General features: G+C 41.2%; 37 protein-coding genes and 1 pseudogene. 9 read left to right on the top strand and 29 right to left on the bottom strand.

Going from position 1 to position 50,549, the window contains the following annotated elements; translation table 11 throughout:
• A partial coding sequence (locus WKT20_RS08630) for a LytR/AlgR family response regulator transcription factor (RefSeq protein ID WP_340417220.1) occupies window positions 1-669 on the bottom strand: 669 nt, incomplete at its 3' end.
• A 351-nt stretch (window positions 670-1,020) separates the two neighbouring features.
• Here WKT20_RS08630 and WKT20_RS08625 point away from each other — a divergent pair.
• Both WKT20_RS08625 and WKT20_RS08620 read left to right on the top strand, forming a co-directional pair.
• Complete coding sequence (locus tag WKT20_RS08625) at window positions 1,021-2,889, top strand: tetratricopeptide repeat-containing sensor histidine kinase (protein WP_181976348.1); 1,869 nt, start codon at window positions 1,021-1,023, stop codon at window positions 2,887-2,889.
• A gap of 135 nt (window positions 2,890-3,024) precedes the next feature.
• Window positions 3,025-4,308, top strand: coding sequence for a lipocalin family protein (locus WKT20_RS08620; protein ID WP_117702674.1), 1,284 nt, complete (start codon window positions 3,025-3,027; stop codon window positions 4,306-4,308).
• 59 nt (window positions 4,309-4,367) lie between these two features.
• Here WKT20_RS08620 and WKT20_RS08615 read toward each other — a convergent pair whose 3' ends face one another.
• The 4 genes from WKT20_RS08615 to WKT20_RS08600 form a co-directional block, all read right to left on the bottom strand.
• Window positions 4,368-4,703, bottom strand: coding sequence for a hypothetical protein (locus WKT20_RS08615; protein WP_118243112.1), 336 nt, complete (start codon window positions 4,701-4,703; stop codon window positions 4,368-4,370).
• Between the two features lie 19 nt (window positions 4,704-4,722).
• Window positions 4,723-5,040 (bottom strand): thioredoxin, encoded by a 318-nt coding sequence (gene trxA, locus WKT20_RS08610; protein ID WP_007560003.1) that lies wholly within the window; start codon window positions 5,038-5,040, stop codon window positions 4,723-4,725.
• Between the two features lie 38 nt (window positions 5,041-5,078).
• Window positions 5,079-8,876 (bottom strand): DNA polymerase III subunit alpha, encoded by a 3,798-nt coding sequence (gene dnaE, locus WKT20_RS08605; RefSeq protein WP_303240019.1) that lies wholly within the window; start codon window positions 8,874-8,876, stop codon window positions 5,079-5,081.
• Window positions 8,877-9,006: 130 nt separating this feature from the next.
• Window positions 9,007-9,576, bottom strand: coding sequence for a hypothetical protein (locus WKT20_RS08600; protein WP_117702689.1), 570 nt, complete (start codon window positions 9,574-9,576; stop codon window positions 9,007-9,009).
• Window positions 9,577-10,022: 446 nt separating this feature from the next.
• Here WKT20_RS08600 and WKT20_RS08595 point away from each other — a divergent pair, with 446 nt between their 5' ends.
• Both WKT20_RS08595 and tatC read left to right on the top strand, forming a co-directional pair.
• A complete protein-coding gene (locus WKT20_RS08595) occupies window positions 10,023-10,247 on the top strand; it encodes a Sec-independent protein translocase subunit TatA/TatB (protein ID WP_118165310.1) in 225 nt (74 codons plus the stop codon).
• Window positions 10,248-10,252: 5 nt separating this feature from the next.
• A complete protein-coding gene (tatC, locus tag WKT20_RS08590) occupies window positions 10,253-11,068 on the top strand; it encodes a twin-arginine translocase subunit TatC (RefSeq protein ID WP_118165312.1) in 816 nt (271 codons plus the stop codon).
• Between the two features lie 10 nt (window positions 11,069-11,078).
• Here the strand turns inward: tatC and WKT20_RS08585 are convergent, their stop codons facing one another.
• The 4 genes from WKT20_RS08585 to WKT20_RS08570 form a co-directional block, all read right to left on the bottom strand.
• The gene (locus WKT20_RS08585) at window positions 11,079-13,307 is read right to left on the bottom strand and encodes a GH92 family glycosyl hydrolase (protein WP_340417219.1); all 2,229 of its coding nucleotides are present in this window, start codon (window positions 13,305-13,307) and stop codon (window positions 11,079-11,081) included.
• Window positions 13,308-13,376: 69 nt separating this feature from the next.
• Window positions 13,377-14,348, bottom strand: coding sequence for a glycoside hydrolase family 130 protein (locus WKT20_RS08580; RefSeq protein WP_007559989.1), 972 nt, complete (start codon window positions 14,346-14,348; stop codon window positions 13,377-13,379).
• 22 nt (window positions 14,349-14,370) lie between these two features.
• Window positions 14,371-15,717 (bottom strand): MFS transporter, encoded by a 1,347-nt coding sequence (locus WKT20_RS08575; RefSeq protein WP_117702669.1) that lies wholly within the window; start codon window positions 15,715-15,717, stop codon window positions 14,371-14,373.
• 241 nt (window positions 15,718-15,958) lie between these two features.
• The gene (locus WKT20_RS08570; RefSeq protein WP_118243102.1) at window positions 15,959-17,536 is read right to left on the bottom strand and encodes an MFS transporter; all 1,578 of its coding nucleotides are present in this window, start codon (window positions 17,534-17,536) and stop codon (window positions 15,959-15,961) included.
• Between the two features lie 162 nt (window positions 17,537-17,698).
• Here WKT20_RS08570 and WKT20_RS08565 point away from each other — a divergent pair, with 162 nt between their 5' ends.
• Window positions 17,699-18,250: a DUF3332 domain-containing protein gene (locus WKT20_RS08565; protein ID WP_117674102.1), complete on the top strand. Its 552-nt coding sequence runs from the start codon at window positions 17,699-17,701 to the stop codon at window positions 18,248-18,250.
• A 73-nt stretch (window positions 18,251-18,323) separates the two neighbouring features.
• Here the strand turns inward: WKT20_RS08565 and WKT20_RS08560 are convergent, their stop codons facing one another.
• The 3 genes from WKT20_RS08560 to WKT20_RS08550 form a co-directional block, all read right to left on the bottom strand.
• Entirely contained in the window at window positions 18,324-19,658 is a 1,335-nt protein-coding gene (locus tag WKT20_RS08560) for a nucleobase:cation symporter-2 family protein (RefSeq protein WP_022053318.1), read from the bottom strand.
• Between the two features lie 8 nt (window positions 19,659-19,666).
• Window positions 19,667-20,236 (bottom strand): xanthine phosphoribosyltransferase, encoded by a 570-nt coding sequence (gene xpt, locus WKT20_RS08555; protein WP_007559976.1) that lies wholly within the window; start codon window positions 20,234-20,236, stop codon window positions 19,667-19,669.
• A gap of 164 nt (window positions 20,237-20,400) precedes the next feature.
• Window positions 20,401-21,363, bottom strand: a complete 963-nt coding sequence (locus WKT20_RS08550; protein WP_007559974.1) for a fimbrillin family protein — start codon at window positions 21,361-21,363, stop codon at window positions 20,401-20,403.
• Between the two features lie 154 nt (window positions 21,364-21,517).
• Here WKT20_RS08550 and WKT20_RS08545 point away from each other — a divergent pair, with 154 nt between their 5' ends.
• On the top strand, window positions 21,518-22,936 hold the full coding sequence (locus tag WKT20_RS08545) for an alkaline phosphatase (RefSeq protein ID WP_117702666.1): 1,419 nt from the start codon (window positions 21,518-21,520) through the stop codon (window positions 22,934-22,936).
• A gap of 1 nt (window position 22,937) precedes the next feature.
• Here WKT20_RS08545 and WKT20_RS08540 read toward each other — a convergent pair whose 3' ends face one another.
• Entirely contained in the window at window positions 22,938-23,834 is an 897-nt protein-coding gene (locus WKT20_RS08540; RefSeq protein WP_340417218.1) for a helix-hairpin-helix domain-containing protein, read from the bottom strand.
• On the bottom strand, window positions 23,834-25,207 hold the full coding sequence (locus tag WKT20_RS08535; RefSeq protein WP_340417217.1) for a sodium-dependent transporter: 1,374 nt from the start codon (window positions 25,205-25,207) through the stop codon (window positions 23,834-23,836). Before WKT20_RS08535 ends, WKT20_RS08540 begins: the two co-directional genes overlap by 1 nt.
• A gap of 90 nt (window positions 25,208-25,297) precedes the next feature.
• Between WKT20_RS08535 and WKT20_RS08530 the strand changes: the two genes are divergently transcribed.
• Window positions 25,298-25,693, top strand: a complete 396-nt coding sequence (locus WKT20_RS08530) for a VanZ family protein (protein WP_118165322.1) — start codon at window positions 25,298-25,300, stop codon at window positions 25,691-25,693.
• Window positions 25,694-25,799: 106 nt separating this feature from the next.
• Here the strand turns inward: WKT20_RS08530 and WKT20_RS08525 are convergent, their stop codons facing one another.
• The 5 genes from WKT20_RS08525 to WKT20_RS08505 form a co-directional block, all read right to left on the bottom strand.
• Complete coding sequence (locus WKT20_RS08525) at window positions 25,800-26,303, bottom strand: RNA polymerase sigma factor (protein ID WP_007559964.1); 504 nt, start codon at window positions 26,301-26,303, stop codon at window positions 25,800-25,802.
• A gap of 137 nt (window positions 26,304-26,440) precedes the next feature.
• Window positions 26,441-26,947, bottom strand: a complete 507-nt coding sequence (locus WKT20_RS08520) for a CYTH domain-containing protein (protein WP_340417216.1) — start codon at window positions 26,945-26,947, stop codon at window positions 26,441-26,443.
• 15 nt (window positions 26,948-26,962) lie between these two features.
• Window positions 26,963-27,103: a hypothetical protein gene (locus WKT20_RS08515; protein ID WP_007559960.1), complete on the bottom strand. Its 141-nt coding sequence runs from the start codon at window positions 27,101-27,103 to the stop codon at window positions 26,963-26,965.
• Window positions 27,104-27,189: 86 nt separating this feature from the next.
• The gene (gene prfB, locus WKT20_RS08510; RefSeq protein ID WP_340417215.1) at window positions 27,190-28,305 is read right to left on the bottom strand and encodes a peptide chain release factor 2; all 1,116 of its coding nucleotides are present in this window, start codon (window positions 28,303-28,305) and stop codon (window positions 27,190-27,192) included.
• Window positions 28,306-28,400: 95 nt separating this feature from the next.
• The gene (locus WKT20_RS08505; protein ID WP_118243097.1) at window positions 28,401-30,215 is read right to left on the bottom strand and encodes an AMP-dependent synthetase/ligase; all 1,815 of its coding nucleotides are present in this window, start codon (window positions 30,213-30,215) and stop codon (window positions 28,401-28,403) included.
• A gap of 124 nt (window positions 30,216-30,339) precedes the next feature.
• On the opposite strand from WKT20_RS08505, the gene WKT20_RS08500 reads away from it, so the two are divergent.
• Window positions 30,340-31,404, top strand: coding sequence for a M20 family metallo-hydrolase (locus tag WKT20_RS08500; RefSeq protein ID WP_007559954.1), 1,065 nt, complete (start codon window positions 30,340-30,342; stop codon window positions 31,402-31,404).
• Between the two features lie 106 nt (window positions 31,405-31,510).
• On the opposite strand, the gene WKT20_RS08495 is transcribed toward WKT20_RS08500, so the two are convergent.
• The 10 genes and pseudogenes from WKT20_RS08495 to dut form a co-directional block, all read right to left on the bottom strand.
• A complete protein-coding gene (locus WKT20_RS08495; RefSeq protein ID WP_340417214.1) occupies window positions 31,511-35,326 on the bottom strand; it encodes a TIM-barrel domain-containing protein in 3,816 nt (1,271 codons plus the stop codon).
• Between the two features lie 395 nt (window positions 35,327-35,721).
• Window positions 35,722-36,616 (bottom strand): annotated as a pseudogene (locus WKT20_RS08490) (sulfatase-like hydrolase/transferase).
• Window positions 36,617-36,713: 97 nt separating this feature from the next.
• The gene (locus WKT20_RS08485; RefSeq protein ID WP_340417213.1) at window positions 36,714-38,786 is read right to left on the bottom strand and encodes a RagB/SusD family nutrient uptake outer membrane protein; all 2,073 of its coding nucleotides are present in this window, start codon (window positions 38,784-38,786) and stop codon (window positions 36,714-36,716) included.
• A 24-nt stretch (window positions 38,787-38,810) separates the two neighbouring features.
• Window positions 38,811-42,329, bottom strand: a complete 3,519-nt coding sequence (locus WKT20_RS08480; RefSeq protein ID WP_340417212.1) for a TonB-dependent receptor — start codon at window positions 42,327-42,329, stop codon at window positions 38,811-38,813.
• Window positions 42,330-42,490: 161 nt separating this feature from the next.
• Window positions 42,491-43,573, bottom strand: coding sequence for a FecR family protein (locus WKT20_RS08475; protein ID WP_340417211.1), 1,083 nt, complete (start codon window positions 43,571-43,573; stop codon window positions 42,491-42,493).
• A gap of 172 nt (window positions 43,574-43,745) precedes the next feature.
• Entirely contained in the window at window positions 43,746-44,357 is a 612-nt protein-coding gene (locus tag WKT20_RS08470; protein ID WP_223804934.1) for an RNA polymerase sigma factor, read from the bottom strand.
• 349 nt (window positions 44,358-44,706) lie between these two features.
• Window positions 44,707-46,017 (bottom strand): murein hydrolase activator EnvC family protein, encoded by a 1,311-nt coding sequence (locus WKT20_RS08465; protein ID WP_117702864.1) that lies wholly within the window; start codon window positions 46,015-46,017, stop codon window positions 44,707-44,709.
• Window positions 46,014-46,847, bottom strand: a complete 834-nt coding sequence (locus tag WKT20_RS08460; protein ID WP_223804935.1) for a DUF4292 domain-containing protein — start codon at window positions 46,845-46,847, stop codon at window positions 46,014-46,016. The genes WKT20_RS08465 and WKT20_RS08460 overlap by 4 nt, the downstream gene beginning before the upstream one ends.
• The gene (locus WKT20_RS08455) at window positions 46,844-48,628 is read right to left on the bottom strand and encodes a tetratricopeptide repeat protein (RefSeq protein ID WP_118243093.1); all 1,785 of its coding nucleotides are present in this window, start codon (window positions 48,626-48,628) and stop codon (window positions 46,844-46,846) included. Before WKT20_RS08455 ends, WKT20_RS08460 begins: the two co-directional genes overlap by 4 nt.
• 10 nt (window positions 48,629-48,638) lie before the next feature.
• A complete protein-coding gene (dut, locus tag WKT20_RS08450; protein WP_007559946.1) occupies window positions 48,639-49,073 on the bottom strand; it encodes a dUTP diphosphatase in 435 nt (144 codons plus the stop codon).
• 138 nt (window positions 49,074-49,211) lie between these two features.
• On the opposite strand from dut, the gene WKT20_RS08445 reads away from it, so the two are divergent.
• Complete coding sequence (locus WKT20_RS08445; protein ID WP_270653006.1) at window positions 49,212-50,543, top strand: deoxyguanosinetriphosphate triphosphohydrolase; 1,332 nt, start codon at window positions 49,212-49,214, stop codon at window positions 50,541-50,543.
• Window positions 50,544-50,549 lie beyond the last annotated feature (6 nt).

Below are 50,549 nucleotides of genomic sequence, written 5' to 3'. Positions count from 1 at the left end.
AATGTAAGATTTATGTATTTGCACAAACTGAGAAGAAAATCCTAAGATATTCATGGCATTGATAGAAGAACGCATAGCCAGCAATTTCTGGATAAATAAAAAGACCTCCCAGCATCTGCGCGAAGCATTAAATTTAAAATATCCTATTTCTGAAAGACGCAATACACGGATTTCCCCTGTAGGCAGCTGAATAGAAAACGTACCTTTACCGCTCTCCCCTTCTATACCACGCATAGCATTCACGATATTTACCTCTCCTTTTTTTTCTATTTTTGCCTGTACAAAACGATTTATAATTAAATCAAGTTCCTTCATTTCGAAAGGCTTCAGCAAAAAATCAAAAGCGGCACTCCGTATCGCTTCCAACATATATTGAGGATAAGCAGTATAAAAAACTACTTTCATATCCCACATAATCACGTCATGGAGCTTATTGACAATCTCATATCCGGGAAGCCCCGGCAATTCCACGTCAATAAAAAGCAAATCAGGATGTAAACTCTGAATGAGAGCCAATGCTCCGGAACCTCCAGGCAGACACCCTACAACTTGAAACAGATTATATGACGCAAGGCTTTTTTCCAATAACTCCCTATCTTTATCTGAATCCTCTATAATAAATATTTTATATGCCTTTTGCTCCATTAAAACTGATTTTTTAAAACTCACACAAATGTAGAAAACAATACCAAACAATCCAACTTCCCTACTTCTGAAGCAAAGCCTCCGATGTATTTATTTCGTCACATTATTCAGGATTATTCGTATTTTATGCACTAAATTAAACACCTAAATCAATATTTGTTATATCGCCCATAAAAATTTGTATTTTTGTCCATAAAACATTAATGTATCTTCTAAATTATGAAAAGCATCATTTACTTACTGTGTGCCTGCTGGATAGCTTGCTTACTCAGCACCGGATGCAAGCATTTCACAGACTATGAAAAATCACCATCCGTCCAGCTCACTACACTGATACAAGATTCAATCATCAGATACAAGCCTCAAGAAGCTGAAATGTTACTGGCAAAAGCCAAGCAACAGGCACAAGACAGTACAGAATATTATTATGCAGAAGCCGTGCATTCTTCTTTGCTTATGACCAGACAACAAGAAGATTCTGCATTCTATTATATAAACAGATGCGAAAAGTTCTGTCTTAGCCTTCCTAAATTATTACCGATTCATTACCTCACTCTTGGAATAGCAGAAAACAACAAAGCCTCTTTACTGGAAAACTCCAATCATCCTTTATCTGCCAAAACAGCTTATGAAAAAGCTATCCAATATTACCAAAGAGGGAATATGCATAAAAGACTCCCCAATGTCTATAACAATCTAGGCTATGTATACTATACACTAAATGATCTTCCCATGCAAGCTTATTGCTACAAAAAAGCTCTCTTCATATGCGATTCGCTATCCTTGCCTCAGATTTACAGGGACAACAGTTACTTTATGCTGGCATTCTGTTATGTACAACTGAAAAATTATCCACAAGCCCATTATTATCTTAATAAGGTCTATCCGCAAATTAATGACATGCCGTTATATAACCGGTATTTTCTGCTAAACACTTTCGTCAATTTCTATTACTACCAAAAAAAGTATGAAGAATCATGGAGCTATCTGATGAAGATTTTTGATGAAGTAGCACAGCACCAGAATGATATGCCCTCAGAATATGCCACATTAGAAGCAAATTATGCAGACCTATCTATCAAGCTAAACAAAGATTTGAATAAAGCCAAAGATTATCTGCAAAAAGCTAAGGCCTATTTCCAAAGTACAAAAGTGGCAATTAGCATTTACTATATCATGACCATGGAACTGGAACTTGCATTAAAGCAAAATGACTTACAAACAGCAGCTAGCTTAGTTCAACAAATTTCACATGACAGCACCGTAAATGTACCTATCAACTACCAACAAAGACGAAACGATGTACTAACTGAATATTATAAACGTACCGGAAATTACTCCAAAGCCCTGGCCATATTAGCAGCCCAGCTACCGATAGAGGATTCCATCCGAAGCGAAGAACACAACAACTATGTGGCAGAACTCGATTTACGGTATAAAAATGATACGACCCATCTCAAAAACCGCATAACAATAACCAATCAGAAAAATGAAATAAAAACACTCCAGCTGGAAATAGCTTTGGGCGTTATTCTCATTTTAGGGCTTGTCGTGTATTTTATCGAGTACAAAAGACGAGTCAAAAAGAACCAACAACAAGAATTTAAACAGCATATATACGAAATCAGTAAACTGAAAATGCAAAATATCAGAGAAAAAATTTCACCTCACTTCCTCTTCAATGTGCTGAACAATGAAATAAATCAACACCCGGAATCTACCTCCGAACATCAACGGCTGATACGGCTCACCCGTCTGTTACGTAAGGGACTGGATTTATCCAACCGTTTTGCGATTCCCCTTTCGGAGGAACTTGATTTCGTATCCAACTATGTAGCGTTATTACAGGACACAGGCAAGCAATTCACATTCAGTTTGCATAAAAACGGAAATGTAGACGATCTGCAAATCCCCTCCATGATGATACAAATCCCTGTTGAAAATGCAATCAAACATGGATTTGCCAACCTAAATCAAACAGGGCATATTGACTTGATTATAGAAGAAGCCTGTCGGGGAGTCACCATCCACATTAACAACAACGGACACAAATATTCTCCATTTGCTCCATCCAACAACAAACTGGAAAGCACTGGCACCGGTCTCAGAATCATTTATCAAAGTATACAATTACTGAACACCCACAACAAAGAAAAAATTACTTTCCAGATACTGCCCGGACAAGAAGAAGGAACTGCCATCAGTATCTTCATACCTTATCAGTACTCCTATGAATGGCAATAAAATACGTTTCATACGAAGAATATAGCAGGATATGCTCTATTTGCCCGCTCTCATACAGAAAAGAGATTTCACCGGTTTGTCCTCCCACGAATATTTCGGGATATTTGTGGCATAATATCATTAAATTTCAAAGTTATGAGAGTTTTAAAATTAACGAGCACACTCATGTTGCTCATGCTAATCCTGATTGGTGTTTCCTCATGCAGTAACGAGGATGAAAACATCGGAAACATTCCTTCCCAGCTTATCAAGACCTGGTATATGGGAGAAGGTACTTACATTACATTCAATGCGGATGGAACCGGAGTCTACACAGAAACAGACGAGATTTCCACCGCAAAACTGATGCGTAGGACAGGCACACGCACCACAGACACGTATTCGTTCACTTATTCGTATGAAGAATCGACTCAGACGCTCACGATTCATATCGACGGAGATGTCATGCGATGGACCATTGTCACACTGACCGACGATACACTGAAAATAAAAGATGAAGAAGGAGAATTGATAACCTTGAAAAAAGATGCCACTTCAGAACCGGATATTGACATTACCCTGCTATACAATACCTGGATTTCGGAAACACAAGATATCTATACCTTCAATAATGATGGTAACGGAACTTACAAGGCTAAAGAAGAAACATCAGCAAACGATATCACCTATGAATATGATGAAGCCAACAAACAGCTTACACTCCATCGCGTAAATGGTAAAGTAGTAAGATGGACTATTCTTTCATTAACCAATGACACGCTGAAAGTAAAAGATAACGATGGGCAGGAACTTACGCTAACGGTATACACAAACACGGCTTGGATAGAACTTCTTTACGGGAAATGGGGATTTTTAGGAAAACCATCAATAGAGTTCACAAACAAAGAAGGCAACAGATTGTGCACTGTTTATGAAGGAGAAGAAGCGCCCTATACAGTAGCATTCAAGTATGATGCCTATAACCGTATCTATTTCTTTGAAAATGAAAGCTGGAGCGGTGGATTCTGGCAGGTAAAACAAGTAACCCAAGATATACTGTCCATAGATGTTTTTAGCTCAGACGGAGAAAATCTTACTAAAGAAAGTTCTATGACACTGTTCCGTATACCAGAACCTGATGAACTCGTAGTAGGCGATGAATCTCTTTTATATGGTGACGAATGGACCAGTTTTAGCTATGATGACGGCAGCCCCATTACCCTACAATTCCGACAAAATTTCAGCGACGTAATTTGGACTGAAGGCGGAGATAAGATGACCTTTAATTACACTTATAATTCTGACTCTCATGAACTAGTATTCACTGTTGACGGAGAGACTGAAGCCTTTAAAATAATAAAACTAACCGATCACGTGATGTATCTCGCTATTTATGAAAATGGAGTACTTGCTGATGGAATGGAATTCCGTAAACTATAAACAAAAAAATCCGGAGCTACTTTTTTAGCTCCGGATTTTTTTAATAATATGGTACTTTGTTACTCTACTTGTCCCAACTGATTGCCATATTCCATTTCACCCTGCACGACGAAGAAAATCGCATCTGGGTCAAACGGGCCCATTCCATCCTTGGCAGACTCTTTAACGATGTAGTTCACAATTTCATCCTGATCGATGTTGATATACCCTTCATCGTCCGGCTGTGCATCCAGACAACCACTCGTGGTATAATAATCCACAATCAAATCTAAGATGTAATACAAATCATCGTCCGAGAAAGCCTCTTTCATGTCCTGAGGCAAATAGTTCTTTATGAACTCGATGGTTTTTTCATCGTCCTCATCTTCCAACAAGAAATCCTCTTCCATTCCCATAACTTATCTGTTTTTTTAGTTATTTCAACAAAGCTTCTACCTTTGCCTGCAAAGCAGATTTAGTGGTAGCTCCTACTTGTTTGTCCACAACTTCTCCGTTCTTGATAAACAATACGGTAGGAATGTTGCGCACACCAAACTGTGCAGGAAGGTCTGCATTTTCATCTACATCGCATTTACCGATATTTACCTTATCCTTATACTCTTCTGCCAGTTCTTCGATATATGGAGCAATTTGCTTGCAAGGACCACACCATGTAGCCCAAAAATCCAACACCACTGGTTTACCTTCAGCTACAATAGCTTCAAAGTTGTCATCTTTAATATTCAATGCCATAATTATCTATGTTTTTAAGTTCTCTACGCAAATATATACTAATTTATTTTATAGTCCAACAATGGCTGGTTTTTTAAATAGTTGACCAGCTCCTTCTGTACAGAAATCTTCATCGTACGTGACATCAGGTTTACATACATCTGCCCGTCTTCATCCCGAACCAGGAAATGAAGTTCGGCATTTCCCGGACTGTCTTTCACCAAGGAAGAGAACTCCATGATCAACTGGTCATCAATGGCTGAAAGCGGAGCCGTTACCGTCAGTTTTTCCACCACTCTCTCCTTCACTTCAGGAAGCAGTTCAATACTGTTGATTTTCACTTCCCACTCCTCCTGTTTCCACTGCTTAGGCTGGCACTTTCCTTTCATGAAAAGGAACATACCTTCCATGAAGAAGTTTTTCTTTTCCACCCATTCGTTACCGAAGAAAGCAAATTCGGCCGTACCCGAGTAATCTTCCACTTTTGCAATACCATAGGGCTTTCCCGTCTTGGTATATCCTTCACGTACCCCAGTCACAATTCCTCCCAGCACCAGATCATGGTTCTGCAGCGGAGTCAAGTCGGTCAGTTCGGCCATGTGTACGTTGCACACATTTTCCAGAATCACGGCAAACTCATCCAGCGGGTGGGCCGACAAATAAATTCCTACCAAATCACGTTCTTTATTCAAACGCTCCAAATCGCTCCACGACGGAGCCGGCACAATCTCCGGAGTAGCCACCTCTACCTCATGTTCCCCTCCAAATAGAGAATTAGCAGCCGCTGCCTTATCCAGCTGGTATTTGTTACCGTAACGCACCAGTATATCCGAGAAGGACTCATCTTTTGCGTTCTTTACAAAGAAATCTTCGCGCTTGATACCCGGAAAACTATCGAAACCTCCAGCAAGAGCCAGGTTTTCAATATTCTTACGATTGCAAGCCGACAAGTTCACACGTTGTACGAAGTCAAAGATATTTTTGAACTCCCCATTCTTCCGTCTTTCTTCCAGAATACTCTGTACAGCCGACTCTCCGACTCCCTTAATAGCTCCCAATCCGAAACGGATATCACCGTGATAATTGACTGAGAATTTCAGGTTACTTTCGTTCACATCCGGTCCAAGTACCTTTACGCCCATCGACTTACACTCATCCATGAGCTTCGTAATTTCAGTGATGTTCGAAATATTCCGGCTCATCGTAGCCGCCATGTACTCTGACGGATAGTTGGCCTTCAGGTATGCCGTCTGATAAGCCACCCACGAATAGCAAGTAGCATGCGATTTGTTGAACGCGTACGATGCAAATTTTTCCCAGTCGGCCCAGATTTTCTCCAATACCTTAGGGTCATGTCCGTTCTTCTTTCCACCTTCAATAAACTTCGGCTTCATGTGATCCAGCTTGTCACGCAACTTCTTACCCATGGCCTTACGCAAGGCATCCGATTCACCACGCGTAAAGTCGGCTAGCAAGCGCGACAGCAACATCACCTGCTCCTGATATACCGTAATACCATACGTATCCTTCAGGTATTTCTCCATAATCGGAATATCGTACTCAATCGGCTTCCGGCCATGTTTACGGTCGATGAAGTCCGGAATGTAATCCATCGGTCCCGGACGGTAAAGGGCGTTCATGGCAATCAAATCCTCAAACGTACTGGGCTGAAGCTCGCGCAGATACTTCTGCATACCCGCCGATTCAAACTGGAAGGTTCCGATGGTTCGCCCTTCACTATACAAGCGGTAAGTCGCAGGGTCATCAATCGGTACTTCATCGATATTCAGTACGATTCCCTTACTCTGACGAATATTTTCAATGGCCTCCTTAATGATGGACAAGGTCTTCAACCCTAGGAAGTCCATCTTAATCAGCCCCGTATCTTCAATTACCGAACCTTCGTACTGGGTAACCAGCATTTTTTCTCCGGTTTCCTTATCGTCTGCCGTACTCACCGGTACCCAGTCGGTAATATCATCACGACAGATAATCGTACCGCAGGCATGTACACCCGTGTTTCGCACGTTACCTTCCAGCATCTTGGCGTATTTAATAGTATCACGCAATACCGGATTCGGAGATACTTCCGCTTCCTGCAGTTCCGGCACATAAGCAATGGCATTCGGTAAATTCAGTTTCTTATCAGGCAGTTTATCCGGAATCAACTTACACAGACGGTCTGATTCCGACAACGGAAGTTTCTGTACACGAGCCACATCCTTGATAGCCAGTTTAGTAGCCATCGTACCATACGTAATGATGTGTGCCACTTTTTCCTGTCCATACTTCTCCGTAACCCAGTTCAACACGCGACCACGTCCGTCATCATCGAAGTCCACATCAATATCAGGCAAAGAGATACGGTCCGGATTCAAGAAACGCTCGAACAGCAAGTCGTACTGAATCGGGTCAATCTGCGTAATCCCCAGGCAGTAAGCTACCGCTGAACCCGCCGCCGAACCACGTCCCGGGCCGACTGATACATCCAACTGATGACGTGCCGCATTGATAAAGTCCTGCACAATCAAAAAGTATCCCGGGAAACCCATGGTCTTCATGATATGCAGCTCAAACTTGATACGCTCCTGCACCTCTTCCGACAGGTTCTCGCCATAACGTCGTTTGGCCCCGTCGTAGGCCAGTTTTGCCAGATAATCGGCCTCCAGTTTGATACGATACAATTTCTCATATCCGCCCAGACGCTCAATCTTCGCCTTCGCCGCAGCCTCATCCATTACCACGTTGCCGTTCTCATCGCGGGTAAATTCATCAAAGAGGTCTTTTTCCGTAAATTTCTTACGATATTCCTCCTCCGTACCGAAATCTTCCGGAATGGCAAACGTCGGCATGATAGGCGCATGGTCAATAGAATAAAATTCTACCTTGTCACAGATTTCAACCGTATTACTCAAGGCTTCCGGCACATCGGCAAAGACTTCGTTCATTTCTTCCCGCGTCTTCATCCATTCCTGCTTGGTATAAAGCATACGGTTGGGATCGTCCAGGTCTTTTCCTGTACTCAGACAGATAAGCCGGTCGTGGGCTTCGGCATTTTCCTCGTCCACAAAGTGCACGTCGTTCGTACACACCAGCTTGATATTGTATTTTTTGGCATATTCAATCAGTTTTTCATTCACCACCTGCTGCATGGGATACACCTCATGATTGGCACGTGCCACCGTCGCCTTGTGGCGCTGCAGTTCCAGGTAGTAGTCATCTCCGAAAAGATTCTTGTACCAGCGGATGGCTTCTTCAGCCTCTTCAAACTGTCCGGCCGTAATACGTCGGGGCACTTCCCCTCCCAAACAAGCCGAGCATACAATCAGTCCTTCGTGATACTTCTCCAATTCCGCACGGTCTGTACGCGGACGCATATAGAATCCCTTGGTCCATGCCTTCGACACCAGTTTAATCAGGTTATGATAACCCTTCAGATTCTTGGCCAGCACCACCAGGTGATACCCGCTCTGGTCAGGCTTACCTTCCTTATCTTCCAGACGGCGGCGGGCTACATACATTTCACAACCGAAAATTGGTTTGAACAGCTTCTTTTTCGCAGCCTCCAACTGTTCCTTGCAAGCTGCAATCTCCGCTTCGGGGTTTTCCGACTCTTCCTTACCGCTCTCGAGGGCGGCAATTTTCTTCTTCAAATCCTTAATTTCCCCATTCGTGCCCCCGTTCTTTTTGTTGACATAGTTGAAGAACTCCTTGATACCGAACATATCTCCGTGGTCGGTCACTGCGATTCCTCGCATGCCGTTGGCCATGGCCTTGTCTACCAATCGCGGAATAGAAGCCTGTCCGTCAAGAATAGAATACTGCGTATGAACGTGCAAATGAACAAAATCCTGCATGAGTATCAATGTTAAATGAAAAACGAGTCAAAGATACCCATCTTTTAGGGAAGAGACAAGACAGCCCGAGAATTTTAAAGAAAAATTTCGTTGGCTTTCTGAACCCAATAGAATACCTGAGCCCTTTCACCTACTCCCACACTTGCCAGTTATCTATCTGCTCAATAAGTCGTGAAACAGCACGTGTGCAACTCGCTGGGTAAGACAATGACTGCACAAACCAGAGTTTTTGCCGCTGCACGTATTTGGCATAAAAACGATAGCCCTCTACTGGCCGATGGTTGATATAAAGAGGTCCGGAAAGAATGAAATAATCATTTCCACACCGCCGTTCAGTAGCATGCTGCTCTATGGCAAAATGTTCCATCCCCTGCCGCACAGTAAATCCTTCAAGATTAGTTACGATAAAAGCTATCTGAGCAATCTTCAGCATATTCCCAAAATAGAACTGGCAACATCCCGTTTCATGAATGAGTGAATCCGGAACCTGTTCGAAGAATGCAGGATAATGTATCTGGTAACCATAAAAAGGGTCACAGTGCACATTCATCTTCGTACGACACATCATTTGCTCCAACTTATCGGGCAAAGATGCATCCTCTTTCTTATTATAAGAAATAAAGAAAGACACGATTCCAATCAAAAAAGAGGACAGAATCATAAACCAACGCATACCCACGTAATGTCTCTTTTCTCTCATAGCCAATTATCTTCATTACACATTCTGTTTCACCACCACAAAGCTATGAACTCTCCTCTGCAATAACCTCAAAGTTTTACTGACATCTCACTGACATTTCAATTTTCTACCCTCCAATTTTATTCACCCCCTTCTTTTTTCTCCATCTTACCTGCAAATTTTCCCTAACTTAAAAGCAAATTCTCTGTTTTACACTGTGAAATACAAAAACCACAGTGTGGGATACATATTTCACACTGTGGGATACAAATCCCGCACTGTGGAACAGAGAATATGTCAAAGAACTAGGAAGAATATGAAAAGACACCTGAAAGAATATATCAGACCCTGTCATTTTTCACTTTAATGTAAAATGCCCTCGACACACATTTGCGCAGGTAAAAAACAATCCATATTTTTGCGGAAGAATAAATGACAAATTCACTCACTATTTACACAAAAAGTACATGAATACTACATTGCTGTTTATGGGTATTGGTACCCAGGAATTTTTATTTCTTGCTTTAATCATCCTGCTGCTGTTCGGCGGAAAGAAGATTCCCGAACTGATGAAAGGTATTGGCAAAGGTGTAAGAAGTTTCAAGGAAGGCATGAACGAAGTGGAAGATAACCTGAAAGAAACAGACCCAAAGAAGGAAGAAACCACTTCGAACGAGAAAAAAGAAAAATAACTGCCGTGAAGCCAACGCAACCAACGGAACTGACTTTCTGGGATCACCTGGACGAATTGCGCAAAACGATTATCCACATCGCTTGTGCGGTAATTGTGCTTATGCTGCTGGCCTTTTGTTTCAAAGAAGAGCTTTTCGGCCTCATCCTTGCTCCCAAAGAGGGCGACTTCTGTACCTACCGTTTCTTTGCATGTTTAGGAAGAATACTGCATATAGCCGGACTGGAAGCGGAAACTTTGCCGGTAAAACTTATCAACACACAACTTTCAGGACAGTTTCTCACTCACATGAGTGTTTCGTTCTATGCGGGTATTCTGCTGGCTTCTCCTTACATACTCTATCAGCTTTTTCATTTTATTTCGCCGGCACTCTACCAGAATGAAAAGAAATATTCCCGCTGGCTGATATTCTGGGGCTATCTGCTCTTCCTGACGGGAGTATTATTCAGTTATTTCCTGATATTTCCTTTTACATTCCGCTTTCTTTCGACCTATCAAGTGAGTCAGGAGGTGGAAAATACCATTCTGCTCAGTTCTTATATTGATACGCTGAACATGCTAAGCCTGATGATGGGTATCACGTTTGAGATTCCGATTCTTACCTGGCTGCTGGCCAAACTGGGTATCTTGTCTGCCGATTTCATGGCACAATACAGAAAACACGCCTGGGTTGTCGCAATGATTATCGCTGCCATCATCACTCCTACCTCAGACGTGTTTACTATGCTGATTGTAACCTTCCCCATCGTACTTTTATACGAAGCCAGCATCTTTCTGGTACGCCACACCGTAAAGAAAAGACGAACAAAAGGGGAAAACTAATCTGCTTGTGTTATTTATAGAACGTCAATGTGCCGCCTTTTACCAAGTCATTGTGATTAATCCGGTAACCTGTTTTCTTGCCACCAAGTTCTATTTTCTGGATATACCCTTCCGATGAACCATTCTCCTTCTTCTCAATGACCAGTTTATCTTTTCCATAAAAATCCGGATTCAAACGAATGGTAATACGGTCGAAAGTCGGGTCGGTCAACGTATACTCCGGAACACCCGGACAGTCAGGGTAGAAGCCCATCATGCTGAATACAGCCCAGGCTGACATGGTACCAGCATCGTCATTTCCCGGAATACCGTCAGGTTTGGGAGTGAAGTACTTAGCCAGCAGTTCGCGAACGGTTTTCTGTGTACGCCATTCTTCCCCCTTGAAGTAGCTGAACAGATAAGGATAAGCAATATCCGGTTCATTGGCCGGGTCATAATAGCCCTTGTCGAATACCATCTGCAGTTTGTCGATAAACTTCTTCTGTCCACCCATCAGGCGAGCCAGTCCTTTTACATCATGCGGTACGTAGAAGGTATAGTTCCAAGAGTTACCTTCGTGGAATCCCGGACTAGGTTCAAAGTTCTGTCCCTGAAGCGGATCGAACGGAGAATAGAATTTTCCGTCCGGCAAAATAGGACGCAACGTTCCGAATTCCTTGCAATAATAATGCTTGTATCCCATAGACCGCTTGTAGAACAAATCGGCATCCTCTTTCTTTCCCATGCTCTTTGCCAGCGTATACAAAGCATAATCGGCAATGTAATATTCCAAAGCATGCGATACGGAGTTATCGAACTGTTCCATCAAAGGTACATAGCCTTTGCTCATGTAATCATCGTTGTCCGGACGCATCAGGTTTTCCTTTCCAGGAAGAGTGGCCGACTTGCGCATAGCCTCATAGGCTGTTTCCATATCAAAGTCGCACAGACCCTTCATCCAGGTATCCACAATCACCGGCAAACTGGGGTCACCTTCCATCGTGAGGGTTTCACGTCCGTACAACTCCCATTTAGGTAACCACCCATGCTCTTTGTACATATCGACCATGGTACGTACCATGTCAATCTGACGTTCGGGATACACCAGAGTCATCAACTGATGCAGGTTACGATAGGTATCCCACAAAGAATATACGGTATAACGATTGTTTTTAGTTGTCTTCGTTTCTCCGGTTTCCATGGCTGGGTATTCCCCGTTTACATCCTGGAGGATATTCGGGTGAATCAGCGTGTGATACAAGGCAGTATAGAACACCGTTTTCTGTTCCTTTGTACCTCCTTCTACGGTGATACGACTCAAATCGTCGTTCCACTGTTTCCGTGCGCTGGCATAGATTTCATCGAATCCAGCTCCATGCTGCTCAGCTTCCAAATTCTGACGGGCATTTTCCATACTAACAAACGATACACCTACGGCCACTTCTATCTGTTCATTTTCTTCTGTATCGAAAGTGAACCATGCACCGATGTCGTCGCCAGCCAAATCCCGGTCATACTGCGTGTACAATTTGTATTTGCCATTGTCTTTGTCCCATTCTGCTTCCACCCCCGTCATCTTGCGCTGGAATTTCCAATACCCCGTCTGCTTAGGAGCCTTGTTGATACGCATGACAAAATAAATAGGGAACACAGCCTGAGGATTATAGCAGAACGTTCCCAAGAACTTCATACCCTCAATTTCACGGTCGTTTATCCGGCGCAGATAAGCTCCCGATTCATTGGTCAGTCCTTCTCCCAGGTTCATCAGGATATGGCTCTTCCCCTTTGGAAAAGTAAAGCGGGTAAGCCCTGTTCTCAATGTAGAAGTAGCCTCTACTTTAATATTATATTTGGTCAGCTGCAGACTGTAATATCCCGGTGAAGCCGTTTCCTTTTCATACTTGCTTCCGTAGTGATGATAGTCGACATTCAATTCGCCGGTTGTGGGCATCAGCAACAGAGAACCCATTTCAGGACAACCCACCCCACTCAGATTGACATGAGAGAGTCCAGTAAAATAGCTGTTCGTGTATTCATAAGGAGTAGACCACCAGCGAGCGTCTTTGTCATAGGTATTTTCATCCGACCCCATCACATTAAAAGGAACGACCGACATCAAACCATTCGGACAGACAGCTCCCGGATTACAAGTACCATAATTGGTTGTTCCAATAAACGGGTCTACATAGTCCACCGGGTCCTGCGCATTGGCACAATTCCAGATGAACAAAAAGTTCAGAGATGCGATTAGTTTTTTCATAGGCCTAAAATAAAAAAGGCTACTCCCATAGCGTCTGGCTACAGGAACAGCCTTATTAAATATTTACATTTACAAAATAGAAGTACGCTTTACAAAATCAATGATTTCGGAAATATAACCGAAAGCCATTCCTACCACGGTATCAGCAGCTCCGTAGTACACAGCTACTCTTTCTCCATCCTGAAGAGCAGCACACGGGAACACTACATTGGGCACATCTCCCTGCAGTTCATAAGGTGCAGCAGGTGCCAACAGGTAGTCACGGGTACGATAAAGCACCTTTTCCGGATGGTCCTTATCCAGAATAGCTGCTCCCATAGAGTAACGGAAACCGTTACAAGTGGTAATAACCCCGTGATAGAACATCAGCCAGCCTTCTTCTGTCAGGAAAGGTACAGAGCCGGCTCCAATCTTTGTACACTGCCAGGCACTTTCCGGGAAAGGAGTCACTTTCATTACACAACGGTGCTCACCCCAATACTTCATATCGGGACTGTAGCTGATATAAATATCTCCGAAAGGTGTATGACCGTTGTCGCTCGGACGGCTCAGCATGGCATACTTACCGTTAATTTTCTGCGGGAACAATACGCCGTTACGGTTAAATGGAAGGAAGGCATTCTCGCACTGATAGAATTCCTTGAAATCGAATGTATAACCGATGCCGATGGTAGGTCCGTGATAACCGTTGCACCATGTAATCCAGTAACGGTCTTCAATCCAAGTCACACGAGGGTCATATTTATACTCTGAATCTATCATCTCCGTATTGCCGGGCTTAAAGACAATCGGCTCATGATTGATTTCCCAGTTGATACCGTCCTTACTGAAACCAGCAAAGATATTCATCTGTACAGCTCGGTTATCGCAACGGAACACCCCTGCAAATCCATCCTTGAAGGGAACTACCGCACTATTGAAAATACTATTCGATGAAGGAATCTGATAACGTCCGATAACAGGATTCTTCGAATAGCGCCACATCACTTCTTTACAGTCTGCCGGGCGTTCTTCCCAGGGCATTACAAATTTTTCATTCATATCCAGTTAGTTTAATTGATTATTATACATATTCTTTTTCGCCTTCCAGCAAATTTCCTCCATTATCATACTTAAACGGAAGGAAATAAGTAATCAGGAAGGCTGGAATTGTAGCAATCAGTACGAAGATAAAGAAAGGCTCATAGCCTCCCGGCTTGTCAAACCATGTGCCAAGACTTTCGCACACCCAGCCGCTTAACATTCCCGGAATCATCACTCCAAAATTCATGATTCCTGAAGCAAATGCATAATGAGCCATCTGATGCTTGCCGGGAGCCACCTGCTGCATCATAAACAAAGAAAGTCCGACAAAGCCGAAACCATATCCGAAATACTCAAAGACGATGCCACTGCATATTATCCAACCACTCTCCGGCTGGAAGTAAGCAAACAAGGCATACACCATAAAAGGAAGGTTGAAAATACAGCACAACGAGAAGATTGTTTTTTTCAATCCCCGTCGGGCAATATAATATCCTGCCAGCAAAGAACCCAACACAAAGGCCGCAGCTCCGTACGTACCATAATAAAGTCCGATTTCCTTTTCATTGAGTCCCAAACCTCCCATCTCCCGGTCTGCTTTCAAAAACAGCGGTACAATCTTCATCACAAATCCTTCTGCAAAACGATAAAGGATGATGAAGAAGATATAATAAGTGATGTGTGTCTTGCGGAAAAAGTCCATCAATACCTGTCCCAGTTCCTTCATCACTTCCTTGTTACTCCGTAATGTTTTTTTAGAAGAAGCCGACTGGGTAGAAGGCAAAGCAAACAGATGATAGATTCCCAGAAGAATCATGGTTACGGAAAGAATCAGCAAGATAATCATCCAAGCCCTTTTGTTGGCAATCAGCAATCCGGCATCTGCATTCAGCTCGATGAAATATCCAGCCAGGTATACCAAACCACCCGTTGCCAGAATCTTTGCTATGTTATAAAAGGCTCCCTGCCAGCCAATAAACTTTGCCTGGTCTTCATTGGACAGTTCACTCATATATACTCCGTCGCAAGCAATGTCGTGAGTAGCTCCGCTAAAAGCAACAATGGCCAGCAGCGCAATGGAAATACTGAAAAAATGGGACAGGTTCAACGCAAAAGCTACCAGCCCGAAAGTGACTCCCGTAATTAACTGAGTGACAATCACAAAAAATTTCTTTGTCCGGAAAAGTTCAAGAAAAGGACTCCACAATGGCTTCAATGTCCAGGGCAGAAGAATCAACGACGTCCAGAAGGTGATTAGCTTATCATCCACCTCAAGCCCTTTAAACATTAACACGGTAACCATATTGAGTACGACAAAAGGAAGTCCCATAGCAAAATATGCAGTAGGAACCCATGATATAGGTGATTTTTTCTTCGTATTATTCATAGCTAAATTTTTGTTACACATTTCTCATGTAGAAATCTATCCGGTAGTTTATTGCCCTTTATAGGCCATTTGTTATCTCACTGACAGATTCTCACATAAAAACAGTCCAAAGATACGGGAAAAAATCCACAAGACAAAGTATATACCGCCATTCCCCCTTCTTATGAGGTATTAATAAAAATAAAAGGAGCTGAAGATGTGCCTGACACCCCCCGCTCCTTCCATGAAAGAGACTTAAAAATTATTTTTTCATATTAGCTTCTTCCAGTCCATAATGTTTTTTGCTGTCTTCTACACGAAGCAATGTAGAAATAAGGATGGCACACAGACCAAACACTGCAAAAATAACCATCGGAGCCGTATAGTCATAGCCTACAATTACACCAGCTTCGTTACGCAAAGTTGCAAAATGTTCGATAACCCATCCAATCAACCAAGGCACCATTGTCAACCCGATATTCTGGATATAGAAAATGGTGGCATAAGCAGAACCCAACTGCTTCATCGGGATAATCTTAGGAACTGAAGGCCACATGGCACTGGGTACCAAAGAAAATGCTATTCCCAATACAATCATGACAATAACAGCAAACCACCAGTAGTTCATTACCGGAAGAGCAAACAACACGTGAACCACTGTCAACATGACTGAACCAATAATCATCAAGGTAGCTCCGCGACCGATACGGTCATATAAAGAGCCGAATACGGGTGTCAGCAGAATGGTTCCAAAAGGCAATAAGGCAGGAATCAATCCGGCAAAAGATTCCGGCACATCGTATTTATAAATCATCAGTTTTGTCGCAAACTTCAGGAAGGGGAACACACCGGCATAGAACATCAGGCACAGCAGGTTAATCAACCAGAAGCCCTTGCTACAGAAAATCAGTTTCAAATCGGACAATTTGAAACCTTCTTCTTCAACCTCTCCGTTTTCCATGCGAACAGCTGCGGCAGAAGCATCTTCCTTGCGGTCCATGACACAATAAATCATATATGAAGCAAATCCCACGCATAACAAAATGGCTCCGAACAACACCGGATAAGAAACATCTCCCATCCAACGGGCTACTGGTAAGCTTACCGCCAAAGCCACGGCAGTACCAATACGAGCCATTGCCACCTGAAGTCCCATGGCAAGCGCCAGTTCCTTTCCGGCAAACCATTTTACAATGACTTTAGATGCAGTAATACCTGTGATTTCAGCGCCCATTCCGAATATCGCAAATCCTAAAGAAGCCAATGCCACCTGCATGTCCATTCCAAAAAGCTGTGCATCTCCAAAATCGGAAGAAAGGGCATACCATTTAATCAGAGCTCCCATAAACATCAATCCAGAAGACATCATTCCAGTAAAACGGATTCCCATTTTATCCAAAATCACCCCACCGAGAAACAGCATCAGCAAGAACACATTAATCAAGCCATAAGCCCCTGAGAAGAAGCCATATTCCGTACTTGACCAGCCTTCCCCTCTGGCGACAGAACTAATTGTCTTTTCTGTCTGTATCTGTGCACCATTCTGCATCTCATAATACTGCACCTTACTTCCTTCCTCAAGTTGCTCTACAGTCAGCAACGGATTTGAAAGCATTTCTTCCGAAGAAAAGTAATTCACTTTGGCCACCAGACTGTCTGCCGGCATAGAGGTATCATCTGTAAAATATACCACCTGACCCTTTGTTGTCAACAAGTTTTCCAACGGAGACATCACATCCGTCAGAAAATAACCACACATCATGGTAAACGAAACGATAAACAAAGCGGTCCAGCGTGCCGTCTTCGAATCGCTCAATCTCTTCTGAATTGTTTCTTTCATTCTATTTTTTATTTAATCATTAATTTCTCACAAAAAACAGCGCAAAGATACTATTTTTTTACCTTTTTCTTTCATAATCCAAAATAACTTCTAACTTTGTAACAAATTGTAATAGCAAAACGACAATACATATAAAATATTAACCCCAAAATGCAATTGAGTATGAAAAAACTAAAACTTTCAGCTGCCTGCCTGATTCTGAGCGGCAGCATTATATGCTCCTCATGTATCGGTTCATTTGGTTTATGGAGTAGTCTGAAGGACTGGAACAACAACATTGGCAATAAATTCGTAAATGAAATTGTCTTTTTAGCATTTCATATCGTACCTGTATATGAAGTAGCTTATTTGGCAGACGTCATTGTACTGAACTCTATCGAGTTCTGGTCTGGTTCAAATCCTTTGGCCGATGTAGGTAGCGTAAAAACAGTAAAAGGTGAAAGCGGAGAATACCTTGTACAGACCAATGAAGATGGCTACACTATCACAAAGAAAGGTGAAGAAGACAAGCCACTTACCTTAATTTATGACAAAGAAAAGAATACATGGAATGCTTCTGCCGAAGGTCAGACATTCGAACTGATTACCATGAATGAAGACGGAACTATCACTTTCAAACAGCAGGACGGCACTCCGGTGACTGTATCTCCCGATTTGCAAGGTATGATTTCTGCACGTCAGGCTAATAGCCAATCAATGTTTGCTTCTCGATAAGTAACACCTTAAAACCATAAAGAAAGGCTGTCCAAAATAAGACAGCCTTTCTTCTTTTTATCCAATATATTTTTTATTCTTTTATCTGAATCAGCAGATTAGACAAGATGGCAGTCAGTCCACCAGTTGTAATACCTGAAGAAAATATATTACGAACGGTTTCCGGCAACTGACAAAGAATATCCGGCACAAGTTCCACACTCAAGCCGAAAGAAAAGCTCAAAGCCATCACCAGCGTAGCCTTACGGTTGATTTTCTGTGCAGAAATGATTCGGATTCCTGCGGCAGCCACTGTTCCAAACATCAACAGAGTAGCTCCACCCAACACCGGTTCAGGCATCAACGAGAAAATCAATCCTACTGCAGGGAACAAGCCCAGCAAAATAAGGAAACCTGCAATAAAGTATCCTACGTAGCGACTGGCTACTCCTGTCAACTGAATCATACCATTATTCTGAGCAAAAATCGAGTTAGGGAAAGAGTTGAAGAATCCGGCCAGCATGGAATTAAAACCATCAGCCAAGATACCTCCAGAAGCACGTTTAACAAACGTTTCCCCTTCTACCGGCTCCCCAGAAATCAATGAATTGGCTGTAATATCTCCATACGCTTCAATTGCCGTAATCAAATAAACCAACGCCAAAGCGATGATTGCAGAAATATCAAATGAAATACCGTAACGGAAAGGTATAGGAATATTGAAACCACCATAACTCTGTACAGCAGAAAAGTCAACCATTCCCAATGCCCACGCTAATACGTAGCCAACCACCAGGCCGATAACAATGGAGCTCATTCGCAAATAACGGTTGGAACTACGATTGAAAAAGATAATCAAGACAAGTACCAAAGCAGCTAAACCAATATGGCGGAAAGCCCCGAAAGTACCATCTGCCTGTGCAGCAGCTCCACCCCCGCAAGCAGAGATTCCCACTTTAATCAAACTCATACCTATCAGTGTCACCACAATCCCCGATACCAAAGGAGTAATAACTCTGCGTGTATACTTCAACACTCGGCTAATTAACATCTCCACCGAAGAAGCTACAATACAAGCCCCGAAAATAGCACTTAGTCCACCTGTTAAGCCCGCAGAAATAATCGGACCAATGAATGAGAAGCTGGTTCCCTGAATACACAGCAGTCCACAACCTATCGGTCCTACGCGACGGCACTGGATAAATGTAGAAATACCCGATGCAAAAAGAGCCATGGAAACTAAAAATCCGGTGGTTTCCAAATCCAATTTTAATGCCCCTGCAATAATCAGCGGAGGGGTAATAATAGCTACAAAGATTGCCAACAAATGCTGCAAAGCCGCAAAAATAGAATCTTTTAAAGGCGGACGGTCATTCAACCCGTAAATAAGCCCAGCACTCTGGGCAGTTTGCTGTTGTTCTTTTTCCATTTAAAGATTTAGTCTTTTATTTTAATTTGACAATTTTCCAAACTTTCAATTATCGCCAAAGATTCCACATGAATGCCTTGTGCTCTCAAATAATCTCCTCCGTGCTGGAAAGATTTTTCTATCAGGAAGCCCATTCCCACTAATTCAGCTCCTGCTTTCTGTACCAGATCGATAATCCCCTTTGCGGCATTGCCATTGGCTAAGAAGTCATCAATGAACAACACCTTATCTCCCGGACATAAATAATCCTTACTTACACACACATCATACGTGCGATCTTTCGTAAACGAATAGACAGTGGTTGTCAGCATGTTCTCCATTGTGCTCGGTTTTTTCTTCTTGGCAAAAACAACCGGAAGTTCCAACAGATAACCAACCATAATTGCAGGAGCAATGCCGCTGGCCTCAATGGTCAGAACCTTGTTAATCTTCGTACTGGCGAATCTCCGTACAAACTCTACTGCCATTGACTTCATCAGAATAGGGTCCATCTGATGATTAATAAAATTATCTACTTTAAGGATGCCTCCCTCAAAGCATTTTCCATCACGAATGATGCGGTCTTTAAGTGCTTTCATTGTTATATAAATGAACAAAATTGACTGTTAGTTTATTTGAAGGTGTAAAGTTATATGTTTTTTCTGAGATTTATTACAATTCTATTTCAAGAGATAAAAGCAGGCATAAAAAATCCGGAGAAACTCATTTATAGCTTCTCCGGAAACAATCATCAGTAGTAAACTTACGCAGGAGTTTCTTCAATAGCTATTTCTGGAAGTTTTTCAGAAATCCAATCACTTACCTCACAACCTTCCAAACTTAATTCAGCCTTCGTTAATTTCAGAATAAACTGATAATATTTACCTGCTGCAAACTGATTTCCTAGTTTTTGGGTAGATGCAGTATAAGATATTCCATCTCGCTGATAAGAAATAGAGAATTCAGAATCCTCTACCAAATCCTGTGGATTACACAATAAGAACAAAGTATAACCGGTATCCTCAACCACAGTAACCGGCTCCTCAAAATTCAATGTCAAAGCATCTACCTCAGGTAATTCCAAATAAGAAATACCATCCTCTGCTTCCGATTCTGCAAAATGATAGGTACTATTACCAAATAAGTTATCTCCTTTAAAGGATGCCTGACTAATCAATACATTTTCTTCTGGTAAATCTTTCTTTATCGTAATAGAAATAAGGCTATACGCATGTCTGAAAGACGATTCCCCTGTGAAAGAAACTTTTCCATTATCCGTTTCCTGATAGCTAACCTCACAACGGGCAGTCAGAAAATCAAATTCTCCAATGCCTGCAAGCGTTCCTTTCTGTAAACTCAAATCAGGCATCGGAATATCTCCACGAACCGTAGCCTCAGACGAATAAGGGTAATAAGCGCAGTATGAAAATTTACTTACTTTATCTTTCCACGATAAGGGAAATTCAGGAGTCCATTGGCTACCGCTCAACGTCCACTTCACAGGTTCATCTTCTTCTGGCATGAAAAAGCCTAATTCATCTCCTTCTGAAAAAGTCGTAACTCCCGACTCATCCGTGGAAACCCTAGAACTACCAGAAGAAGCATACACAGAAGCTTCCAAGCTCAAGTTCAATTCATCACTCACGTTCTGCAAATTCTCTTTTTGCTGGCAAGAAGCCAACAGGGACAAAATCAAAGACGCCCCTAATAAAATTCTTTTTTTCATAATTACATGTTTAAAAAATGTAACATCATTCAATAAGTAAAATGAAAGAACTTGAAATCGTTTCCCATTTTAAGGCATCTTTTTTTAAAAAAAATCTCCGAAGCCGTATTTTTTCTTATTTTCGCGAAAAAAAATAATTTCAACACAAGGCTTTATGAAAAAGTTATCTATCACTATTATGTTCTTCTTGATGGTTTTTTGCCGGATAGATGCACAGCAAGCCAAGTACGTATTCTATTTCATCGGAGACGGAATGGGAGTCAATCAAGTACAAGGCACAGAATTATATCTTGGTGAACTTGAAGGAAAAATCGGTATAACTCCCCTACAGTTTACACAATTCCCCTACACAACCGTAGCCACCACTTTCTCTGCCACTAACGGAGTAACAGATTCTGCTGCTGCAGGTACGGCGCTTGCAACAGGAAACAAAACAAAAAATGGAGCTATCGGAGTTTTAAAAGATTTACAGACCCCCGTTTACAGTGTAGCAACATGGGCTAAACAACATGGATGCCGGGTAGGAGTAGCTACCAGCGTCAGCATAGACCATGCAACTCCTGCTGCTTTCTATGCACATGCTTCAGGAAGAGGAAGTTATTACGAGATAGGAAAAGACTTATATGAAACAGGGTTTGATTTCTATGCCGGTTCAGACTTTCTACAACCACAGGACAAAAATAATCCTCAAGCAACGAATCTTTACTCACTGGCTGATCAATACGGATACATCATTGCCAGAGGATATAAAGATTATCTCAAGAAAAGTAAAAAAGCAGACAAGATGATTCTGTTCCAGTCGGAAGCCGCTTCTAAGGCGGACCGTTCTTCCATCCCATACGCTATTGACCGGGGAAAAAGTGACCTTACTTTGCAAGAAATAACCCGTTCGGCAATTAATTTCCTCTCTAAAGATTTATCAAAAGGGTTCTTCCTGATGGTAGAAGGTGGAAAAATCGACTGGGCATGCCATAGCAACGATGCCGCTACGACCTTTCATGAAGTAATCGACTTTGACAATGCCATTAAGGTCGCTTACGAATTCTACTCACAACATCCGGATGAAACCTTAATTGTAGTTACTGCCGACCATGAAACCGGAGGTTTTGTTTTAGGAAAAGGTCCGTATGAACTGAACCTGCAGGTACTCAAGAACCAAAAGGTCAGTGAAAGTGGATTCACCAAAGTCATCAACCAGCTTCGCTCTAAAACGAATAATCAGGTATCCTGGGAAGCTGTACAACAGGCTTTAAAAGACAATTTCGGATTTTGGGATAAAATCCAGTTAAACGAAAAACAGGAAGCTCGCTTGAAAAACGTGTACGAGCAGACTATGAAAAACCAACAAGTAAAAATGGAAAAGAGCGAATATGCACAAGACGAACCTATTGCAGCAGAAGCTAAACGAATTATCAATGAAATAGCTTTAACTGGCTGGACAAGTGGAGGACACTCTGCAGGGTATGTACCGGTCTTTGCCATTGGAGCTGGAGCAGAGAAATTCCAAAACCGGATTGACAATACCGAGATTCCAGTAAAAATAGCTGAAGCAGCAGGTTATTCACGCAAATAAATCATTCAAAAGATAAATAAGGAGACAAGCGTTGAAGGTCTTTTTCGGTAAACTCTTCAAAGAGAAAAAGCCGGGAAAGACCTTTTATATTGCCCCTTTTCCGGCGATATTCCAAAATAGCTTTGGCCTTATAAAAATCCATATAAGGATGATTACGTAATTTATCCAACCCGTCTTTATTTACTCTTATTTTCCTAAAAGGAGCACTTTGTATAGTAAACCATTTATTCAGGCTAGCATCTACATGCGGAATTTCCTGCAACTGCTCCAAACATACAAAACCTCCAAGACGATTACGATAGGCTACAATCATTTTAGCTATAGCGCTTCCCACACCAGGTATACGTTTCAATTGAGTGGTATCCGCTTCATTTAAGGACACAAGGGTTCCTTCCGGATATTTTTCTATTCGTTGTATTTTAACCTGTTCGTAAACAGAATCTTGTTTATTCTCCTCTCTTGGCGGTATCTGAATATAGGGTTTCAGTAATAAATATTGTTCCTCCTTCAATCCATAAATGCGAGCAAAAGCTTCCGGAGTACGAAAAATGCCTCCTTTTTCCCGATACCGAAGAATATTACGAACTACAAAGGAAGGTAATCCCAGTTTTTTCAATTGTACGGAATCGGCTGTATTCGGATTAAAATCAAACAAAACAACCTCCTGCCCTTTCCTGACACCTGATGCCGTATAGTTACGCTTAGCATAGGAAACCTCACGTTGCTTCACAGAAGCCAGAAAAGAATCTATCTCAGCAGAGTCTTCCTGACGTACATATTCTGGCTTATAGACTTTATGGCATATCAACCAAGAAATGCCTAAGATTACCAGCATGCCTAACAGAAGCAGAATTACTCTCCTCTCAGAACGGGAATAATAGAAAAAATCCTTCCACATTACCAGCTCAACAAGCCCAATTCATTGACAAATATAGCAAGGATACCAATAGGAGCAACAAATCGCAAAACTATCAGATACAGTGGATAATAAGGAGCTTTTAACATACCATAATTAGTCACTTCTCCTCTTACGATTTTCTTGTCTAATACCCAACCGACAAACACGGCTGCAAACATACCGCATACCGGAAGCATAATTTTAGCAGTCAGATAATCCAATGCATCAAACATATTTAACCCACCAATCTTCAAACTACTCCATTCTCCTAAAGCTAATGAAGATACAATACCTATCAGCAGACATCCTCCTGTAACAATACAGGCAGCTCGTCCTCGTGTAAAATGAAACTTCTCATGCAGAAAGGCCGTAGAAACCTCATGCAAAGAGATTGTAGACGTCAAGGCAGCCAAAGCCAATAACACATAGAAAGCCACAGAACATATATAGGCCAGGAAAGGTACATTGGCAAAAGCCTGCTGGAACACATTAGGCAAAGTGATAAATATCAAAGAAGGACCTGCATCGGGCTGAATACCCACAGAAAAGGCTGCCGGAAAGATAATCAATCCAGCCAACACAGCCACACACGTATCAATCAACCCTACACTCATGGCCGTATGCCCCAAACGAGTCTCCTTTCCAAAATAAGAAGCATAAGTAGAAAGACATCCCATCCCCAGGCTCATAGAGAAGAAAGCTTGTCCCATTGCCCCTAAAAAAACATCTGGAGTAACCTTACTAAAATCTGGATGAAGTAAAAATTTGATTCCCTTTTCAGCCCCAGGCAGCATGATAGAGCAACCAGCTAGCAGAATAACCAAAATAAACAGCAATGGCATCATGATTTTAGAAGATTTCTCTATCCCGTCTTTTACACCTTTCACTATAACGAAATGAGTAACAAACATAAACACAAACAACCACAGAAGCGGTCGGAACGGTTGTTGAGAAAAGTCTTGAAACATAGAGACATACTCTCCAGAGGTTTTTCCTGACAATCCAAACGAAGCAGCTTGCCATACATACTCCAAGGTCCATCCGGCTACTACCGAATAATATCCCAATATCAAAAAGCCAGTTAATACTCCGGCATAGCCTACCCATTTCCAATGTGTACCCGGAGCCAACGTTTCATACGCTCCACCCGTACAGGCCTTTGCACGTCGGCCAATGGTAAATTCCGCAATCATTATAGGTAACCCGAATACAATAACACAGCCCAGATAAATTAATATAAATGCAGCTCCACCATGATTTCCTGTTTCATAAGGAAAACGCCATATGTTACCCAAACCTACCGCAGAACCTGCGGCCGCAAGAATTGCACCTAATTTACTTCCAAAGTTTGCTCTTTCACTCTTATGCTGCATAAATCATTTTATTATAATTACACTTTAAAACGGGGACAAAAGTACAAAAAATATCGTATTTTTGCATGAAAATTTAAAGTTTTACACAAAATGCAGATTTTAAGACATTACCCATTTTCTATTTTGACAATTCTTGCCATTTGGTATTTATCCTTTTTTACTCCTCCACATACTCAATTGGAAGAAATTAATAATTTCGACAAACTAGTACATGTATGCATGTATGGTGGTCTCAGTTCCATTATATGGATAGAACACCTAATCCGGCATAAACAAATCAAAAAAATACAACTAACAATTGGAGGTATTCTGTTGCCCATCCTGATGAGCGGAATCATTGAAATCTTACAATCACAGTGTACAGACAACCGTAGTGGAGACTGGATGGACTTTATAGCCAATTGCACAGGCATACTCCTGGCATCTTTGGCAGGTTACTACATTTATCGTCCATTTATCAGAAAAAGGTTACACAATTCACACTAATATCTTTCCCCACTCCATAAACACACTAAACGCCGGGTGCTCTCACAGCAACCGGCGTCTATGTAATAATAAATATATTATTTTTAAAGATAGAGAGTTATCATGATCATCTGAAATCCTTTAAGTCTTCTTGTAACCTTTGACGGGTAAAGTAGATACGACTTTTCACCGTACCCAAAGGGAGGTTAAGTTTGTCCGCAATTTCCCGGTATTTAAAACCTGACACATACATCGCAAAAGGTACACGATATTCTTTCGGCAATGCATTCACAATGCGGCGCATTTCCTTCAAATCGTAAGCCCCCTGCATGGAGTCATCCTCAATATCCACTCCCAGGTTCAAGAAGAACTGATTGTCGGTATTGTCAACGTATGTCTGATCACGCAAAGTCTTGCGATAATTATTGATGAATATATTACGCATGATGGTATAAATCCATCCTTTGAAGTTCGTTTCTGCTACATACTTTTCTTCATTATCCAAAGCCTTCAATGAAGTCTCCTGGAGAAGGTCATTCGCTTCCTCACGGTCTGCCGTTAATTTATAAGCGAAATGAAGTAGTTCTGTCTGCATGCTCAACAAGTTCTGAGCAAAATTTGCCGTTTTCATAAATCTTTTAGTCTTTCTTTTCTTTAATTGAAACAATGTCTGTCTTTATTTCGACACTGCAATATTAGTAGAAAAACAAAGAGAGCTCTTCACAAAATCTGGTATTCAAACGGGTAAAAACTGTCAATTGAGAGTTTTTACCCCTTGTTCTGACAGTTTTCAGGAGAAGTTTTACCCCATTCCCGATAAGGAAGTTTCATCAAGAACGAATTATAATACTTCACTTGTCCGGTCACTTCCTCCCCCAAAAAAGGAGGAATCTCAAAAGTTTCCTTCTCATCGGTTAATTCAACTTCCGCCACGACCAGTCCATTGTTTTCTCCGTAGAATTCATCCACCTCAAAAACGTGCGTCCCCCATCGTACCAGATAACGAGTTTTATCAATCATTCCCGGCTCGCACAACTTCATCAATTCTTCCGCCTCCTGCAAAGGAAGAGCATACTCCCATTCATAACGACTCATACCCGATACGTCCGAAGGTCCCTTTATGGTCAGATAACCTTCTTCATTCTGGATACGTACCCGCACCGTGCGTCCTCTTTCACTACAGATATAGCCTTGTCTGATACGCTTCCTTCCATAAGCCATAGCCTTATAAGAATCATCACGCACCAGAAACTTTCTTTCTATTTCTTGCGGCATATTCTATCCAAGCTATCAAGAAGCCAACGTGTAACCTACAATCATTAAAATAGCCAATAGAATCAAGACAATACAAATCATCTTGAACAATCTATTGGCTTTTTCTTCCTCACGTTTCTCAAAATTCTGTCTTTTTACACTCCTGTTGCGTCCCATAAGTTTTCAATTTTAGATTTACAACCCTAAAATTACAACATCTTTGCAAAAAGACAAATAAAAAAGAGCGATTTTACTCAAAGTTATCAGATTTCGCTATCTGAAAACTCCATCAAGTAAGCTTTAATGAAACCGTCAATTTTTCCATCCATTACCCCGTTGACATCCGATGTCTGGTAGTTGGTACGATGGTCTTTCACACGACGGTCATCGAATACATAGCTTCGTATCTGAGAACCCCATTCGATTTTTTTCTTTCCGGCCTCAACCTTAGCCTGCTCTTCCATACGGTGCTGCAACTCCTTATCATAAAGGATAGAGCGCAACTGACGCATGGCGTTTTCCTTATTCTTCGGCTGGTCACGGGTTTCCGTATTTTCAATCAAGATTTCTTCTTCTTCACCTATGTAAGGGTCTTTATACTGATAACGCAGACGTACGCCAGATTCTACTTTGTTTACGTTCTGTCCTCCGGCACCACCACTTCGGAATGTATCCCATGACAAACGAGCCGGTTCCACGGTCACTTCAATTGAATCATCTACCAAAGGAGTAACAAAGACAGATGCAAAAGAAGTCATTCGCTTACCCTGTGCATTGTAAGGAGATACACGAACCAGTCGGTGTACCCCGTTTTCGCCTTTCAGATAACCATAAGCGTAGGCCCCTTCAATATTCATCGTTACCGTCTTGATACCGGCCTCATCTCCTTCCTGAAGGTTAGCCACCGACAACTTGTATCCATTGCTTTCAGCCCAGCGCATGTACATACGCATCAGCATGGAAGCCCAATCCTGACTTTCTGTACCTCCTGCACCTGAATTGATTTTCAATACACAATCCATCTGGTCAGCTTCTGAGCGAAGCATATTCTTTAATTCCAACTCCTCTACTGCAGAGATAGCTTTTGAATAAGCCTCATCCACTTCTTCCTCAGTAACCAGTTCATCTTTATAAAAATCAAAAGACAACTGCAGTTCATCCGCCAATGTCTTCACTTCCTGATAACCGGTAATCCACTGCTGCAAAGCCTTTACTTTTTTCATCTGCGCTTCGGCAGCCTTCTGGTCATCCCAAAAACCGGGTGCCTGCGTACGAAGCTGTTCTTCTTCCACCTGTATTTTCTTTCCTTCAATGTCCAGATAACGGTACAAGGCTTCCGTACGTTCTTTCACGCCTTTCAGTTGCTCTATGGTAATCATAAAATACGATAAATTAGCCTGTTATTTTTTCTCGTTGCAAAGATATGAAAAAACAGGCACCCCTGAAAGAGTGCCTGTAGATAAAAGTCAGCTATTTAACCGACATTTTCTTCATACATTTTGTCGATAATATCCTTGTAGTTACGGGCCACCACCGCACGTTTCAGTTTCAGCGTGTTGGTCAGCTCGCCACGTTCCATACTGAACGGCTCCGGAAGAAGGGTAAAACGCTTAACCTGTTCATAATGCGCAAACTCCTGCTGAAGCGTATCGATTCGAAGACGGAACAACTCAATAATCTGAGGATTCTCCAGCAATTCCTTTCTACTACCAAAAGCAATATGATGTTCCTGCGCAAACTTCTCCACCTGACTGTATTCTGGCACAATCAGGGCCGATACAAATTTCCGCTGGTCTGCAATAATGGTCACCTGATCAATATAACGATCTACCACCAACTTGGTTTCAATGGCCTGCGGAGCAATGTACTTACCATTGGAAGTTTTAAACAAATCCTTGATTCGGTCCGTCAAGTACAAGAAACCATCTTTCATATATCCGGCATCTCCCGTACGGAACCAACCATCTTCTGTAAATGCCTGCTGGGTGATGGCTTCTTTCTTATAATATCCCTTCGTTATGATACCTCCACGAAGCTGTATCTCGTTATTTTCTCCAATACGTACCTCTACCCCGTCGAGCACACGGCCTACTGCTCCCAGACGGAAATCTCCAATCCATTCACAAGAGACAGTGGCCGTACTTTCCGTCAGCCCATAACCAGCTATCATATTAATACCTACCGAATGCACGAACTCTGCCACCTTCTCTGGAATAGCAGCTCCTGCCGTAGGAAAGAAATTCCCGTTCTCTATTCCTATCGTTTTCTTCAGCAGGCTATAAATCGTTTTCTCATAAAACTTATATTTCATGTGCAACAAGGAAGGGGGCGTCTTTCCGTTCATCAGATACGTAATGTTATGTTCACGCCCAACCCGAAGCGCATCCAGCATCAAACTCTTTTTCAAGCCCGTAGTCTCATTGATTTTTTCCTGTACGCCGGCATATACCTTTTCCCAAAAACGGGGAACGCTACACATAGCCGTAGGCCGTACTTCCTTGATTGTCTTCTGAATGTCCTGCGGACGCAGATTGATACACAGCATACATCCTTTATACAAGCAATAATACGACCATGCCCTTTCAAAGATATGCGTAAACGGCAAGAAATTCATGACGACATCATTTTCAGCCAGATTAGTCAAACGTGCGTTATGTCCTTTAAAAGCAACGTCGTAGTTAGAGTGATGCAACATCACTCCTTTCGAATCACCAGTCGTACCAGAAGTGTACAGAATATTCGCCAAATCATCTAAAGAAGACTCTGAAGTGCGTTTATCCACTTCTGACTGACAATCCTCTTCTTCACCCATCTGCAAGAAATCCGAGAAATAGATAGAATTATTGTCACCTTCAGCACGCTTTACTTCGGGATCAAATATAATAATCTTCTTCAACGAACGACATAAACCCTGCACCCGGTAAGCCACATCATACTGATACTGCTCTCCGACAAACAAGAAGCGAATTCCAGCATCCTCTACAATATAATGTACCTGAGCCTCTGAACTTGTGGCATACAAAGGCACAGTCACAATTCTATCTTTAAAAGCTCCAAAATCTACATACAGACACTCCGGTTTATTTTGAGAGAATACTCCTACATTTTCCTGTACTTCCACTCCTAATTTTACAAACGCACGGGCTGTTTTATCTACCAGTTCAGCAAACCCGTTCCATGTGACAGGAATCCATGTAGCAGTGGTGTAATCACGGTATTTTAAGGCAACTTTATCCCCATATTTTTCAGCTTGTTGTCGTACAAGCCGAGACAAACATGAATTAACCATCTATCTTACTTTATTTTATTGGTTTATTCTGCAAATATAGGATTTTATTTGCAATGTCCGGCCAATCTAAAGCATTTCTCCTAAAAAAGACTATCTTTGCAAAGAATCAAAAAACGGATTATTTATGATAGACACAGGTTACTACACATCTGAAGCACTGACTCTGTTACATTCCCTGATTGGAATCCCGTCCATCAGTCGGGAAGAAGAAGCCGCAGCAGACTTCCTGCAGAACTACATAGAAGAAACGGGAATTATGACCGGAAGATCCGGAAATAACATCTGGTGTATCAGCCCCATGTTCGACATCAATAAACCTACCATCCTGCTCAACTCACACATTGATACCGTGAAGCCGGTCAGCGGATGGAGGAAGCAACCGTTTACTCCAAAAAATGAAAACGGGAAATTATACGGTCTGGGCAGCAATGACGCCGGTGCCAGTCTGGTATCATTATTCCAGGTGTACCGTCACCTTAGCATGACAACCCAAAGCTACAACCTGATTTTCCTGGCTTCCTGCGAAGAAGAGGTATCCGGAAAAAACGGAATTGAAAGCGTCTTGCCCCAACTCCCTCCTATTGCATTAGGAGTAGTAGGTGAACCTACGGAAATGCAACCTGCCATTGCAGAAAAGGGACTTATGGTGCTCGACGTCACTGCACGTGGAAAATCCGGTCACGCCGCACGTAACGAAGGAGAAAATGCCATTTACAAACTACTTCCAGATATTGAATGGTTCCGTACATATAAGTTCCCGAAGGAATCACCCATCCTGGGACCTGTAAAAATGAGTGTCACTCAAATCAATGCAGGTACACAGCACAATGTAATTCCTGATTTGTGCAGTATCGTAGTAGATATCCGAAGCAACGAATGTTACTCTAACGAAGAGCTGTTCGCTGAAATCTGTAAACATATACAAAGCGAAGCCAAAGCACGCTCATTCCGCCTCAATTCTTCCAGCATTCCGTCTGATCATCCGTTTGTAAAACGTGCCATAGAACTGGGGAAAGTACCATTCGGCTCACCCACGTTATCCGATCAGGCATTAATGCCCTTCCCTTCTGTAAAAATGGGACCGGGAAAATCTTCCCGCTCGCACACCGCTGATGAATACATTCTCGTCAGTGAAATAGAGGAAGCGATTTCAACCTATGTGCAAATCTTGGACGGATTAAAAATCTGATAGAATCTTTATCTGCACTATAAAAAGAGAGGAAAATGATTGTCTGTTGAGTCTAGACAACCATTTTCCTCTTTTTTATATCCGGGAACGAGTCCCGGATAATCTATCAAAACTTCACTGTATTCAGATTCTTGTCGACCAGCATACCGTCCAGTACGTTCAAGTCGATCTTTTGTTTGCGTTTTGCCTTAAACTTGATTGTCATAAGTTCAGCATCCCCTTCCAGGCAAGGCTTTTCTCCAATATTTACAAAAGTAGGATACAAAGCCTTCGTTCCATTCGTATGCAGACGATCATTGGTCAGGTTACGCATCTCCTTCATACCTGTCATCTCTGTTCCTACATATTCCAATGCCTGCGGGTCATAAGGCAATGCAAAGCTGAGAGCATTGACCGAACGCAATCCCTTACCTGAAACACGAATTTCTACGGTTTCCCCTTCATTATACACCTTCTTAGATGAAGCAACTGTGATTTCTCCAGCTACTGAAGGTACCTGACGGCTGCTCACTCCAGACTCCATACGGATGGCTACTGCCGAAATATCATACGCATCAATCAGACCGTTCTCGTTCAGGTCACCCTTGCTGATATAACCTTCAAAGTCAGAATCTCCTCTGCGCAATCCTGTATAATTCATATAAGAGGTCAAATCGTTTTCATCTACCAGCTTATCCTGATTAATGTCACCAGGAATATAGCTTTCTGAGCCAGGTACCTTGAACACGTAAAGTTCACGACCTGAACCATACTGACCTGTAGCAGATACAACCGACAACTTAATATAGCGTGCAACAGGCTGTTTCTCGAATACAAAGGTCTTCACGTCACTTCCTTTCCAGTCGAAAGTGCCAGCTTCGTGCCAATCAGACTTATCCATACTGTAATATACAGTACCCTTGCCCAATGTACCGTTCCCGGCATCCAGACGAGGCAGGTACTGGAATTTATCCAACTGATTTACACTATTCAGGTCAATAATCAAATCAAAAGGAACTGCAACCGTGCTCCACTTCGTATGCCATGTATCTCCCTCATCGAAGTTAAAGAGTTTATTCACACCCTGACCTCCCTGGTTCGGACAAGTGGTTTCTCCCTTGATTCCATGAATGGCGAATTCCAACGGATCTGATTTAGTAGTAGCCGTCACATTAGTCCATTCTGATGCACCTGTAGCATTCACGGCGCGTACCTTGAACGTGCAAGTAGTTTCCGGACGTAAATCTTCAAACAGAAGTTGAGTGTTCCGAATGGTACTATACAGCATACCGTTATATTCTATTTCATAATAATCGGCATTATCAACCTTTTTCCATGAAGGTGTCAATGTATAAGCTCCTGTATTTTCTTCTGTTACCTCTGCTTCCGGAGCACGCAGTGTACCTTGGCTTACCAGCAGTTTCTCAGCAGGTGCAAATACAAAACCTTTCATTTCTAACTGAATATCGTTTTGAGTCACGTCCATTTCTTCCAGATTCACATGTACTACCGGATTCTTAATGACGTGCAGACGAGCCAGTTCACTGCCCGGAGTGGCAAAACGATTCAATTCAGGGTCCGATTCATAATAATATACATTCGCTCCTTTCTGTAAATCTTCCAAAGAAGTCACCGGAGTCAGTTTCACTTTCTTTCCGCCTACACGTACTGTCAGTTTCTTCGGCTGTGCAGTTACATTGATACGGAAATGGGTACGCTTACGCGCTACCATTCCTTCGAAAGAGCCTTGCACTGGTTCCACACACACTGTCAAGTCCTCTCCCTCTACCACGGAACGGATATGCGTAGTAGCATACTGTCCCGCACGATAAGCTTCAGATACTCCATCATCATCGTATTCCGTAAACTCTGTATCGCCACCCGGATAAAGCTCATATACACGTAAATGCTTATCCATCTGACTCACATTGTTATGCGCTGTAGTCACTGGTAAAATAGCTCCTTGCTTGATAAACAATGGCAGTTTCCACAAAGGAGTTTCAAAATTATTGAGAACCCGTCCGCCCTGATACAAGTCGCCGGTAAAATAATCTATCCAGTTCCCTTCAGGCAGATAAATGCCATTACGTACATCGTTTCCGTCCGCATCGGCCTGTGTGTTCTGATATACCGGAGCCACCAGTACATAAGGCCCGTAAAGGAACTGATAGCGGGTAGCCGTTCCCAGTGTATAGCCATTCGGATAATCCAGGAACATGGCCCGAACCATCGGTTTTCCGTCCACGGCTTCACGAGCTATGCTGTAAGTATAAGGCATGAACTCTGATTTCATCTTCAGATACCAGCGATTGATGGAAGTAGCCGGCTCACCCAACACTTGCGGATATTTCGGGTTTGCTCCCCATCCGTCCATGTTCAACTGCATGGGAGTAAACGTTTTCCACTGGAAGTCACGTACATTGACCAGAATATTCTTTCCACCGAAAATACCATCCATGTCCGAAGAAATATTAGGTTGTCCCGACAATCCTGAACCTATATAGGTCGGGATATGGAAACGAATGTATTCCCATTCACCTCCAGTCTGGTCGCCCGACCAGATACCTGCATAACGCTGTGTACCTGCCCATCCGTCCAGTGAAATAATAAACGGTCGTGCATTGTTGCCGTAATAAGGCATAATCTGTCCCACATCGGCCACTCCGTTCAGTCCGAAAGAATAGCCTGCTCCTACCCAGGCTACGTCGGTTTTCAACACACGTACACCTGCATCGCGCACTTCTTTCACAATGTCACGCTGAAGCAAAGCTTCTACTCCTTCTTTGGGATGCAAGTCCGACTGTGTCCACAATCCGATTTCCACTCCCTTGGCACGGGCATATTCACCCAGTTCCTTCAAGTTCAGGATATTACCATCCAGCGTAGAAGTCTGTCCGTAGCCGGCTCCATAACCGTCATTAGGCAGAATCCATCCTAACGGCATATCGGCCGCATTGTAACGGTCAATTACCGCACGTGCCGAGAACTGGTAATTGTTCTTTTCACCATTCAGCGATTCCTTGATACCACCATTATCTTTCTGGCTTTCCTTGTATCGCTTTCCGTCTTCAAACAGAATACCCTTTTCGTCTTCTTTCCAATAGTCACGGTTATAGGCATTCAAATGTCCCTCATAAAAACCAAACTTCGGTAAAAGCACCGGATTACCGGTCAGCTGATAAAAATCATTCAACAAGGCTACCGGACTGTCATTTACCATGAAAAAGACATCCAGGTAGTTTTCTTCATGCGACAGCTTCACCACTTCCTTATCGGTTGCTCCGAAATCATATAGTCCGGGACGGAACGTGTACCACATGACACCATATCCTTCTGTAGACCAGTAAAAAGGAGTAGGAGAAGCCACTCCACCATCTGTCCACTGGTTCGTATTGACAATACGGATGCTTTTCCCTTTGTGAGAAAAACGGCCGTTCTGTACACCACCTCCATAAAAATACTCATTATCGTGTGCTTTGAGTGACAGGCAGACTTGTTTTTCCATGAAATCCACCGGACGTGCTGATTCCACTACCACCTTCTGGCGGATTTTATCCGTAATCTTGAACAGCGATGTACGCTTGTTCATTTCTATCTGAATTCTGGCCGTAGAAATCGTAATCACTCCGTCCTTGTCTGTCAGCGACAACTCGCCGACCTCTTTCCGGGGACGGTCTACCAGAATCTGAGCTTCAGGAGAAGCCTGCGGGTCGCGCACAATGCCTCCCTGATTGTCCTGGAACATCCGGAAAATATTTTCACCATAAAAATCAAGCGTCATGCGCTGCTGGTTGGAAAAGACCACTTCCACCGCCGACGGATTCAGCACATTGGCACTGCTGATAGTTATCTCAGTCTGCTGTGCAGCCCATACAGAGGCAGGGGTAGTCAACAGGCCCCCAAGTACACACAGAGACAAGACAGAATAATACTTTAGCTTCATAGTATAACATTACTAACGGTTAGACTTCTCTATTTTCTCTCTTTGCATATTTTGCAAAAACCGCACGAATGTATAACTATTTATTGAAGTAAAAAAAGATATGTAAATTACATTTTTTATTTTATTATTTTCTAACAGATAAATACCACAAAATTTTAAGTACAAATATACCAGAATGAGCTCAATTCATAAAGCAGATTCTATTTGAAGGTAAACTTGTCACAGAAAAGTAACATATCCATAAATACCATTTTCTCTTTAGCTTAGCATATAAGAAAACTTATCATGAAAATTTATCGTTCAGACTAAGAATCATAATAAATATCCAGCTCTTTATATCAAGAATGTATAGGAATGGTAACATCAAAAAACAAAAAGGAATAATGTATTCTTTTTCATAATGGCAAAGTCACCTTAAAAAAATCACTTTCCTTATGTTCTTTCTTTATTATCTCTATCATTTGCTTTACTATTTCTGGATGATTGGTAGAAATATCATTGTCCTCATGAATATCGTCAGCCAAATTATACAGATAAGAAACACCCTTCTTAACTACAAGTTTCCAATCTCCCATCCGTACAGCCATCTGATCTGTTTCATGAAATTCCCAATAAAGATAATCATGCTTTTTCTGACTTGTATCATCACCTAACAATGTAGAAGCAAAAGAAACACCATCAAAGCAATCACCTTTAAGCTTCTTGTTGATGTATTTTTTAGGGAATCTCCTGTCACCAATAAGTTCACAAAAAGTTTGGATAATAGAGGTGAGCCTGAAACTGACAGATAAACCCGTAGTACTCATCAATACCACGCTTGTCTGGCGTAGAGCAAGAACCTTCATAACCACCGGCCCATTTGCCAAACATTCCTGTAGTATACCCGTTTTTTTTCATTATTTCAGGAAGAATGATATGACTCGGATCGTATGGTTCCTGACCGACAACCGTATATTCATCATTCGCCCCATACTTCATTAACGGAACATTAATCCAATATTCTTTGTTTCCACGTACATGAGAATGTCCAGAATGCTGTCCTGTCATAATAGTAGCACGCGAAGGTGCACTCACCGGACTACCTGCATAAGCTTGAGTAAAGCTCATTCCTTCTTGAGCCATACGGTCTATATTAGGCGTACTTATATATTTCTGACCGTAACATCCTAAATCACCATATCCCATGTCATCACAAAGAATAAAAATGATATTAGGCTTTTGCTGAGAGGATGCACACACAGATGAAATTGAAGCCAAAAGTACTCCTGAAAAAATCGATATTTTATTCATAGTATAACTGATTTAATTTTCATATTAATAAAAAGGAGGTAAATGAATCGACAGCAACAAAATTCAATTTACCTCCCTTCCTAATACTCAATAATTATTAATTCAAACCAAACAATTCATTGTATCCTGGATTCTGCGTAAGTTTTGGATTCAGAACGATTTCGTTAGTAGGAACCATCATCAAATAATAGGTATCTAACCATCCACCTTTAGTCAATGGACTAGGATATGTATATATCCATCCGCTACCCACATTATTATTTTCACCAGAAGCCTGACCTACAGTCATAATTGTTTCATAGTCAACAAAGTTTCCTGAATATTTACTTGCTTTAGTACCATAAGGATTATCATTGGCTTCAATCCACATTCCACAAGGCTGCCTATTAACATAGTAGGCAGCTTTAGCCCATCTTCTAATATCATAAAAGCCAAAACCTTCTCCAAACAATTCTATTTGTCTTTCGCGCCTTATCTCCCATAAAACTGGATCCACTTCATAATTTCCCAATTTACCACCTTTACCTGTCCACCAAGGAGCATTTCCTTTATCTCTCATAGGATCAAAATCTGAAGTAATCATTGAAACATTCATAGGTGACACACCAGCTCTATCACGAAGCAAATTTATTGTTTTATCAGCAACTGTTTGATCAAATAATCCAAGCTCCCAAGCAGCTTCCGCATAATTCAAAAGAATTTCTTCTATTTTAAATATCGGCTTATCTGATGTACAATATGCACTAGACCCCGTTGAGAACTCCCACATATCATAATGTTTCCATGTATAATAGCCAGTTCTTGAACACATATATGCCACACGTGAATCAGTCGTAAGATTAGGACTGCTTGGAGTTAATGATGCCCCCCAATTTTGTCCTGGGCATCTTTTCATTCCTTGACCACCAAAACTCCCACCTCTTAAACACTTATCATTGATTCCCATGTAATCAATGTATTTTCTGTATTTTACAGCTTCATCTGCCGTAACGGTATGCCCTTCATTTATATCACCTTCTTTTAAGAACTGCCATGTTGGGAATGTAGTGACATAATCTGAAGTACCTGTAGTATTAGCAGCGACAACGTATGGAGGCTGAATATTCTGATACAATCTTGGATCTCTACTTTCAAAGGTATCCCACATATCTTTACCTTTTCCTCCTTTATATCCCGAATTTGGATTATTGATTGGATATCCGTTTTTCATCAAAAACATATCGACAGTATACTGTGGTACATCCACACGATGTGCCGCAATATGTTCAAAATCATTTCCTCGATGCATAAGAAGTCCATCCAAATATTGCTTATAGAAAATGACCCCTGGAATATTATTCAAGTTCTCAGTAGTCCATAATTCTCCATATCCAGCAGCATCTTCAGACTCAGTACCGCCACCATAATATAACGTTGGATACTTGGTCATCAGTTCCTGTGATACAGCCAAACATTTTCTCAAATATTCTTCATAAGGTTCATCCAGTCCATGATATTTTGCCCATGTCCCTTCACGAAGTAAGAATCTTGACAACGCAGCTTTTATAACATCGACAGTGATAGTATTATCTCCATCATTAAAATCACCTAAATTTTCAGCAGCATACTCCAATCTGGCAATAATACTATCTGCAACTTCAGCTCTTGGCGTTCTTTCTGCATACACTTCAGGAGAAGTTTCATTCAATACTGTATTAACCCAAGGAACATCACCAAATCGATCTATTAATTCCATATACCACCAAGCAGAAAAAAAGAAACCTACAGATCGCCAATGAGCCGCCTCTTTCTGATTTAACACTCCATCCCCCAAATGGCTAAGCATAATATTTATGCGTCTAATATATGAAAAATCCCAACCTCCTCCTGAAGTTGTTTGAGTAATGGTCTGGTATGCATACGGATTAAATTCATTATCACGAATTGTCACAAGACCAGCATACCAATCTCCATATCTTTGCGAGTTTAAGTTGTTCTCCTTAAAATTAGTTTGAATTGTTGTATTGGTAAATAGTTCGTAACACGGATACATGTAAGCTTTATAGTTGCTATAGTCCAAAAAAGCATTTTGTTCCGTCAATGATGTAAGCGGATATTTTTCCAGATAATTATCATTACATGCTGAAAAAAGTCCAATACCTAAAACTCCTGCTAATAATATCTTTTTCATATTAATAATCGTCTTAAAAATTGATTAAAATGTAATATTGGCGCCTAATGAAATTGTCCTATAATATGGATAATTCCATACAATCTCATTATATTCATTACCTTCTGGGTCATATCCCTTTGGCAAAGAAGAGAAGGTGAAAGGATTCTCTATACTTAAATATATCTTTGCATCTTTCATAAAAGCCTTTTGTACCCAGTTTTTAGGGAAGCTATATGCCAAAGTGATATTTTTAACTCTTAAATATGCTGCATTCTGTATATATTTGTCACTTGCTCTTGTATTAGAAGTCACATTATTGCCTTGATCATATATACGGAATAATTTCGCATTTGGATTCTTTGCCTTCATAAAATCAGGATCATTAGGATCATAGCTAACTGCAGACCAATAATCTGTCTGATTGTAGAATAAAGGCTGGAACACCGCATCCGAAGCTGAAGACCCAGCAAACGGGAATAATGCTGCCCCACCTAAGACATAATCTCTCTTACCAACACCTTGAAGTCTCACATCCAGACTAAATCCTTTGTAACCAACTCCAATATTTGCTCCAAACTGATAACGCGGCGTCTTGCTTCCTATAACTTTTCTGTCACCCGAATCACTCAAAGTACTACTTGCCGGTGAAATTATATTATCACCATCCAAATCCTTAAATTTTTCATCACCGGGTTGAGGTACTACTCCTTGAATTGATACTACATTATCTTTTAAAGTCCATACACCTTTCTGGGCATCTTCCAATACAAAATCATCAATTGTATAGTATCCATCAGATACATACCCCCAATATTCACCTAGTTCCTTTCCTACATAATTACGATCCACAAAACATGACTCATTATTGAACTTATCAATAAAGGCTCTGCTATCATAAATATTAAAGCCGATATTATACGAGAAATTTCCGATTCTGTCTCTCCATGAAAGATTAATTTCCCATCCTTTACTTGATAAGTCTGCAATATTTTGCAAAGGTGCACCAGCGCCTACAACAGAAGGTATTTCTATTCCTTCAGACAACATTCCAGTTGTCTTTCTTTTAAACCAGTCAAATACAACTTGTAACCTATTATTAAATGCACTAACATCAAATCCTACATTAAAAGAGTTTACAGTTTCCCAAGTAAATGTACTACTTACTAATCCCGGTAAAGATATGACACTAACTTTATCGTTTCCATCCAGCCAAACTGTATCTAAACCAACATTCATAGCTGGTGTATAACTATATGGATCTATGCTCTGATTACCTATTGAACCATATGATGCCCGGAGTTTAAAATCATCCAGCCAGCTTTTCGACCAGTTCATAAATTTTTCCTGCCCCATTCTCCAGCCTAAAGATACAGATGGGAAAAATCCAAAACGTGAATTCTTAGGAAATTTTGATGAACCATCATATCTGCCGTTTAACTCCAAAAGATATCTATCATTAAATGAATAATTCAACCTCGCAAAGCCACTACGAATTGCGTACTCTGAATAGCTATCCTGTAATAATTTTTCACCACTACCACCTTCAAACGAAGGTACAGATGGAGCTGTCTGACCTTTTACCTGTCCCATAAAAAGCTTATAATATGAACTTTCCTGATTAAAGCCAACCATTGCTTTAAAGCCATGCTTGCCCCATTTCTTTTCAAAATTAGAATACAAGTTAAAAGCATTATATCTTGTTTGTTCATCTTGCAGTTTATAATAATCCTGACCAGCTTCTATTGAGTTTTTAACAGCCAATTGACAGTCTGCATATTTAAACGATCCTGAATAAAAATCATAATTTACATCTTTTCTATCAAATGTATATTCAGCTGTTACAGACCAGCCCGGCAGAATTTTAAAAATAGAACGTGTTGAAATACGTGGAATCGCGGTTCTTGTAGTTGATACCGGAGCATACCTAATCATGTTCATTGGAGTTTGAGTAGGCAGTTCTTCATCTGTTCCAATTATTTCAGCAGGCATATTCCCTTCAGGATAATATTGTACAAGTCTTGTAGAATAGAAGTCTCCCATATTACCGACCCTTTCTGGCATTTTTTTCTTTGCATCAGAATATGAAACGGTTATCTCTTGTGTAAACCACTTCAACACATCTGCAGAAACAAAAGCACTAATATTCTTTCTATAGTAACTGTCTTTGTCTGTATACAAAGGTCCGTTTTCTTTACTTAAACCTGCAGAAAGACGAAATCTTATTTTATCTGTACCACCAGAAGCAGAAATATTATGATTGTTTAAAAAACCGGTTGTCAGAATATTATCATATATATTCTTTTCACTTAACCAATATACCCTTCCATCAGTATCTTTATATATACCATCTCCTATAGTATTTAATGAAGAAGGATCTTTTTTATATTGAACCAGATAATCTCTCCATTTTGCTACATCACCGTTACCAGCCCAATAAGTCTGAGTATAACCAGCCACCTGGTACGCATCAATATATTCAAGAAGGCTTGCCTGCTCCAATACATTGATAGGCTTCTCCCAGCCTACATTAAAATTATAATTCAAATTGAAATTAGCGCCAGATTTGGGGCGCTTAGTCGTCACCAAAACAACACCTCCAGCAGCACGTGCTCCATAAATCGCAGATGAAGCCGCATCCTTTAGCACCGTTACACTTTCTATATCCTCAGGATTCAACATATTTATATCTCCTTCTACATTGTCTATCAGTACCAGAGGAGATCCTCCATTGATTGACAATGTTCCACGAATATTGAAAGATTTAGACTGCCCTGGTCCAGAACCACCACCAATTGTTAACCCAGGCATTGCTCCTTGCAATGCTGCAGCTGCGCTCGTTACTGGTCGATCACCTAAAACCTCATCCATGCTAACCTGAGAAACAGATCCTGTCAGATTTTCCTTCTTTTGAGTACCAAATCCCACAACAATAACCTCTTCCAATTGACGAGAATCTTCTTTCAGAGTCAATGTCAGAGGTTGGCCATTCCACGCTATTTCCTGAGTTTGATATCCAATAAAGCTTACTTGAATGACAGAACCTTTTTCAACATTATTCAAAGAGAACTCGCCATCAAGTCCTGTTATTGTTCCATTAGTTGTGCCTTTTATCACAACAGAAGCACCAATAATAGGTTCTCCCAAAATATCTTTAACAAGTCCTTGAATCTTCTTTGTCTCCTGCTGATGTACAGCTTTAGAGGATGTACTTGTAGCCTCTTCTTTTTTCAAGATAACTTGGCGATCGTTTATTTCATAACTGACTCCTTGTCCGGCAAATACTTCATCGAGAATTTCATCGACTTCTTTTCCGTTTGCATTTATACTAACTTTCTTTGAAGGGTCAAATGTGTTTTCATAATATACAAAAACGAATTCACTTTCATTTTCTATCTGCTCCAACACTTCTTTTACAGTTGAATTAGATAAACTAAAACTAAACTGCACTGACTGAGCATAAGTTGTAGTTCCATTCATTTCTGCTATAGGCAGTAAAAATAAAGGTAGAGTACATAGTGTTCTTATACTATTACTCCTGAAAATCTTTTTGTTGCTTTCCATGTTTGTTATTAAATTAAAGGTTAAAAATCTTCTTCATGTATCTTTCTCAAATACAAAAAAGACAATGACTTCTCTTAAGTTGAGTAATAATTCATTAAAACCATAGTATACAGATTTTATTGGGTTAATATTTATCCGATTTATATTTCTTGATTCACAAGTCATTTATTTTTATACACGTTGATATGTATCTCTATCTTGTTATCCATCTTTTGAAAAGAAACAGGAGCTGTTAAACTTATACGGCGAAGTATTTCTTCAAGTGAGCATTGCAAATCAAGACTACCGTATAATTTCATGCTCTCCATTTCTTCAGGATATGCTAATTTAACTCCATAGTATCTTTCCAATCGTTTAAATACAGCAGAAAGAGGTGTGGCATCAAGTTTAAGAAGACCTTTCGTCCACAATATATAGTCTGAAGCATTAACATGCTTCTTCTCTTTTATGCTACTGCCCATTATCACAGCCAGTTCATCAGGCTGCAACAGCAACTCTTCCTCATGTTTATCCTTAAGTTTCACAGAACCGCGAAGTAATACAACCTCCGCATCGGTATCACTGCTATATGCCTGAACGTTAAAAGACGTACCTAAAACCTCTATATCACAAGAGGTAGTATGAACCTTGAAAGGAGCCTTTTCATTTTTTACCACATCTATATAGACTTCACCATCCACAAAAATCTCTCTATAGTCTTTCTTGAATTTATCAGGATAAACCACGCGTGTACCCGCATTCACATAGAGAACAGAGCCATCTGACAAAACTAAAGATGCATGTTTAGCATTCGGAACCACAAGCTGGTGATATGCTGCATCATCAGGCATCGCAACTTCCCTATCTCCTAAAACAAGTTTCTCATCAGATTTTGTATAATCTATTCTCGTACCATTATCTACAGAAACCAGTTCTTGTTCACCTGTTAGAATCTTCACCTTGTCACTCTTTATATGTGTACTGACATCCATTGTCTGATAGGCTACATAAAGAGAGTGCAACTCATTTCTGTTATTATCCTGAAGTATCCAGACTATTCCTGAAAGCATTGCAGCTACTCCCAAAGAAATTAAGGAGATACGCCATCTATTTAGCTCATATCTTCTCCGACGTTTAGAAGCACTAATTTCAGACATTATATTATTCCACAATCTGTCTTCTTCATCAACCGTTGGTGATACCTCACACGATTTAAAATAATAAATCAATTTCCTAAAGTATGATATATTGTTTTCTCTACTCATTATTCCTGCCTTTTATCTTTAATACGATGATATAACAAGAACCTACTCACGTTTAATGACTTTTTTATGCGACTTTTTTATAACATAATGTTTTTCAAGATAATATAAAAAGAAAAAATCCGATATATATTCATCAAAATATATATCGGAGTCTATAATCAAGAAACTATTTTTAAATAATTTGCATCCACTGAAGGAATGTGATACACATTATCGAATGAGTTGCAAGAATTTCACGAAGTTTTGAAACGCTACGAGACAATAGATTCATTGAAGATTGTACATTCATATCCATAGCCTCAGCCACTTCCTTATGAGATAACCCCTTTATATACCGAAGATAAAGAATATGCTTTTGTTGAGAGGTTAGTTGAGAAAGTGCCTGGACAAGTGCTTTCTTCTTCCGAAGATCCTCATCACTGTTTCCAAAAATCTTTTCAAAAGAATCATCATCCATAATATCCGAAAAAATCTCATCATTAAATGAGAAACATTCTATCTGAGACCTTGCTGAAGTAGACTTATCATTAATCATATTGCGCAACGACTTCAGAAGATAAGAGCGGGGATATTCTGTATCCGACAGACTTGAACTCTTAGCCAGCTTCACAAACAGCTCCTGAATACAATCGCGAACCATATCATCATCAGGAGTACATTTCATCCCATAATTGAGAAGCAATGAATAGTATCTTCTATATATAACCTCCAAAGCAATCAGACTACCACTACGCAACTCTGACCACAATGCCCTGTCATCCATCTGAAAATAATGATTCTTCATCAAACTATAGTCTTACTACTATGCAACTCATAACTTTATTACAAAAATACATAGAAAATAACATGAATTCAATATAAAATAAATATAATCTTAGGAAGGATTATAATACAGTGTCTAACGTCCTATAATTTTTTCACCAATTCATAATAATTTTCTATGTTTCCCTTACGGGAACCCTATGTTTCTCAGGGCAGAAACCTACGTTTCCCATAAGGGAAACATACGGTTCCGCCTTGAGAAACATAAAAAGCGACCAACAACTTACCTGTTGTCTTCCCTGCATTCCATAAAAAAAGCTCCAGACACACAATGTGTCTGAAGCGCCTTATACTACTATATTAATTGAAGTTTAACGATGTATCCAAAGTTCCGGATTCAATTTCACCGTTTCCTTACGCAACTGGAAATGCAAAATCGTTTCTCCTTCCGCATTAGTATGGATTTCTCCCAACACATCACGGGCACGTACCAAGCTACCTTTCTTAACACGTACAGTAGACAAGTTACAATAAACGGAAATATAACTTCCATGACGTACCAACACATTAGTCAAGCCATTGTACTGGAAGACAGCCGACACTTCACCATCAAAAATAGCACGGGCATTGGCTCCCGCCTTTCCTTTGATATCCATTCCCTTATTATCCAATTTCACATTACGAAGCCCCTTCACCTGATACTGTCCATAATGTCCCACCACCACGTATGGTCCGGTAATTGGCACGGGAAGAATACCTTTATTTTTCTCAAAGCTACTTGACAAACGGCGATCTTCCGAATCAACCTTATAGGCTTCTAATTTCTCAACAGGAGTCTTTACCGTCTCTTTTTTAGTGGACGCTGAAGTTTCAGTACTTCCCTTTGCTGCTTCCGCTTTCTTACGAGCTTCTTCAGCTTTACGACGCGCCTCTTCTTCCGCACGCTTACGAGCTTTTTCAATTTCAATCTCTATCAACCGGTCAATCTGCGCATTCAATTTATCTGCTGAACGACGCTGTTTGGCCAGTTCCGACTGAATGCTCCGTTGCTTCTTCTGCAAACCCGACAAAATCTGCTTGCGTTCCTGCTCCTGTGCTTCTAGTTTAGCTTTTTCCGCTTCTCCCTGCTTGAACAAGTCTTCCTTCGCCTTCCGGCTGTTTTTCAAAGAATTTGCCTTTTCAGTTACTTGCTTTTGTTTCCGCTGTACCTGAAGCCCCTGCAAACGCTGATAATCAGCATATTCTCGCACGTACCGCAAACGCCGATACATTTGTCCGAAATCTTCAGCTGAAAAAATAAACATCAGCTTGTCCTGTATAGACTTGTTACGATAAATATACTTTACAGACAATTCATACTTCTGTCGCTTTTCTTTCAGTTCTTTCTGCAGGCTCTTTAAATCTCTCTCCAAACGACTAATTTCCTGCTGAATGGCCTTTACATCATTCTCTATGGTTTGAATGTATTTTTGTCGTTCTTCTATTTGTCCCGAAAGCAAGGCCAGATTACCCAGCTGACTTTTTACATCATTCTTGGTAGACTGCAATAAGGTTTCCGATTCGGCAATCTGCTGTTTCAGCTCGTTCCGCTGTTTTTCCAGTTGACGAATCTTAGGAGTTGTTTGAGCAGTAAGCGTACAAACATAAAAACAAATACAAGATATGACTACAAAACGTTTCATTTTTCCAACCACATTTTGAGCAAGGTTGCCAGTTCTATCTTTTTATATTTGGAGGACAAACTTGTCCGTGTTTCCCAATCCTCTCCTACCGACATACGGGAGAGTTTCATATCCAAACTATAAGTTTTTCCACTCCCCATCAATTCGGCCAAAATATGCTGAGGAAAATAAGCTGCTCCTAGTTTGCAAAATTCACCATATGTCCAGTTCAACGCATACGGAGTACCGGAAAGAGCTACGGATGTATTTTCAAGCCATCCCTTATCGGCTGTAGTTCGAAAACTATAAGCCAGTTTCTTGGTATCCTTTACTTTCCACAACGCATAATTTCCTTCCGAAGTCATCCGGAAACGGTGTAAATCGTACACCTCAACAGTTTCCTTGCCGGGCAAAAAAATCTCATTCATAAACAATGACTGCAACACATTAAAGCTCAAATTCAAATTGGCCATCCGATTCAGGTCTTCAAAAGAAACTTCCACATACTGTTTGTGAAGACGGTCGACTGCCAGAATACGTTCCGGTGAAATTTCCAAGCGCGCCACTTCAATCCCCAACAAAGGAGCTACCGACAACTGTATGACTTCTCCTTTTTTCATACGGAGAGTGGCCGACAATTTTGTATTTTTACTACTACCCGTGTTCAAGTTCAAGGCCACCTTTCCCGTCACACAGTTCCAGTGAGGAAGACTGGAAATCACCTTTTCTTGATATTCTTCTCCTTTCAGGCCTCCAATCATAGGAGCACGTTCCGTATGACGCAAAGAACCACAAGAAGAAGCCAATACAATCAGGCATACCACATATATCCAGTAAATCAGTCGTTTCATTCTATATATTTTTTCAATGCGATTTTACGTTTCAAGCGTTTCAACTCAGCTTCTGTACGAGGCGTTGCACCATCTTCTTCCTTATTTTCCATGCCATCCGCCTTTTTCCAGCATTCTAATGCTTTTTCTTTCTCACCTGACATATAATAGATATCACCGCAATGTTCCACAATCACCTGACTGCTGTCGCCTCCGTTCTTCATAGCCTGTTCAATGTAAATACGCGCTTCCGTATAGCGCTTTTTCTCAAACAAAATCCAGGCGTAAGTATCCAGATAAGTGGCATTTTCAGGCTCTGCCTTGACGGTCTTGTAACTCATTTCCTCAGCTTTATCCAAGTTAGTCCGCTCTACAGACAGATAGTAAGCATAGTTGTTGAGTGTACCGATGTTGTTCGGGTTATAAACCAACGAAGAATCATAGGCAGCATAGGCCTCCGCTTTCATTTCTTTAGAATGGTACAAATCTCCCAGAATGGCATAAAAATCAGAAACAATTCCCTTATCGCTCTTTTCATTTACCTGCTTCAGTCCCTGCTGGAAAATCTCCATCGCTTTATCCGTTTCTTCTTTCTGATAATGAGCCAAGCCTAAATAGTAGTAAAACTCCATGGCGTCCGGATTGTATTCCAGCGCAGGAGTAGCCACACGAATCACTTCGTCCAGATTATTGTCACGAATGGCATAGCTGAGCAACTGTAAGCGGGCAGGCTTGTTTTCCGGATCAAGCGACAAGACCTGATTCAGTACAGGGACAGACTCTTTTTCCATGTGCTTTGTGATCATGTATTGTGCGCAAAGCATGGCCAGATCGGCATTTTGCTGCGGCCGGTCTAGAATTTCCTTAAACAAAGATACAATCTGTGTGCTGTCTTTTGTGGTCTGTTCCGACTGAAGGATAAGCTGACGCATGATTTCCATTTTGGTATTCGACTCTACATCCTCATTTAACAAAATAGTATCCAGTTGTTGGCGATACAAACTGTCCTTACCCAACTGTTTGTAATAAGAGGCCATCGAAAGCAAGGCCGGAGCATATCCTGGTTCTTCCTTTAAGATTCGCTGATAAACTGCGTAAGCCTCATCCAGCTTATCATTATTCAGGTACACATCTCCCAAAATCGTTTGATAACGTAAATCATACGGATATTCTTTCGACAAACTTTCAATTTCATTAAACGCCTGTTCCTGGTTATCCAACAGCAGGTACATTCTGAACTTCTCCATACTGATTTGCTCAGACTTGCCATCCAATTCTTCCAAACGATTCAACACAGAAACTACCTGTGAATAACTCTTTGTCTGATTATACAAATCGACCAAAGCCATTAACGGCTCCAGCCGAGACGGGAATTGATGTGCCATGTCGTCATACACGGCAATGGCTTTCGCCCAATCACGCTTCCGCTGATAATAAGCCGCCAAAGTCTGTTTATACCAAAAATTTGATTCGTCAGAATGTACAGCCTTTTTCAACGCTTCTTCACCTTTCTGTTCCTGTCCCAGCACCATATAAAATTGAGATATCTCATACAAAGCTGGAGCAGAGCCCGGATAAATATCTAGACAATGCTTATAAAGTTCAAAAGCCGCATCATAGTCTCCCTTCTGTTTCAAGCGAACTGCTTCTAGAAAAAAATAGTTATACTTTCTGTGTTGTTCGTATGACAAGGTATCCCTTTCCTCATTTGCCAGGTTTCGCTTTGCCGAATGCTGCTTTCCAGTGGTACCACAAGCAAACAGCAGGAAAACCATCCCGATGATTCCTAATAGTTTTTTCATACATTCAGGTTTATACGGTTCCTGTGTGACCAAATCCTCCTGCCCCACGTTCCGTTTCGTCCAACACTTTCACTTCTTCCCATTCAGCCTGTTCATGACGGGCTATCACCATCTGTGCAATACGTTCACCGTCTTCAATCACAAATTCTTCAGCCGACAAGTTGACTAATATCACGTTGATTTCTCCTCGATAATCGGCATCAATGGTTCCCGGAGAATTCAATACGGTAATACCTTTTTTGATAGCCAGTCCACTACGTGGACGTACCTGAGCCTCATATCCTTGCGGCAACGCTAAAAACAAGCCGGTAGGTACCAGACAACGCTGTAAAGGCTTTAACACAATCGGTTCATTCAGGTTCGCACGAAGATCTACCCCAGCCGACTGCGGAGTAGCATATTGCGGCAATGGATGCCGGGAAGTATTTATAATCTGTATTTTCATCTATTTTATGCTTTTATGAAGTTGCGAAGTTACACAATCCACAGAATTAATAGTTACGTTTACCATTTTTTTATATTTTTGCACTTAACTTTTAGAGCTTCTTTAAATTTAAGTACCACATCACAAAGGAGTTACATTATGAACTGGAAACAATTGCTATCAAATAAAAGGTTCGGTCTGGAGAATCTTCATGAAGCCCGAAAAGAAGACCGTACAGAGTTCCAACGTGACTATGACCGACTGATATTCTCAGCCCCTTTCCGGCGTTTGCAAAACAAGACACAAGTCTTTCCCTTGCCGGGAAGTATCTTCGTGCACAACCGACTGACACACAGTCTGGAAGTTTCATGTGTAGGGCGTTCACTCGGCAATAAAATCGCCTCTGAGCTATTAAAGCTTCATTCGGAACTGCATGATACGCATGTTTCAGAAATAGGCTCCATTGTATCGGCTGCCTGTCTGGCACATGACTTGGGAAATCCTCCTTTCGGCCATTCGGGAGAGAAAGCGATCGGCACGTATTTTTCCGAAGGAAAAGGACGCACCCTACAAGCGTATCTTTCAGCAAAGGAATGGGATGACTTCACTCACTTTGAAGGGAATGCCAACGCATTCCGTCTGCTTACCCACCAGTTTCAAGGACGACGTCCCGGCGGTTTCGTATTGACGTATGCCACATTAGCCGCTATTGTGAAATACCCATTTTCCTCACAGTTGGCCGGCAGCAAGCAAAAATTCGGATTCTTTACCAGCGAAGAAGAGGCTTTTCAGAAGATTGCCCATGAACTGGGACTTAAAAAGATTAGCAAGGAAGGAGAACCATTGAAGTATTGCCGCCATCCGCTGGTGTACCTTGTAGAAGCGGCAGATGACATCTGCTACCAGATGATGGATATAGAAGATGCGCATAAACTGAAAATACTGACTACACAGGAGACCAAAGAATTGTATTTACGTTTCTTTGCGCCCGAGAAGTTAGACCATATTCAATCGATATGCAAAATGGTGGACGATACCAATGAGCAAATAGCCTACTTGCGTTCATCGGCCATCGGAGTATTAATCAGTGAATGTGTACGCACCTTTATTCTGCACGAAGAAGAAATTCTAAAAGGTGAATTTCAAGGAACGCTGATTCAAAAACTCAGTTCAAGAGTCAGAGATGCCTATGAAAACTGCTCACATACGGCTTTTGAAAAGATTTATTGCTCGAAAGATGTAGTCGACATTGAACTGGCCGGTTATCAGGTAATCACCACGCTGGTCGACTTAATGATTGAAGCCGTAAGATATCCGGAAAAGGCGTATTCCCAGCTGTTAATCAACCGAGTGTCCAGCCAATATCATATCCAGGCTCCTACCTTATATGAAAAAATTCAGGCTGTACTCGATTATATTTCCGGTATGACAGATGTCTATGCACTTGACCTATACCGAAAAATAAACGGGAACAGCCTGCCTGCTCTATAAAGAATA

Origin of the sequence: Phocaeicola sp. ICN-14070 (assembly GCF_037892625.1) — a bacterium.
GTDB lineage: Bacteria > Bacteroidota > Bacteroidia > Bacteroidales > Bacteroidaceae > Phocaeicola > Phocaeicola plebeius.
This window is presented reverse-complemented; position numbering and strand designations above follow the sequence as displayed.

Coding starts and splice junctions, on each gene's coding strand:
- WKT20_RS08625 (WP_181976348.1), top strand. CDS start 1,021: ATGTTACTGGCAAAAGCCAAGCAACAGGCACAAGACAGTACAGAATAT.
- WKT20_RS08620 (WP_117702674.1), top strand. CDS start 3,025: ATGAGAGTTTTAAAATTAACGAGCACACTCATGTTGCTCATGCTAATC.
- WKT20_RS08615 (WP_118243112.1), bottom strand. CDS start 4,703: ATGGGAATGGAAGAGGATTTCTTGTTGGAAGATGAGGACGATGAAAAA.
- trxA (WP_007560003.1), bottom strand. CDS start 5,040: ATGGCATTGAATATTAAAGATGACAACTTTGAAGCTATTGTAGCTGAA.
- dnaE (WP_303240019.1), bottom strand. CDS start 8,876: ATGCAGGATTTTGTTCATTTGCACGTTCATACGCAGTATTCTATTCTT.
- WKT20_RS08600 (WP_117702689.1), bottom strand. CDS start 9,576: ATGAGAGAAAAGAGACATTACGTGGGTATGCGTTGGTTTATGATTCTG.
- WKT20_RS08595 (WP_118165310.1), top strand. CDS start 10,023: ATGAATACTACATTGCTGTTTATGGGTATTGGTACCCAGGAATTTTTA.
- WKT20_RS08585 (WP_340417219.1), bottom strand. CDS start 13,307: ATGAAAAAACTAATCGCATCTCTGAACTTTTTGTTCATCTGGAATTGT.
- WKT20_RS08580 (WP_007559989.1), bottom strand. CDS start 14,348: ATGAATGAAAAATTTGTAATGCCCTGGGAAGAACGCCCGGCAGACTGT.
- WKT20_RS08575 (WP_117702669.1), bottom strand. CDS start 15,717: ATGAATAATACGAAGAAAAAATCACCTATATCATGGGTTCCTACTGCA.
- WKT20_RS08570 (WP_118243102.1), bottom strand. CDS start 17,536: ATGAAAGAAACAATTCAGAAGAGATTGAGCGATTCGAAGACGGCACGC.
- WKT20_RS08565 (WP_117674102.1), top strand. CDS start 17,699: ATGAAAAAACTAAAACTTTCAGCTGCCTGCCTGATTCTGAGCGGCAGC.
- WKT20_RS08560 (WP_022053318.1), bottom strand. CDS start 19,658: ATGGAAAAAGAACAACAGCAAACTGCCCAGAGTGCTGGGCTTATTTAC.
- xpt (WP_007559976.1), bottom strand. CDS start 20,236: ATGAAAGCACTTAAAGACCGCATCATTCGTGATGGAAAATGCTTTGAG.
- WKT20_RS08550 (WP_007559974.1), bottom strand. CDS start 21,363: ATGAAAAAAAGAATTTTATTAGGGGCGTCTTTGATTTTGTCCCTGTTG.
- WKT20_RS08545 (WP_117702666.1), top strand. CDS start 21,518: ATGAAAAAGTTATCTATCACTATTATGTTCTTCTTGATGGTTTTTTGC.
- WKT20_RS08540 (WP_340417218.1), bottom strand. CDS start 23,834: ATGTGGAAGGATTTTTTCTATTATTCCCGTTCTGAGAGGAGAGTAATT.
- WKT20_RS08535 (WP_340417217.1), bottom strand. CDS start 25,207: ATGCAGCATAAGAGTGAAAGAGCAAACTTTGGAAGTAAATTAGGTGCA.
- WKT20_RS08530 (WP_118165322.1), top strand. CDS start 25,298: ATGCAGATTTTAAGACATTACCCATTTTCTATTTTGACAATTCTTGCC.
- WKT20_RS08525 (WP_007559964.1), bottom strand. CDS start 26,303: ATGAAAACGGCAAATTTTGCTCAGAACTTGTTGAGCATGCAGACAGAA.
- WKT20_RS08520 (WP_340417216.1), bottom strand. CDS start 26,947: ATGCCGCAAGAAATAGAAAGAAAGTTTCTGGTGCGTGATGATTCTTAT.
- WKT20_RS08515 (WP_007559960.1), bottom strand. CDS start 27,103: ATGGGACGCAACAGGAGTGTAAAAAGACAGAATTTTGAGAAACGTGAG.
- prfB (WP_340417215.1), bottom strand. CDS start 28,305: ATGATTACCATAGAGCAACTGAAAGGCGTGAAAGAACGTACGGAAGCC.
- WKT20_RS08505 (WP_118243097.1), bottom strand. CDS start 30,215: ATGGTTAATTCATGTTTGTCTCGGCTTGTACGACAACAAGCTGAAAAA.
- WKT20_RS08500 (WP_007559954.1), top strand. CDS start 30,340: ATGATAGACACAGGTTACTACACATCTGAAGCACTGACTCTGTTACAT.
- WKT20_RS08495 (WP_340417214.1), bottom strand. CDS start 35,326: ATGAAGCTAAAGTATTATTCTGTCTTGTCTCTGTGTGTACTTGGGGGC.
- WKT20_RS08485 (WP_340417213.1), bottom strand. CDS start 38,786: ATGAAAAAGATATTATTAGCAGGAGTTTTAGGTATTGGACTTTTTTCA.
- WKT20_RS08480 (WP_340417212.1), bottom strand. CDS start 42,329: ATGGAAAGCAACAAAAAGATTTTCAGGAGTAATAGTATAAGAACACTA.
- WKT20_RS08475 (WP_340417211.1), bottom strand. CDS start 43,573: ATGAGTAGAGAAAACAATATATCATACTTTAGGAAATTGATTTATTAT.
- WKT20_RS08470 (WP_223804934.1), bottom strand. CDS start 44,357: ATGAAGAATCATTATTTTCAGATGGATGACAGGGCATTGTGGTCAGAG.
- WKT20_RS08465 (WP_117702864.1), bottom strand. CDS start 46,017: ATGAAACGTTTTGTAGTCATATCTTGTATTTGTTTTTATGTTTGTACG.
- WKT20_RS08460 (WP_223804935.1), bottom strand. CDS start 46,847: ATGAAACGACTGATTTACTGGATATATGTGGTATGCCTGATTGTATTG.
- WKT20_RS08455 (WP_118243093.1), bottom strand. CDS start 48,628: ATGAAAAAACTATTAGGAATCATCGGGATGGTTTTCCTGCTGTTTGCT.
- dut (WP_007559946.1), bottom strand. CDS start 49,073: ATGAAAATACAGATTATAAATACTTCCCGGCATCCATTGCCGCAATAT.
- WKT20_RS08445 (WP_270653006.1), top strand. CDS start 49,212: ATGAACTGGAAACAATTGCTATCAAATAAAAGGTTCGGTCTGGAGAAT.